General features: G+C 62.0%; 53 protein-coding genes, 1 tRNA gene and 2 pseudogenes (2 of these 56 running past the window's edge). 28 read left to right on the forward strand and 28 right to left on the reverse strand.

Annotation, left to right across the window (positions count from 1 at the left end):
* The 4 genes from murJ to mutS form a co-directional block, all read right to left on the reverse strand.
* Nucleotides 1-1,406 carry the 5' portion of a murein biosynthesis integral membrane protein MurJ gene (gene murJ / locus HJB82_RS17015; protein WP_207582651.1) on the reverse strand. 181 nt of this gene lie to the left of the window's left edge, so 1,406 of the gene's 1,587 nt are visible here — the first part of the coding sequence; its start codon is at nucleotides 1,404-1,406; its stop codon lies beyond the left edge, outside the window.
* Between the two features lie 24 nt (nucleotides 1,407-1,430).
* Nucleotides 1,431-4,337: a [protein-PII] uridylyltransferase gene (locus tag HJB82_RS17020; protein ID WP_221140721.1), complete on the reverse strand. Its 2,907-nt coding sequence runs from the start codon at nucleotides 4,335-4,337 to the stop codon at nucleotides 1,431-1,433.
* 325 nt (nucleotides 4,338-4,662) lie between these two features.
* Nucleotides 4,663-4,938 carry a hypothetical protein gene (locus HJB82_RS17025; RefSeq protein WP_221140723.1) on the reverse strand — a complete coding sequence of 92 codons (276 nt, stop codon included), beginning with the start codon at nucleotides 4,936-4,938 and terminating at the stop codon, nucleotides 4,663-4,665.
* Between the two features lie 14 nt (nucleotides 4,939-4,952).
* Entirely contained in the window at nucleotides 4,953-7,679 is a 2,727-nt protein-coding gene (gene mutS / locus HJB82_RS17030; protein ID WP_221140725.1) for a DNA mismatch repair protein MutS, read from the reverse strand.
* A 113-nt stretch (nucleotides 7,680-7,792) separates the two neighbouring features.
* On the opposite strand from mutS, the gene HJB82_RS17035 reads away from it, so the two are divergent.
* On the forward strand, nucleotides 7,793-10,078 hold the full coding sequence (locus HJB82_RS17035; RefSeq protein ID WP_207582655.1) for an NADP-dependent malic enzyme: 2,286 nt from the start codon (nucleotides 7,793-7,795) through the stop codon (nucleotides 10,076-10,078).
* 213 nt (nucleotides 10,079-10,291) lie between these two features.
* A pseudogene (locus HJB82_RS31640) lies at nucleotides 10,292-10,768 on the forward strand (murein L,D-transpeptidase family protein).
* A 79-nt stretch (nucleotides 10,769-10,847) separates the two neighbouring features.
* Here the strand turns inward: HJB82_RS31640 and HJB82_RS17040 are convergent.
* The 6 genes and pseudogenes from HJB82_RS17040 to HJB82_RS17065 form a co-directional block, all read right to left on the reverse strand.
* Nucleotides 10,848-11,726, reverse strand: a complete 879-nt coding sequence (locus HJB82_RS17040) for a GNAT family N-acetyltransferase (protein WP_221117808.1) — start codon at nucleotides 11,724-11,726, stop codon at nucleotides 10,848-10,850.
* Nucleotides 11,727-11,834: 108 nt separating this feature from the next.
* The gene (locus HJB82_RS17045; RefSeq protein ID WP_221140727.1) at nucleotides 11,835-14,114 is read right to left on the reverse strand and encodes an ATP-binding protein; all 2,280 of its coding nucleotides are present in this window, start codon (nucleotides 14,112-14,114) and stop codon (nucleotides 11,835-11,837) included.
* A gap of 55 nt (nucleotides 14,115-14,169) precedes the next feature.
* Nucleotides 14,170-14,673 (reverse strand): signal peptidase II, encoded by a 504-nt coding sequence (gene lspA, locus HJB82_RS17050; protein WP_207582658.1) that lies wholly within the window; start codon nucleotides 14,671-14,673, stop codon nucleotides 14,170-14,172.
* Nucleotides 14,670-15,530 carry an RNA methyltransferase gene (locus HJB82_RS17055; protein WP_207582659.1) on the reverse strand — a complete coding sequence of 287 codons (861 nt, stop codon included), beginning with the start codon at nucleotides 15,528-15,530 and terminating at the stop codon, nucleotides 14,670-14,672. The genes lspA and HJB82_RS17055 overlap by 4 nt, the downstream gene beginning before the upstream one ends.
* Nucleotides 15,527-16,624 (reverse strand): class I SAM-dependent methyltransferase, encoded by a 1,098-nt coding sequence (locus tag HJB82_RS17060; protein ID WP_207582660.1) that lies wholly within the window; start codon nucleotides 16,622-16,624, stop codon nucleotides 15,527-15,529. Before HJB82_RS17060 ends, HJB82_RS17055 begins: the two co-directional genes overlap by 4 nt.
* A 96-nt stretch (nucleotides 16,625-16,720) precedes the next feature.
* Nucleotides 16,721-17,370: pseudogene (locus HJB82_RS17065) on the reverse strand (NUDIX hydrolase).
* A 68-nt stretch (nucleotides 17,371-17,438) separates the two neighbouring features.
* Between HJB82_RS17065 and HJB82_RS17070 the strand changes: the two are divergent.
* Both HJB82_RS17070 and HJB82_RS17075 read left to right on the forward strand, forming a co-directional pair.
* Complete coding sequence (locus HJB82_RS17070; RefSeq protein ID WP_207582661.1) at nucleotides 17,439-17,894, forward strand: carbon monoxide dehydrogenase subunit G; 456 nt, start codon at nucleotides 17,439-17,441, stop codon at nucleotides 17,892-17,894.
* Nucleotides 17,895-17,944: 50 nt separating this feature from the next.
* On the forward strand, nucleotides 17,945-18,379 hold the full coding sequence (locus HJB82_RS17075) for a GNAT family N-acetyltransferase (protein WP_221117806.1): 435 nt from the start codon (nucleotides 17,945-17,947) through the stop codon (nucleotides 18,377-18,379).
* A 33-nt stretch (nucleotides 18,380-18,412) separates the two neighbouring features.
* On the opposite strand, the gene HJB82_RS17080 is transcribed toward HJB82_RS17075, so the two are convergent.
* From HJB82_RS17080 to sppA, 3 genes are all read right to left on the reverse strand, one after another.
* On the reverse strand, nucleotides 18,413-18,745 hold the full coding sequence (locus HJB82_RS17080; protein ID WP_164006301.1) for a DUF1049 domain-containing protein: 333 nt from the start codon (nucleotides 18,743-18,745) through the stop codon (nucleotides 18,413-18,415).
* A gap of 167 nt (nucleotides 18,746-18,912) precedes the next feature.
* Entirely contained in the window at nucleotides 18,913-19,212 is a 300-nt protein-coding gene (locus HJB82_RS17085) for an integration host factor subunit beta (RefSeq protein ID WP_003544934.1), read from the reverse strand.
* A gap of 29 nt (nucleotides 19,213-19,241) precedes the next feature.
* Nucleotides 19,242-20,192 (reverse strand): signal peptide peptidase SppA, encoded by a 951-nt coding sequence (sppA, locus tag HJB82_RS17090; protein WP_207584241.1) that lies wholly within the window; start codon nucleotides 20,190-20,192, stop codon nucleotides 19,242-19,244.
* A gap of 225 nt (nucleotides 20,193-20,417) precedes the next feature.
* Here sppA and lptC point away from each other — a divergent pair, with 225 nt between their 5' ends.
* From lptC to ptsN, 7 genes are all read left to right on the forward strand, one after another.
* A complete protein-coding gene (lptC, locus tag HJB82_RS17095; RefSeq protein WP_207582663.1) occupies nucleotides 20,418-21,083 on the forward strand; it encodes an LPS export ABC transporter periplasmic protein LptC in 666 nt (221 codons plus the stop codon).
* A 15-nt stretch (nucleotides 21,084-21,098) separates the two neighbouring features.
* The gene (locus HJB82_RS17100; protein WP_207582664.1) at nucleotides 21,099-21,749 is read left to right on the forward strand and encodes an LptA/OstA family protein; all 651 of its coding nucleotides are present in this window, start codon (nucleotides 21,099-21,101) and stop codon (nucleotides 21,747-21,749) included.
* 40 nt (nucleotides 21,750-21,789) lie between these two features.
* On the forward strand, nucleotides 21,790-22,566 hold the full coding sequence (gene lptB / locus HJB82_RS17105) for an LPS export ABC transporter ATP-binding protein (protein WP_007633745.1): 777 nt from the start codon (nucleotides 21,790-21,792) through the stop codon (nucleotides 22,564-22,566).
* A gap of 221 nt (nucleotides 22,567-22,787) precedes the next feature.
* On the forward strand, nucleotides 22,788-24,341 hold the full coding sequence (gene rpoN, locus HJB82_RS17110; RefSeq protein WP_207582665.1) for an RNA polymerase factor sigma-54: 1,554 nt from the start codon (nucleotides 22,788-22,790) through the stop codon (nucleotides 24,339-24,341).
* An 88-nt stretch (nucleotides 24,342-24,429) separates the two neighbouring features.
* Nucleotides 24,430-25,344 (forward strand): DMT family transporter, encoded by a 915-nt coding sequence (locus tag HJB82_RS17115; RefSeq protein ID WP_207582666.1) that lies wholly within the window; start codon nucleotides 24,430-24,432, stop codon nucleotides 25,342-25,344.
* Between the two features lie 291 nt (nucleotides 25,345-25,635).
* Nucleotides 25,636-26,211 carry a ribosome hibernation-promoting factor, HPF/YfiA family gene (gene hpf / locus HJB82_RS17120; protein ID WP_007633740.1) on the forward strand — a complete coding sequence of 192 codons (576 nt, stop codon included), beginning with the start codon at nucleotides 25,636-25,638 and terminating at the stop codon, nucleotides 26,209-26,211.
* 70 nt (nucleotides 26,212-26,281) lie between these two features.
* Entirely contained in the window at nucleotides 26,282-26,746 is a 465-nt protein-coding gene (ptsN, locus tag HJB82_RS17125; RefSeq protein ID WP_003570770.1) for a PTS IIA-like nitrogen regulatory protein PtsN, read from the forward strand.
* 155 nt (nucleotides 26,747-26,901) lie between these two features.
* Here the strand turns inward: ptsN and HJB82_RS17130 are convergent, their stop codons facing one another.
* Nucleotides 26,902-27,801 (reverse strand): ribokinase, encoded by a 900-nt coding sequence (locus HJB82_RS17130; protein ID WP_221140729.1) that lies wholly within the window; start codon nucleotides 27,799-27,801, stop codon nucleotides 26,902-26,904.
* A 141-nt stretch (nucleotides 27,802-27,942) separates the two neighbouring features.
* Nucleotides 27,943-29,163, reverse strand: coding sequence for a DNA recombination protein RmuC (locus HJB82_RS17135; protein WP_221140731.1), 1,221 nt, complete (start codon nucleotides 29,161-29,163; stop codon nucleotides 27,943-27,945).
* Between the two features lie 203 nt (nucleotides 29,164-29,366).
* On the opposite strand from HJB82_RS17135, the gene HJB82_RS17140 reads away from it, so the two are divergent.
* The 6 genes from HJB82_RS17140 to truA all read left to right on the forward strand — a co-directional run bounded on the left by HJB82_RS17140 (nucleotide 29,367) and on the right by truA (nucleotide 33,980).
* Nucleotides 29,367-30,863, forward strand: a complete 1,497-nt coding sequence (locus HJB82_RS17140) for a globin-coupled sensor protein (RefSeq protein ID WP_221140733.1) — start codon at nucleotides 29,367-29,369, stop codon at nucleotides 30,861-30,863.
* A gap of 97 nt (nucleotides 30,864-30,960) precedes the next feature.
* Nucleotides 30,961-31,476 (forward strand): peptide deformylase, encoded by a 516-nt coding sequence (def, locus tag HJB82_RS17145; RefSeq protein ID WP_221140735.1) that lies wholly within the window; start codon nucleotides 30,961-30,963, stop codon nucleotides 31,474-31,476.
* 65 nt (nucleotides 31,477-31,541) lie between these two features.
* Nucleotides 31,542-31,802: a FitA-like ribbon-helix-helix domain-containing protein gene (locus HJB82_RS17150; RefSeq protein ID WP_164006310.1), complete on the forward strand. Its 261-nt coding sequence runs from the start codon at nucleotides 31,542-31,544 to the stop codon at nucleotides 31,800-31,802.
* Complete coding sequence (locus HJB82_RS17155; RefSeq protein WP_221140737.1) at nucleotides 31,799-32,218, forward strand: type II toxin-antitoxin system VapC family toxin; 420 nt, start codon at nucleotides 31,799-31,801, stop codon at nucleotides 32,216-32,218. The genes HJB82_RS17150 and HJB82_RS17155 overlap by 4 nt, the downstream gene beginning before the upstream one ends.
* 20 nt (nucleotides 32,219-32,238) lie before the next feature.
* Entirely contained in the window at nucleotides 32,239-33,174 is a 936-nt protein-coding gene (gene fmt, locus HJB82_RS17160; RefSeq protein ID WP_221140739.1) for a methionyl-tRNA formyltransferase, read from the forward strand.
* Nucleotides 33,174-33,980, forward strand: a complete 807-nt coding sequence (gene truA / locus HJB82_RS17165; RefSeq protein ID WP_221140741.1) for a tRNA pseudouridine(38-40) synthase TruA — start codon at nucleotides 33,174-33,176, stop codon at nucleotides 33,978-33,980. Before fmt ends, truA begins: the two co-directional genes overlap by 1 nt.
* 6 nt (nucleotides 33,981-33,986) lie before the next feature.
* Here truA and HJB82_RS17170 read toward each other — a convergent pair whose 3' ends face one another.
* The 3 genes from HJB82_RS17170 to dapD form a co-directional block, all read right to left on the reverse strand.
* Entirely contained in the window at nucleotides 33,987-34,583 is a 597-nt protein-coding gene (locus HJB82_RS17170; RefSeq protein WP_207582674.1) for a hypothetical protein, read from the reverse strand.
* Complete coding sequence (gene dapE, locus HJB82_RS17175) at nucleotides 34,570-35,763, reverse strand: succinyl-diaminopimelate desuccinylase (protein ID WP_221140743.1); 1,194 nt, start codon at nucleotides 35,761-35,763, stop codon at nucleotides 34,570-34,572. Before dapE ends, HJB82_RS17170 begins: the two co-directional genes overlap by 14 nt.
* A gap of 100 nt (nucleotides 35,764-35,863) precedes the next feature.
* Nucleotides 35,864-36,724, reverse strand: a complete 861-nt coding sequence (gene dapD / locus HJB82_RS17180) for a 2,3,4,5-tetrahydropyridine-2,6-dicarboxylate N-succinyltransferase (protein ID WP_207582676.1) — start codon at nucleotides 36,722-36,724, stop codon at nucleotides 35,864-35,866.
* Between the two features lie 193 nt (nucleotides 36,725-36,917).
* Between dapD and HJB82_RS17185 the strand changes: the two genes are divergently transcribed.
* Entirely contained in the window at nucleotides 36,918-37,784 is an 867-nt protein-coding gene (locus tag HJB82_RS17185) for an LOG family protein (RefSeq protein ID WP_207582677.1), read from the forward strand.
* Between the two features lie 120 nt (nucleotides 37,785-37,904).
* Here HJB82_RS17185 and HJB82_RS17190 read toward each other — a convergent pair whose 3' ends face one another.
* Nucleotides 37,905-38,540, reverse strand: a complete 636-nt coding sequence (locus HJB82_RS17190) for a calcium-binding protein (protein WP_207582678.1) — start codon at nucleotides 38,538-38,540, stop codon at nucleotides 37,905-37,907.
* Nucleotides 38,541-38,670: 130 nt separating this feature from the next.
* Nucleotides 38,671-39,384 carry a pyrimidine 5'-nucleotidase gene (locus HJB82_RS17195; protein WP_207582679.1) on the reverse strand — a complete coding sequence of 238 codons (714 nt, stop codon included), beginning with the start codon at nucleotides 39,382-39,384 and terminating at the stop codon, nucleotides 38,671-38,673.
* A gap of 103 nt (nucleotides 39,385-39,487) precedes the next feature.
* Between HJB82_RS17195 and HJB82_RS17200 the strand changes: the two genes are divergently transcribed.
* Nucleotides 39,488-40,561 (forward strand): bifunctional transcriptional activator/DNA repair enzyme AdaA, encoded by a 1,074-nt coding sequence (locus HJB82_RS17200; protein WP_221140745.1) that lies wholly within the window; start codon nucleotides 39,488-39,490, stop codon nucleotides 40,559-40,561.
* Nucleotides 40,558-41,328: an isocitrate lyase/phosphoenolpyruvate mutase family protein gene (locus HJB82_RS17205; protein WP_207582681.1), complete on the forward strand. Its 771-nt coding sequence runs from the start codon at nucleotides 40,558-40,560 to the stop codon at nucleotides 41,326-41,328. The genes HJB82_RS17200 and HJB82_RS17205 overlap by 4 nt, the downstream gene beginning before the upstream one ends.
* 56 nt (nucleotides 41,329-41,384) lie before the next feature.
* On the opposite strand, the gene argB is transcribed toward HJB82_RS17205, so the two are convergent.
* Nucleotides 41,385-42,272 (reverse strand): acetylglutamate kinase, encoded by an 888-nt coding sequence (argB, locus tag HJB82_RS17210; RefSeq protein WP_207582682.1) that lies wholly within the window; start codon nucleotides 42,270-42,272, stop codon nucleotides 41,385-41,387.
* A gap of 143 nt (nucleotides 42,273-42,415) precedes the next feature.
* On the opposite strand from argB, the gene HJB82_RS17215 reads away from it, so the two are divergent.
* The 3 genes from HJB82_RS17215 (at nucleotide 42,416) to HJB82_RS17225 (ending at nucleotide 44,367) form a co-directional block, all read left to right on the forward strand.
* Nucleotides 42,416-42,955, forward strand: coding sequence for a sigma-70 family RNA polymerase sigma factor (locus HJB82_RS17215; protein ID WP_207584242.1), 540 nt, complete (start codon nucleotides 42,416-42,418; stop codon nucleotides 42,953-42,955).
* Nucleotides 42,952-43,671 (forward strand): anti-sigma factor domain-containing protein, encoded by a 720-nt coding sequence (locus tag HJB82_RS17220; protein WP_221140747.1) that lies wholly within the window; start codon nucleotides 42,952-42,954, stop codon nucleotides 43,669-43,671. The genes HJB82_RS17215 and HJB82_RS17220 overlap by 4 nt, the downstream gene beginning before the upstream one ends.
* A gap of 141 nt (nucleotides 43,672-43,812) precedes the next feature.
* Nucleotides 43,813-44,367: a fasciclin domain-containing protein gene (locus tag HJB82_RS17225; protein WP_207582684.1), complete on the forward strand. Its 555-nt coding sequence runs from the start codon at nucleotides 43,813-43,815 to the stop codon at nucleotides 44,365-44,367.
* Nucleotides 44,368-44,453: 86 nt separating this feature from the next.
* Here HJB82_RS17225 and HJB82_RS17230 read toward each other — a convergent pair whose 3' ends face one another.
* From HJB82_RS17230 to HJB82_RS17245, 4 genes are all read right to left on the reverse strand, one after another.
* Entirely contained in the window at nucleotides 44,454-45,530 is a 1,077-nt protein-coding gene (locus HJB82_RS17230; RefSeq protein ID WP_207582685.1) for a sensor histidine kinase, read from the reverse strand.
* Between the two features lie 325 nt (nucleotides 45,531-45,855).
* Nucleotides 45,856-46,065, reverse strand: coding sequence for a cold-shock protein (locus HJB82_RS17235; RefSeq protein WP_003588915.1), 210 nt, complete (start codon nucleotides 46,063-46,065; stop codon nucleotides 45,856-45,858).
* 338 nt (nucleotides 46,066-46,403) lie between these two features.
* Nucleotides 46,404-47,057, reverse strand: coding sequence for a ribosome biogenesis GTP-binding protein YihA/YsxC (gene yihA / locus HJB82_RS17240; RefSeq protein ID WP_207582686.1), 654 nt, complete (start codon nucleotides 47,055-47,057; stop codon nucleotides 46,404-46,406).
* A 118-nt stretch (nucleotides 47,058-47,175) separates the two neighbouring features.
* Nucleotides 47,176-47,808 carry a TetR family transcriptional regulator gene (locus HJB82_RS17245; RefSeq protein ID WP_207582687.1) on the reverse strand — a complete coding sequence of 211 codons (633 nt, stop codon included), beginning with the start codon at nucleotides 47,806-47,808 and terminating at the stop codon, nucleotides 47,176-47,178.
* 89 nt (nucleotides 47,809-47,897) lie between these two features.
* On the opposite strand from HJB82_RS17245, the gene HJB82_RS17250 reads away from it, so the two are divergent.
* Nucleotides 47,898-48,554 carry an O-methyltransferase gene (locus tag HJB82_RS17250; protein WP_207582688.1) on the forward strand — a complete coding sequence of 219 codons (657 nt, stop codon included), beginning with the start codon at nucleotides 47,898-47,900 and terminating at the stop codon, nucleotides 48,552-48,554.
* 215 nt (nucleotides 48,555-48,769) lie between these two features.
* Here HJB82_RS17250 and yidC read toward each other — a convergent pair whose 3' ends face one another.
* Genes yidC through rpmH form a run of 3 tightly spaced genes read right to left on the reverse strand, consistent with a single transcriptional unit; the run spans nucleotide 48,770 to nucleotide 51,120 of the window.
* Nucleotides 48,770-50,563 carry a membrane protein insertase YidC gene (gene yidC / locus HJB82_RS17255; RefSeq protein WP_207582689.1) on the reverse strand — a complete coding sequence of 598 codons (1,794 nt, stop codon included), beginning with the start codon at nucleotides 50,561-50,563 and terminating at the stop codon, nucleotides 48,770-48,772.
* Nucleotides 50,563-50,964, reverse strand: a complete 402-nt coding sequence (gene rnpA, locus HJB82_RS17260) for a ribonuclease P protein component (protein WP_207582690.1) — start codon at nucleotides 50,962-50,964, stop codon at nucleotides 50,563-50,565. The genes yidC and rnpA overlap by 1 nt, the downstream gene beginning before the upstream one ends.
* A gap of 21 nt (nucleotides 50,965-50,985) precedes the next feature.
* A complete protein-coding gene (rpmH, locus tag HJB82_RS17265; RefSeq protein ID WP_207582691.1) occupies nucleotides 50,986-51,120 on the reverse strand; it encodes a 50S ribosomal protein L34 in 135 nt (44 codons plus the stop codon).
* A 417-nt stretch (nucleotides 51,121-51,537) separates the two neighbouring features.
* Between rpmH and HJB82_RS17270 the strand changes: the two genes are divergently transcribed.
* The 4 genes from HJB82_RS17270 to HJB82_RS17285 all read left to right on the forward strand — a co-directional run.
* On the forward strand, nucleotides 51,538-53,535 hold the full coding sequence (locus HJB82_RS17270) for a methyl-accepting chemotaxis protein (RefSeq protein ID WP_221140749.1): 1,998 nt from the start codon (nucleotides 51,538-51,540) through the stop codon (nucleotides 53,533-53,535).
* Nucleotides 53,536-53,692: 157 nt separating this feature from the next.
* A complete protein-coding gene (locus tag HJB82_RS17275; protein ID WP_221140751.1) occupies nucleotides 53,693-55,225 on the forward strand; it encodes a HAMP domain-containing sensor histidine kinase in 1,533 nt (510 codons plus the stop codon).
* A gap of 122 nt (nucleotides 55,226-55,347) precedes the next feature.
* Nucleotides 55,348-55,424: transfer RNA gene (locus HJB82_RS17280), tRNA-Arg, on the forward strand.
* 155 nt (nucleotides 55,425-55,579) lie between these two features.
* Nucleotides 55,580-55,972, forward strand: the 5' portion of a protein-coding gene (locus HJB82_RS17285; protein WP_207582694.1) for a DNA methyltransferase. The gene runs 264 nt beyond the window's last position; only the first 393 of its 657 coding nucleotides appear in the window; its start codon is at nucleotides 55,580-55,582; the stop codon falls past the right edge of the window.

Genomic DNA, 55,972 nt, shown 5'->3' on the forward strand with positions numbered 1-55,972 from the left:
AAGTGCTGCTTGAGGAAGACGATCGCCGCACCCATCACGGCTGCGGCGACGATCAGCAGGACGGTGCGTTTTGCCAGCGCCCATTCCCATGTCAGATGGCCGCGGCGCAGAAGCGTGGTGAACAGCAGCACGGTGCTGATCCAGCCGGCGGTGGCTTCGGCAACGGCGATGCCGGGCGCGCCCATATAGGGAAAGAGGGTCAGCGCCGTGGCGCAGTTGGTGGCCACCGCGATTGCCGAAAAGCGCATCGGCGTCTTGGTGTCCTCGCGCGCATAGAAGCCGGGCTGCAGCGCCTTGATCAGCACGAAGGCCGGCAGGCCGATGCCGTAGATCGCCAGGATCGAGCCGACGACGGCGGTGTTTTCCTGATGGAAGGCGCCGCGCTCGTAGAGCACGCGGATGATCTCGTCGGAGAGGATCCACAGCGCGAAGGCGGCGGGGATCGTCAAAAACAGCACGAATTCGATCGAGCGGTTCTGCAGGTTTCCGGCTTCGCGCAGATTGCCGCCCTTCAGCGCCCGGGCAAGTTCCGGCAGCAGCACCACGCCGACGGCAACGCCGACGACGCCGAGCGGCAGCTGGTAGATCCGGTCGGCATATTGCAGCGCTGCAATCGCGCCCTCGCGAGAGGAGGCGATCGCCTGGCCGATCAGCTGGTTGATCTGGGTGATGCCGCCGGTCACTGCAGCCGGCACCGCCAGGATCAGCAGCCGCTTGACGTTCGGGGTCATCTTCGGGAAGCGGAAGCCGATGCTCATGCCGGCCGCAAGCACGCCGACATAGACGACGGCGAGCTGCAGGACGCCGGCGGCAAGAACGCCAAAGGAGAGATACCAGGCCGTCGTCAGCGGATCGGCACCGGTATGGAGCGCATAAAACAGCGCCCCGATCATCACCACGTTGAGGAAGACCGGCGCGATGGCCGCGGCGAAGAAATGGTGCAGCGAATTCAGCATGCCGCTCATCATCGCCGTCAGCGACATGCACATCAGATAGGGAAACATCACCGCCGCCATGCGGATGGTGATCGAGAATTTGTCGGGATCGTCGGCAAAGCCCGGTGCAATGACGAAGCGCACCAGGAGCGGCATGGCAAGCTCCATCACGATGGTGATGAGCAGCAGCACCGAAAACAGCACGCCGAAGACTTCTTCCGAAAAGCGCTTGGCGCCATCGGTGCCGTTCGCCTCGATCTCCTTGGCAAAAAGTGGCACGAAGGCGGCGTTGAAGGCGCCTTCGGCAAACAGCCGGCGAAACAGGTTCGGAAAGCGGAAGGCGGCATAAAAGACGTCGGCCATCGGCCCGGTGCCGAGTGCGGCGGCCATCAGCGTTTCGCGGGCGAAGCCGAAGATGCGGCTGCCGAGGGTGGCGCCGCCGACGGTTGCGAATTTCTTGACGAGGCTCATTCGTGGGGGCTCATGCTTGGTCGCTCATGCGGGGGAATCGGCTTTCTTTTCGGCTGAGGGCAATGTCCGGGCGGTGGCAGCCGGCGCGATGATGCCGGAAGGCATGCGCTCACGCAGCTCGTCTTCCTCCTCGGCCATGACGGCCTTCATTCGGGCGGTGATGTTGGCGCGCTTGCTGTCGCCGGAGATCTTCTGGCCGACCAGATCGGTGACGTAGAAAGTGTCGATCACCTTCTCGCCGAAGGTGGTGATGCGGGCCGACTGGATGTCGAGCGACAGGTCGGAGAGCACGGCGGTGATTTCCGACAGCAGCCCCGGCCGGTCGAGGCATTCGACCTCGATGACCGTGAACTTGTTCGACAGGCTGTTGGTGATGTTGACCGACGGCGGAATGACGAAGGCCTTGTTCTTCTTGCGGTGGCGCGCGCGCGTGGCGATCACCTCGGGCAGCCGCTTGCGGCCGGACAGCACGTCCTCGATCATCCGTCCGATCGTCGCGGCCCGGCGCAGCTCGTCGGCATCGTCGGCAAATTCGCGGCTGACATGGATGGTGTCGAGCGCCCGCCCGTCCGACGTCGTGAAGATCTGCGCGTCGACGATGTTGGCTCCGGCCGCAGCACACGCCCCGGCGATGACGGCGAGCAGGCGCGGATGGTCGGGCGACAGCACGGTGATCTCGGTGATCGCATGGAAACTGTCGGTGCGCACCGTGGTGGCCAGCGCCTGGCCGGATTTGTCGGCCTGGCGGATGAAGTGGGCGTGGCGGATCTGGTCTTCCAGCGGCACGGAGAGCAGATAGGGCTGGTAGTGCAGCTTGGTATAGGTATTGCGGTCCTTCTGGCTCCAGTCGGCGAGTGCCGAATGCAGCGCCTCGGCGGCGGCACCGGCACGCTCCTTGCGGGAGACCTCCGAAAAACCGCCGGCCAGCAGCAGCTCGGTTTCGTAGTAGAGCGTGCGCAGCAACTGGCCCTTCCAACCGTTCCAGACGCCCGGACCGACGGCGCGGATATCGCAGATCGTCAGGATCAACAGCATCTTCAACCGGTCGAGCGACTGTACGCGGTCGGCAAAATCGGTAATCGTCTTGCGATCGGTGAGGTCGCGGGTCTGCGCCACCATCGACATGGTCAGATGTTCCTCGATCAGCCAGACGACGATTTCCGTCTGCTTCTGCGACAGACCGAAGCGGCTGCAGAGCTTGCGGGCGACGCGGGCGCCGGCGATCGAGTGATCCTCCTGGCGGCCCTTGGCGATGTCGTGCAGCAGAACGGCGACATAAAGCGCCTCGCGATCCTCGATGCCTGAGAACAGCTTGTTGGCGAGCGGATGCAGATCCTCGGAGCGTCCCTGGTCGATCTCGGAGAGAACGTCGACGGTGCGGATCAGATGTTCGTCCACCGTATAGTGGTGATACATGTTGAACTGCATCATCGCGACGATCTTGCCGAATTCGGGAATGAAGCGGCCGAGCACGCCGGCCTCGTTCATCCGCCGCAGGATGAGCGCCGGATCGCGCTTCGACGTCAGGATCGACATGAACAGGCGGTTCGCCTCGTCGTTTTCCCGCAGATTATTATCGATCAGCGCCAGCGAACGGGTGACACGTTTCAGCGCGTCCGGGTGGAATTCCAGCCCGTTGATGTCGGCGACGTGGAAGAGCCGGAGGATGCTGACCGGATCGCGCTTGAAGACCTCAGCGTCGGCAAGCGCGATGCGGCCGCGGTCCTCGACGAATTCGACGCTGCCGGCGATCTTGCGATTGCGATGGGTGAAGCGGCTAATGACGCCGGTGAGGCCCGGGATCGACTTCGCCTGCTGGTCTTCGAGCGCGGCGCAGAGGATGCGGGTGAGGTCGCCGACATCCTTGGCGACGAGGAAATAGTGCTTCATGAAGCGCTCGACCGCCGAAAGGCCCGGGCGGGTGTGATAGCCGAAGGCTTCGGCGATCTCGCGCTGGATGTCGAACGACAGACGCTCCTCGGCCTTGCCGGTCAGGAAGTGCATATGGCAGCGCACCGCCCAGAGAAAATCGTCGGCTTTCTCAAGCAGACGGTATTCGTGCTTCGACAGCACGCCGAGCTTGACCAGCTCCGCCTGGTCGCGCACGTGATAATAATATTTCGAGATCCAGAACAGCGTGTGCAGGTCGCGAAGCCCGCCCTTGCCTTCCTTGACGTTCGGTTCGACGAGATAGCGCGTATCACCCGCCTTGCGGTGGCGCTCGTCGCGCTCGGCAAGCTTGGCAGCGATGAATTCCGGGCCGGTACCAGTGACGATTTCCTTGTCGAAGCGGGTCTCGAGTTCGGTTTCCAGCCGTTGCAGGCCGCAGATGTAGCGCATCTCCAGGATGGCGGTGCGGATCGTCATGTCGGACTTGGAAAGCGCGATGCATTCCTCCACCGTGCGGGTGGCGTGGCCGACCTTGAAGCCCATGTCCCAGAGCACGTAGAGCATGAATTCGACCGCCTTGTGCGTCTCTTCCGCCGGCCTCGGCGGGAAGAGGAAAAGCAGGTCGATATCGGAGCCGGGCGCCAGCGTGTCGCGACCGTAGCCGCCGACGGCGGTGACCGCGAACTTGTCCTTCTGCTGTGGAAAGATATGGGCGGTGGCGAAATTGTAGAGGACAGTGATGATCTGATCCTGCAGCCAGGAAATCCGGTAGGCGCAATTCAGCCCGCCGCCATCGGCCATCAGTGCGGCCCGCGCCTTCTGCCGGCCTTCGGTGCTTGCCTTTTTCAATACGGCGAGAAGATCGGCGCGCAGCACGTCGGGTCGGTTGCGGTTGGCCTCGCCAACGGCGTCGCACTGCTTCTGCAAGAATTCGACGTCATGGATATGAGAAAAATCAAGCTCGCGCATCGCTTTCGCCGGGGCGGTTTCCTGTTCATGCCGGACGGCCTGATCCTGGCTCGCCTCGTGTTTCGTCTGCATGCGCTATAATCCCTTTATCAGGCGATTGACACGCGCCCTCATACTGCAAGAACCTTTAAATTTGGCGAAATGGTGTTGGTAAGCCGCGCGACAGCCTGACACCACGTTGGGTCAGGAGATTGCCGAAACCAGCCCCTCATCCGCCTGCCGGCAGCTTCTCCCCGTAAACGGGGCGAAGGGAGATAGCCGCGCCCTCTCCGTTTCTCGCCTGTCTCTCGCAGGGCACGTCCACTCGCCCCGTTTACGGGGAGAGGGTTAGGGTGAGGGGCAGTCACAGGCGCAAGCTGAACAGCAGTGGCGCAACAGCTGGCGTTTCCCCGAACGCTCAAAGGGCGGCCCGCGCATTTAACAAATGCAGCACCTGCCGTGTCTCTCTCATGATCTCCTCAAGCGACTGCTGGTCGCATTCGCGATAACCTGCCTTGGCGATCGACGTTCCGAGCTCCGAGATCATAGCGCAACAGCGGGTAATTTTCAGCATGCCGATCGGCGACGTCCAGCCGCGCGCATTGCGATCGGCATCGGCGCGCCGCATCGTATCGAGCATCGAGCAGATGAGCGAGAGGCGCTCCGTTTCGCGAATCAGCTTTTCCATGAACATCGCGTACCGCTGCCCTATTTCAGTTTCTTCTTGAGGTCGTAAAGTGCATCCATTGCCTCGCGCGGCGTCATGTCGTCAAGGCTCATCGCCTTCAGCGCCTCCTCGACCTTGGACGGTCCGCGAGCCGTGTCTTCGCGGCGCACCGCCACCTGGAAGAGCGGCAGGTCGTCGATCAGCTGGCTCGCGGGGTTCTTGCGGTCGGCATCCTCCAGACGGGTCAGCACATCGCGGGCTCGTGTCACGACTGAAGCCGGAAGCCCGGCAAGGCGGGCGACCTGGATGCCGTAGGAGCGGTCAGCCGCACCCGGACCGACCTCATGCAGGAAAATGACGTCGCCGTCCCATTCCTTGACCCGCATCGTGGCGTTCGACAGCCGGCCGAGCTTTTCCGAAAGCACGGTCAGCTCATGGAAATGCGTGGCGAAGAGGCCGCGGCAGCGGTTGGCTTCATGCAGGTGCTCGACGGAGGCCCAGGCGATCGACAGGCCGTCGAAGGTGGCGGTGCCGCGGCCGATCTCGTCGAGGATGACCAGCGAACGGTCGCTCGCCTGGTTGAGGATCGCAGCTGTTTCGACCATCTCGACCATGAAGGTGGAGCGCCCGCGGGCTAGGTCGTCGGAGGCGCCGACGCGCGAGAAAAGCCGGTCGACGATGCCGATATGGGCTGATGTTGCCGGTACGAAGCAGCCCATCTGCGCCAGGATGGCGATCAGCGCGTTCTGCCGCAGGAAGGTCGACTTGCCGCCCATGTTCGGCCCGGTCAACAGCCAGATCGCGCCGTCCCTGTCGCCGGTCTTCGGCGAGAGATCGCAATTGTTGGCGACAAACGGCCCGCCCGCCTGCCGCCGCAGCGCCTGCTCGACGACCGGATGGCGCCCGCCTTCGATGGCAAACATCCTTGAGCCGTCGACCTGTGGGCGGCAATAGGCCTGCTCTTCGGCGAGAAGCGCCAGTCCTGCGGCAACATCGATGACGGCAAGCGCCCGGGCGCCGGATTTGATCGCCTCGGCTTCCGCAACCACGGCCGCCGTCATCTTCTCGAAGGCGGCGAACTCGATCGTCAGCGCCCGGTCGGCGGCGTTGGCGATGCGGCTTTCGAGATCGGCAAGTTCGGTGGTGGTGAAGCGCATCGCGCTCGCCATCGTCTGGCGGTGGATGAAGTGGGCCTTGGCTTCAGCCGTCTCCGTCATCGGCGAGGCATTGCCGGCGGTGACCTCGATGAAATAGCCGAGGATGTTGTTGTGCTTGATCTTCAGCGACCGGATGCCGGTCTCCTCGGCATATTGCAATTGCAGGCCGGCGATCACCCGCCGCGACTGGTCGCGCAGTGCCCGCACTTCGTCGAGCTCGGCGCTGGCGCCGTCGCGCAGGAACCCGCCGTCGCGTTTCAACAGCGGCAGTTCGTCGGCGAGTGTCTCGGCCAGCAGGGTTTCGAGCGTTGCGGGTAGGGCTTGCAGCGCGGACAGCGCCTGGCCGAGTTCTTCAGGCAACATCGCGCTGGCGAGCATGGCCGCAACTTCGCTCGCCGCTTGAAGTCCCTGGCGGATCGCCGCGAGATCGCGCGGACCGCCGCGGTCGAGCGCCAGCCGCGACAGCGCCCGCGGCATGTCCGGCACATGTTTCAGCGTGTCGCGCAGATTGCCGCAGAGCAGAGGCTCGTCGATCAGGAAGCCGATCGAGTCGAGTCGAGCATTGATGCGGACGGGGTCGGTCAGCGGCGACATCAATCGCTCGGCAAGAAGCCGCGCCCCGCCGCCGGTGACGGTGCGGTCGATCGCTTTCAGGAGCGAGCCGTTGCGGTCGCCAGACAGCGTCCGGGCAAGTTCCAGATTGGCGCGGGTGGCGGGGTCGATGAACAGCGTCGAAGCCGCACTTTCCCGCTCCGGCTTTCCAAGCGGCGGCCGCTCGGCGATCTGCGTCTTCTCGACATAAGCGACGGCGGCGGCCGCTGCCGCCACCTCGGCGCGCGAGAAGGTGCCGAAGCCGTCGAGCGTCGCGACGCCGAAATAACGCGCGATCCGGCTTTCGGCGCTGGCGCTGTCGAAGAGCACGGAAGGCTGGGGCACCGCGGTGCGGCCGAGCACATCGAAGACCGGCTTCAGTTCCGGATCGTGGAAGATCGTGTCGGGCAGGATGAGCTCGCGCGGATCGATGCGCAGGATATCGGCAAGCAGCCGCGAGGCTTCGGTCTCGGCCAGTCGGAAGACGCCTGTGGAAATATCGATCCAGGCTAGCGCCAGCAAGGGTTCTGCCCCGCTGCGAATGCGGGTCAGCGCCATCAGATAGTTGGATTCCGAGGGCGAAAGCAGCTTTTCCTCGGTGATCGTGCCTGGCGTGACCAAGCGGACGACATCGCGCTTGACGACGGATTTGCCGCCGCGTTTTTTCGCTTCGGCCGGATCCTCGATCTGCTCGCAGACGGCGACGCGGAAACCGAGTGAAATCAGCTTCTGCAGATAATCGTCGGCCGCATGCACCGGAACGCCGCACATCGGGATGTCCTGGCCCATGTGCTGGCCTCGCTTCGTCAGCGTGATGCCGAGCGAGCGTGAGGCTTCCAGCGCATCTTCGAAGAACAGCTCGTAGAAATCACCCATGCGATAAAAGAGCAGCGAACCCGGATTGTTCGCCTTGATCTCGATATATTGCTCCATCATCGGCGTCGCCGAGGCACGGCTTTCCGCCGTGGCAAGCTCGGCAGCCGAAAAGGCCTCATTCCCTGTGTCGATGCGTGCGTTCACGGAGGTGCGGTTTTTCCCAAAAAAACAGGTGCCAACCCTATCCGCGCGCCGCTATAGATGACAACAGCATTTGAGGAAGAGCAAAGCGTCGCCCACAAGACGTTGGAGGATTTATGCCCGATATCGATAAGAAGGACCGGCCGGCGACATCAGTTACCGACCAGGAGGCGCTTGAATTTCACGCCATGGGCCGCCCAGGGAAACTGGAAGTCGTCCCGACCAAGCCGATGGCGACGCAGCGCGACCTCTCGCTTGCCTATTCGCCGGGTGTTGCCGTGCCGGTCAAGGCGATCGCCGCCGACCCGCAGACGGCTTATGATTACACGGCGCGCGGCAACATGGTCGCGGTCATTTCCAATGGCACGGCGATCCTCGGTCTCGGCAATCTCGGTGCGCTGGCCTCCAAGCCCGTCATGGAAGGCAAGGCAGTGCTGTTCAAGCGCTTCGCCGACGTCGATTCCATCGACCTCGAGATCGATACGGAAAATGTCGACGAGTTCATCAATTGCGTGCGTTTCCTCGGCCCCTCCTTCGGCGGCATCAACCTCGAGGATATCAAGGCGCCGGACTGCTTCGTCATCGAAAGCCGGCTGCGCGAGCTGATGGATATTCCCGTCTTCCATGACGACCAGCACGGAACGGCAATCATCGCCGCCGCCGGCCTGATCAACGCGCTGGAGCTGACCGGCCGCGACCTGAAGACGACGAAGCTCGTCTGCAATGGTGCCGGTGCTGCGGCGATCGCCTGTATCGAGCTCATCAAGGCGATGGGCTTTGCGCCTGAGAACATCATCCTCTGCGACACCAAGGGCGTCATCTACCAGGGTCGCACCGAAGGCATGAACCAGTGGAAATCGGCGCATGCGGCAAAGACCGACACGCGCACGCTTGAGGAGGCGATGGAGGGCGCCGACGTCGTTTTCGGCCTGTCGCAGAAGGGCGCCTTCTCGGCCGAGATGATCCGCTCGATGGCCGAGCGGCCGATCATCTTCGCCATGGCCAATCCCGATCCCGAGATCACCCCGGAAGAGGTGGCCCGCATCCGCGACGACGCCATCATGGCGACCGGCCGTTCGGATTATCCGAACCAGGTCAACAACGTCCTCGGTTTTCCCTATATCTTCCGCGGCGCTCTCGATGTCCGTGCCTCCACAATCAACGACGCGATGAAGATCGCCGCCGTCAAGGCGCTGGCAAATCTTGCCCGCGAGGATGTGCCCGATGACGTGGTGGCCGCCTATCAGGGCAACCGGCCGCGTTTCGGATCGCAATACATCATCCCCGTCCCCTTCGATCCGCGGCTGATCTCGGCAATCCCGGTCGCGGTCGCTGAAGCGGCGATCGAAAGCGGCGTCGCCCGCAAGGTCATCACCGATATGGCCGGTTACGCCCGCGAGCTTTCGGCGCGCCGCGATCCGATCGCCTCGACCTTGGCACGGCTCTACGAGCGTGTGCGCCGGCACCCGAAGCGGATCGTCTTTGCCGAGGCCGAGGAGGAACAGGTCCTGCGAGCCGCGATGTCCTATGCCAACCAGCAGCTCGGCACCGCTATCCTGCTCGGCCGCGAGGATCTGATCCGGGCAACGGCGGAACGCGCCGGCATCGATCTCAACCGGCCGGGCCTCGAGATCGTCAATGCCCGTATTTCGACCCGGGTCGAGGCCTATATCGACTATCTCTATGCCAGGCTGCAGCGGCAGGGTTACCTCTACCGCGACGCCCAGCGGCTGATCCACAACGACCGCAACCATTTCGCCGCCACCATGGTAGCGCTCGGCGACGCCGACGGCATGGTGACCGGCATCACCCGCAACTATTCGACGGCGCTCGAAGATGTGCGCCGCTGCATCGACAAGAAGCCCGGCCACCGCATCATCGGCGTATCGCTGGCGCTTTGCCGCGGCCGCACGGTCTTCGTGGCCGATACCGCCGTACACGACATGCCGACAGCCGAGGAGCTTGCCGATATCGCCGAAGAGGCTGCGGGTCTGGCGCGGCGCATGGGCTATCCGCCGCGTGTCGCCCTGCTGGCCTATTCCACCTTCGGCCATCCCTCCGGCGAACGCTCGGAGCGGGTGCGCGAGGCGGTGAAAATCCTCGACAAGCGTCGCGTCGATTTCGAATATGACGGCGAGATGGCCGCCGACGTCGCTCTGAACCGCAAGGTGATGGAGCAATATCCGTTCTGCCGCCTGTCCGGTCCTGCCAACGTGCTGGTCATGCCGGCTTTCCACTCGGCCTCGATCTCGACCAAGATGCTGCAGGAGCTCGGCGGCTCCACGGTAATCGGCCCGATCCTCGTCGGCGTCGACAAGCCGGTGCAGATCACCTCGATGGGCGCCAAGGACAGCGACATCGTCAACATGGCGGCGATCGCCGCTTATGGCGCGGGTTCGTAACTTTCTCCCGTATAGGGACGGAATTCAGTGCTTGGCCGACAGCGCGTCGGGCAGGTACTTGCGCGGCTATAGAATGGCGGCGAGAGCGGCATCTTCTGCATGGCGCGGATAAGATAAAGCCCCTTCCGCCCGCTTAAAGGCGAGGATCATGTTGAGAACAAACTTGTCGTTTCAGCCGTCGTGGTCGCCAGCCTCTTCGCTTACACGAAATTGATGGCCAAGGTCGGCTCGGGCTCGCGGCCTCCAGATGCGCCGTTGGAGCAGCGGGCTGACCTCGTTCGCGTTTATAAATCCGAACGTCGCATGGTTCTTCTTAGAGGCGATGCGCCCATCTCGATAAACCGGCTTTCTCTGGGGTCGGCTACCGAATGAGGGCCCCAAGCAACGAGAAGGTGACGAGAAAACACCGGAAGGGCGTTACGAAATCGACTGGCGAAATCCAGACTCCATGGCGCATCTCAGTCTGCACATTTCCTATCCAAACCCGGATGATCGGCACAACGCCGAAGCCGGTGGCTTTCCGCCTGGCGGCAATATCGTGATCCGCGGGCTTCCCAATGGTTGGGGCCTGCTCGGATATATCATCGACTGTGGGATTGGACCGACGGGTGTATTGCCGTCACCAACGCGGAGATGCGCGATATTTGGGCGCGTGTCCCCAACCAGACACCGATAGAGATCGTGCCCTGAAGCATTGCAGGTGCATGCCGCCCGAAAGTGTGCAGCGGTTTCGGGACAACGACATGCATAAAAACAAAGGCTTCAGCGTTTAGCTCGCGAAACGGCCGGCGTCGGCGCCATAATAATTCAGGTAGCGGTCGGAAATGCTGGAGATCGGCAGCACGATCAGCACGTCGGTCGTGTTGAAGGCATGATCGACCACGGCGCTGGAGCCGACCATCGCACCAAGGCGCATATAACCCTTGATCAGCGGCGGCAGCGCCATCAGCGCCCGCTTCGGGTTGACCGCCTCGACCGGCATCAGGTCCATGTTGCGGGCGAGATGCGGCAGTGCGCTGACGGCCCATTCGTTCTTCGCCAGCACATTGTGGTAGAGGAAAGACAGCGCCAGCGCATGGCTTTCCAGATAGACGCCGGGGAACGAGGCGCAGCCGAACATGGCGCTGACGCCGTGCTTCAGCGCATAGGCCCAGTTGCCCTGCCACAGGAGTTCGACGGTGCGCTTGGTGCGGTATTCCGGCAGCACGCAGGAACGGCCAAGCTCCATGAAGCGCTTGTCCGAATGTTTGGCAATGAGGTCGTCGATCTCGAATTCGGAAGCCGAGTAAAAACCGCCATTGGAGAGGGCGACATCCTGGCGCAGCAGCCGGTAGGTGCCGACGATCTGGTCTTCCGGATCACCCTCGATCGTGCGGTCGAGAACGAGAAGATGGTCGCAGAAGGCGTCATAGGCATCGACATCCCGCTGGCGGCGCATGGCGTCAAGCGGCAGTTGTGCCTTCATTTCGTCGACGAAGACGCGGTAGCGCACGGCCTGGGCGGCATCGATTTCGCGCGCCGTGCGGGCGAGGCGGGTTTCCAGATTACCGATGCGGCCGAGGATATCGCCGTCCTTCTGCGCAGCCGCCGTCGGGGGCGGTGCAGCCTCGGCGGTGGTGTCACGATTCAGGATGTCGATGGCGGACATGACGATTCTCCCGTTGCCGGTTTATCGACGCCATAAAACACTTCTCTGCGACAGGAAAGTGACATATTGGATTTCCCAGCGCAAGACGCATGCTGGCCCCGCGGCACGTTACCGCGCCTCTGCCCGACGGGCGGAAAGTGCGGCGACCGCTTGAACTTCGGTCAGCAACCGAACCGGGTCGACGGGCTTTACCATGACGCGGTTGGCGCCGTTCAACAAGACCTGACGACGCGATTCGTCGCTCTTGTCGGCGGTGAGCACGATCACCGGTACCGGGGCAAGGTCGAGCCGCCTTTCGTGGCCGCGCAGGCGTCCCAGCATGTCGATGCCGTTGCCGCCAGGCATCGACAGGTCGCTGATGATGATATCGGGCCGGGCATTCGCCTCGCAGAGAGCGCAGTCGAGCAGCGCCTCGAAATCCTCGACATGGCGCACATTATGCCCGCCCTTTTCGAGCACGACGCGCACCAGCATGGCATTGATCGGATCGTCCTCGCCAAGCAGGATGTTGAGCCCGCTGGCTGTAACCAGCGTCTCCGCCACCGAAAGGCCGAAGCCCGGCTGATTGTCGTTCAGCGCGTCGCGCTTCTCCATGCCGCGCATGCGCCCGCGCAGCACGTCGATCAGCGACTGTTCGCGCAACGGCCGGATGAGCCAGGCATCGAAGAGGTCGAGCGGATGGGCGCTGCGCTCTTCCGGATTGACGAGCAGGACCTTGCGCAGGCCAAGGGCGGCGATTTCGGCGCGGTCGGCAAGATGGGTGGAAAATTCCGCCGACATGCGATGGTCGATGATGATATCGGTCGGCCGCTTTCCGCCGTTGGCCAAGCCGAGCAGCGCTGCCCGCGCGCTCTCGCCGTCTGCGACGAGATGGCAGAGACCGCCGAGCGTGGTGATCGTCTCGGCGATGGCGGTGCGCGCGGCACCCGCCGGCGCCAACAGCACGACGCTGTTGCCGGCAAGCAGCGTATTTCGCCTGTCGGGGCGCTCGCTGCCGATATCGACAGGGAAGCGGATGGTGAATTCGCTGCCTCTGCCCTTTTCGCTCGCGACCGTGAGCGTGCCGTTGAATTCGCGCATGATGCGGGCGGAGATGGCAAGGCCGAGCCCGGTGCCGCTGCTCCTGTCGGCACCGGTCCCGCCTTGCTCGAACTCGCCGAAGACGCGCGCCTGCTCCTCCGCCGTCATGCCGGGACCGCTATCGGTGACGGTGATCGATAGGTCGTCTGCGTCGAGCGTCACGCGAATGAAGACGCCGCCGACCTGGGTGAACTTCACGGCATTGCCGATGACGTTGAACAGAACCTGGCGCAGCCGCGCCGGATCGAAGCTCATATTTTCCGGCACGTCGGATGACACCGTGGCGCCGATCTCGATTCCTTTTTCATGCGCCCGATGGGCGAGCATCTCGACAACGCTTTCCAGAAGCTTGCGCAGCGATTCCGAGCGCGGGTGCAGCGCGAAGCGGCCGACCTCGATGGTGGAGAAATCGAGCAGATCCTCGACGAGCTGGGTCAGCGCGTGGCCGGACTGGCGGATATTGGCGAGATAGTTCTGCTGCTCCTGCGTCAGCCGCGTCTCGGCGAGCAGATGCGTCATGCCGAGGATGCCGGAAAGCGGCGTGCGCACCTCGTGACTGACGGTCGCAAGCAGCCTCGATTTGGCGGCGCTGTTATATTCGGCCTTCTGGCGGGCCTCCTCGCGGCCCTGCGCGATCAGCCGCTCGTCGGTCACATCACGCGCGACGCTCTGCAGCAGCAGACGGCCGTTTGCCGGGTCGCGGGTGACGACGTCGCGCCAGAGAAAGATGCGCTGGCCGTCCGGCGTCGAGATCTCGACGTCAAAGCAGTGCGGTATCGGGCCGGGGCGGAAGGCAAGCCCGATCTCCTCGCAACTCCGTCCTTCCGGACGCAGCCGCCCGGTCAGGCGGCGAAACGTGTCGTTGGCAGAGATGATGCGCCGGTCCATGCTGCGGCTGACGGTGATGTCGCCGAGTACGTCGTGCACGTCGGCAAACAGCTTTGCGCCATCGTTCCAATCCGGCAGGGATTTGCCGCCGGGCGGGGCTATGCGCCGGCGAACCATCAGGACGGCGTAACTGGCGATGACGGCAAGGCCGAGAACGACAAGACCGCCCGAAAGCAGCAGCGGATCGCCGGCATGGGCAAGCAGCGTCAGGATCATCGCGGTAAGAAGGCCGGCGCCACCAAGCCAGTAGACCAGCAGGCGCCGTGTCGTTGCCGGCCCCATTTCGTTGTCATCGGCTGCCTCAGGCGCCGACGCGGCCGGTCGCAAGGAGGAGGCCCCCATCCGCTCTTTATGCGGCTTGGCGGCGGGTCCGCCGAAGGCGGCGGACAATCTTTCCTGCAACTGTCCCAGACTCTGCATGCTATTTTGATAACATGAGGCCTCTTCCGAATGCCTTCAGGAATTCGATAAGATTTTAGCGGCCGGCCTTTTTCGGCAGCAGCAGCTCGTCGAGAATGACGCAGCCGGCCCCGATGGTGATGAAGCTGTCGGCGAGATTGAACACCGCGAAGGACCAGCTTTCGGTGTGGAAAAGAATGTAATCGATCACATGGCCATAGGCGAAGCGGTCGACGAGATTGCCGATCGCGCCGGCGATGATCAGCGCATAACCGAGATGGGCGAGCCAGCGGTCCTTCGCCGTGCGGTTCCACAGCCAGATGACGAAGGCGACGATGATGAGCCGCATGCCGACGATGAACCAGCCGTCCATGCCCGACAGCATCGAAAAGGCGACGCCGAGATTGTAGGTGCGGTAGAGCGCCAGCATCGGAATAACGGGCACGGCCTCCTGCAGCGGCAGGTAATGATCGACGGCGATCTTGACGGCCTGGTCGATAAGAACGGCGACGACGATGAAGAAGAGGATCGGCGCCGGGCGCGAAAACAGCGCGGGGCGGGCATACGTCTGTTCGGTCATTTGCCCTCGGCAAGTGAGAGGAGATGGCGGCGGGCTTCGAAAAGCATGACGGCAGTGGCGACGGCAAGGTTCAAGGAATCGGCGCGGCCCTGCTGCGGAATGCGGGCAAGCGCGTCGGCCTCCCTGGCCAGCTGGTCCGGCAGGCCGGATTGCTCGTTGCCCATCAACAGCACGACGGGCTTTTTCCGGTAGTCGATCGTGCGGTAATCGACCGCGCCGGCAAGATGCGTCGCGACCACGGAAACGCCGGCCGATTTCCGCCAGGCGATGAATTCCTCCGGCGTTGCGCGTGCGACCGGAACGGCGAAGACCGAGCCCATGGTGGCCCGCACCGTTTCGAGCGAGAAGGGATCGGTCGTCTCTCCGATCAGAATGACGCCGGAAGCGCCGGCTGCATCCGCCGTGCGGATGATGGTGCCGAGATTGCCGGGGTCGCGCACCCGGTCGAGCGCCACCCAGGTCTCGCCCTCCCTCGGCCGGATACCCTTAAGCGGCGCCCAGCGTTGCTCGAAGATGCCGACCACCATCTGCGGATTGTCGCGGCGAGTGATCGAGGCAATCACCTTTTCGTTGACTTCGAGCACCAGCCCGCCCGAGGCGACGGTCCTCGCCGCCATCTGCTCGACCAGCGGCTTGCCCTTGGCCGCCTTGGCATAAACCAGGGTGCGGATCGTCCAGCCGAGTTCGATCGCATCGATGACGAGCTTTAGTCCTTCGGCCAGGAAAGTCCCGCTTTCCTCCCGCGACTTCTTGTTCGTCAGCGCTTTGATGTCCTTGATGATGGGATTGGCAAGCGAGGTGACTTCCTTCACCTGTCCGACCCTGCGCGGTCCCTGATCGTGGAAGTCCTTGCTCATTTCGGCACCCAGCGGGAAAAGAGGGAAGTGGAAAGCGCGCGGCCCTGTGTCTTGCCGTCGAGGCCCGCTTCGCGGATGACCAGTTCGCCGGATTCGACCACCCCGCCGGCGCCCCGCATCGTCTCGCGCATCAGTTCGTGGATCGAATAGAAGCTGGCGCGGATCGAATAGGCCGTCAGTACCAGACCCACCGCCTTCGGCGACAGGATCTCGCGGCAGACATCGAGCATCAATGGCAGGTGTTCGAATAGATGCCAGACTTCGCCGTTCGGGCCGCGGCCGAATTTCGGTGGATCGGTGAGAATGATGTCGTATTGGCTGCCGCGACGTTCCTCACGCAGGATGAATTTCATCGCATCCTCGCAGATCCAGCGGATCGGCAGCTTCTCCATGCGCCCGAGCGCCTGGTTCTCGCGCGCCCAGCCGATTGCCTTTTTCGACGCGTCGACATGGGTGACCTCGGCGCCGGCTGCGGCGGCAACCAGCGAGGCGACGCCGGTATAGCCGAAAAGATTCAGCACCTTCAGCGGCCGGCCGGCCTTTTCGACCTGGTCCTTCATCCAGCTCCAGTGCACGATCTGCTCGGGGAAGACACCGACATGGCGGAAGGATGTGAAGCGGCCGAGGAAATCGACGCCGAGCAGATTGAGTGGCCAGGCCTCGCCCAACGCCTCCTTGGGGAAGCGCCAGCGGCCGGTGCCTTCCTCGTCGGTATCGCCGGTGAAGACGGCATCGACCTTTTCCCAGACATGCGGCGGCAGCGATGGCCGCCATAGCGCTTGGGCCTCCGGGCGGATGATACGGTAGGGGCCGTATTGCTCGAGCTTTTCGCCGTTGCCACTGTCGATCAGGTGGAAGTCGCCGGCCCCGAGCGATTCGAGGATGACGGGCACGCGCTCGGTCGGACGCTCGCCGCTGCGGGTCATCAGCGGACGCTCGATAGCGGCAGGCACAGCCGCCTCGCGCACCGTCTCGCGGCTGGCCGCAGGCTGCGCGACCGGCTTCGGCGGCCGGCTGGCCCGATCGTCCCTGCGGCTTTCACCAGAAGAACCTGAGGTCTTCTTCTGGCCTGGCCGGCGTTCTCTCTGTTTCAACGTGCTCTTCCGCGTCTCTGTCGGGGGTATCACAATGGGTCTGCGTCCTTCACAGCGCCCTTTGAAGTATGCAGTAGCCCAGAAAACCGTGCCGGATCAACTGCGCGCCGGCATGGCAGTAATTTCCAAGCCTTCGGACGACTGCCTGCGAAGCCAGCTTTCCACCGCATAGAGGGCTGCGACATGCATCGACTGCATGATGAGCGCGCCGGATTGCAGGTCGCCAAGGATGGCGGCAAGATCCGCAAACAGCAGCTCGACCTTCTCGCCGGGGTCGAAACGCGGTTCGCCGACCCTGCTGAGGCCGAGCGCCAGCCAGCTCGTCACCGCGTTGCTGTGGCTTGCGGCATTCGGATAGGAGGTCAGCAGCTTGACGAAGGTCGAGGCTTCATAGCCGGTCTCTTCCCGCAGTTCGCGCCTGGCTGCCGCCAACGCCGCATCGCCGATCTCGCTGTCCGCCGGTTCGACGCCGCCGGCAACGAGGCCGTGGAGGATCTCGCCGCGCCCGTGCCGATATTCCCGGGTCAGCAGCACACGCCGTCGGGCATGACAGGCACGACGTTGATCCAGTCGGGATAGTCGAGCACATGGAAGGGCGCGATGACGGTCCCATCGGCGGTGACGCAATCGTCGCTACGGACCCGAATCCAGCGGTCCTCATAGGCGATGCGGCTTGCCGTAACGCTCCAGGGCTTCAATTCGTCACTCATCGCCAATTCCTTGCTCCGCAACGAGCGAGATAACATTCCTCCCCGCCTTGGCAAAAGGCTTTTCCACTGGGATAAGGTGGACGAATCGGAGATGGGGCTATCGAATGGACTTCACCGGCGAAGAACGCATCGCCGCGCCGCGGGACGTCGTCTGGGCAGCGCTCAACGATCCTGAAATCATGCGCGGTTGCATTCCAGGCTGCCAGGGCATCGAGCGGCTGTCGCCAGATGCCTTCGAGGCGACGATCAAGGTCAAGTTCAGCCTGTTGTCGGCCACCTTCCATGGGGTGTTGACGCTTTCCAATGTCGATGCGCCGAAGAGCTACACGCTGTCGGCCGAGGGCAAGGGCGGTCTTGCCGGCTTCGCCAAAGGCAGTGCCGATATCGTGCTCGAGCAAAGCGGCGCCGAGACCATCCTGCATTATCGGGCAAAAGCCGAACTCGGCGGCAGGCTCGCCCAGCTCGGCGCACGCCTGCTCGATTCGACCTCGCAGAAGCTCGCCGAACGGTTCTTTTCGGATATCAATGCCGCCGTCATCGCGAAGATGGCGGCCGGCTGATCGCGCGCTTTGGGCTTGGCGGGGATAGGGGCTTGGGTTAAATCGACGTCATGACGTGGACAATCAGGCCGCCGCGCGCGGAAGACCAGGAAATGCTCGCGGAGATTTATCTTTCCGTGCGTCGCCAAACATTCGTCTGGGTCGACCCCGGCAAGTTCTACCGTGAGGATTTTGCCGCCCATACCAATGGCGAGACGGTCTTCGTCTGCGAGCATGAAAACGGCAGTGTAGCCGGCTTCCTGTCGCTCTGGCCGGCCGATGATTTCATTCACATGCTCTATATCAGCCCGGACTTCCAGGGCTTTGGTGCCGGTACGTCGCTGCTGCAGGCGCTGCCCGAATGGCCGCAACACCGGTACCGGCTGAAATGCCTGGTGAAGAACGGCAGAGCGAAAGCGTTCTACCTCGCCCACGGTTTCCAGGTGACCGGCAACGGCACCTCGCCGGAGGGCGACTACGAGGAACTGAGCTTTTTTCCGGATTGACCGACCGCCGAAGCGTCCCCGGCATTGAGCCTGTTACCGCGACGGCAGCTGCCCGGCGATTTCCTCGGCGCGGTTCTTGTGGCGGTCGGCTTCACCCTGCCAGCGGATGGCTTCCTTGGCTTCGGTGCGGGCGCGCTTGCGGTGTTTGCCCTGGCTGAACCAGGTGGCGGCTGAACCGATCAGCATGCCTGTGATCAGGGCAATGAACAGGAAGACGAAGAAGGGCGCAGAAATTGCAAGCACCTGATCGTCAGGCCGGAACGGGTTGAAGGCGAGCGTAGCGCTCTGCCGGTTGGCGACGCAAAAGATGATGAGGATGACGCCGAGCGGCAGCAGAATCAACAGGTTGACGATCTTCTTGGCCATTTGAGGTCCCCACATGCCGGATTGCGCCGGTCTTTCCTGGCGCGTTTCAAGCCTTTTATCAACACATCGGCCCCGAAAATCGATTCCGATTTTCGGGGCCGATATGCAAGCAGAATAGGAAAACGGCCTTCGAGTTCAAGTGCGGATTCGCCGCAGGCGGCTGAGACTCAATCCTCTTCGTCGGCCTGGCCGGGATTGAGCCGCTCGCGCAGCTCCTTGCCGGTCTTGAAGAAGGGAACCCACTTCTCCTCGACGAAGACGGTATCGCCGGTGCGCGGGTTGCGTCCGGAGCGGGAAGGGCGGTTCTTCACCGAAAACGCGCCAAAGCCGCGCAATTCGACGCGGTTGCCAGCAGCCAGTGCATCCGTGATCTCGTCGAGAACCGCGTTGACGATATTCTCGACATCGCGATGATAGAGATGCGGGTTGCGTGCCGCAACAATCTGCACCAATTCGGACTTGATCACGTTCGCCCCCTTAAATTATTGATTTCTTATCAATCGTGGCCAACCTGCCAAACTGAAAGCAGCCCGTCAAGAAGCAACTTTGGGGGCAGGATTCCATTGATATCCTGGCCTTTCACGAGATCATCATAACCGAAGATCGTAATCAACCGCGAAACAGCCCCAGCGAGCAGAAAGGGCGTATTGCTCTTCTTGTCCCAGTCCACCATCGGCAGGTCGGCGTCGACGCCGCGCGATTTGAGATAGGCACGGATTTCCGCCTCGCCGCCGATCGTATCGACGAGTTTCACCTTCAGCGCCTGGCGGCCGGTATAGATCGTGCCATCGGCGAGTTTCAGCACCTCGTCGCGCGGCAGCTTGCGCCGGTCGGCGACCAGATCGACGAACCAGTTATAGCTGTCGACCACCATATTGCGGATCATTGCCTTGGCTTCCTCGCTCGCCTCGTGGAAGGGCGAGGGCTCGGCCTTCAGCGGCGAGGACTTGATCTCCTGCAGCGAGACGCCGATCTTGTCGAGCAGCGGCTGGATCTGCGGATACTGGAAGATGACGCCGATCGAGCCGGTGATCGAGCTGTCGCCGGCGATGATCGTGTCGCCGGCAGTGGCGATCATGTAGCCGGCCGAAGCGGCAAGCGTGCGCACGTCGGAGACGACAGGTTTCTTGGCTGATATCGCCCGGATCGCCTTGAAGATTTTTTCGCCGCCATAGGTGGTGCCGCCTGGCGAGGAGATCGAAATCACCACGGCCTTTACCTGGTCGCTGGTCTCGACCTTCTTCAGCCGCTCCAGAAGCTCGTCATCGTCGACGATCAGCCCCGATATCGTCACATGGGCGATATGCGGGCGGCCCGTCTTGGTGTCGCCGACGGTGAAGCTGTAGAAGGCGAAACCAAGCGCCACGACGAGGGCCACCGCGAGCAGGCGCCAGAACCAGAGCTTGCGGCGCAGCCGCCGGCGATCGGCAATCATCGAACTGTCCATAGAAACCTCCAGCGCTGGCACCGGCTTCGGCATGCAGCCGACCAATCCGGTGAAATAGGTGGCAGCGGCGCGTACGAATGCCACTTTTTGATGTTTTTCCGTTTTGTTGCTTGTTGCAGAAAAAATTCCATATTGGCAAGCCAATGTAATAATGCGAAACGAACTGTGATTGGCGGGCCGCCTTTGTTATGAAGGCGCGGCGATCACCGCACATGGACGAGGCCTATGCTCGATACCCTGAAGAACAACGGACATGCCGCCTACGCCAGGTCCGGCAAGAGCGCCTATGGCGATGCGTTGTTCCATTCCGCCCGCGTGCGGCGGCTGAAGATCTTGTTGCCGGTGGCGGCCCTCATCATCGCGGCTGGCCTGACGGCGGTGGCGTTGGTTAGCATCTATCTGCCCGAGAATATCAAGATGGAAGGCGCCAAGATCGAGAACGGCAAGGTCGTGATGGAAAAGCCGGCGATCGCTGGACGCAATTCCGACGGCATCAACTATTCGATGCTCGCCGAAAGGGCGTTGCAGGATATCCGCAATCCCGATCTCATCACGCTTGAGACCATCAAGGCTGCCGTGCCGATGAATGACGGGCTGATCGCCCGTGTCGTCGCCTCGACGGCGGATTACAATCGCGCTACCGACAACCTGCATATGACGGCCCCCTTCACCCTGGTGCTGAGCAGCGGCCTCAACGCGAATTTCCAGTCCGCCCAGCTCGACATCAAGGGCGGAAACATGAAGAGCGACGACCCCGTCACCATCACCAAGGACAATGCCTCCATTGTTGCGAAGACGCTCCAGATAACCGATAAGGGGCGCGTGATCACATTCGAGGGAAATGTTCGCATGAATGTCGATCCATCCACCATCCATAAACAGGGCACTTAACCAGCCGGGTCATCCATGACAAAAGATTGTCGCATTTCCACTTGCAAGACTGGCCTGGCGTTCATTGCCGGCGCGTTTGCCCTTATTCTGACGGCATCGGGCGCGGGCGCGCAGCAGGCGACGGCCTCGATGCCGGGCATGAAGCTTTCCAACGACCAGCCGATCCAGATCGAAAGCGATAAGCTGGAGATTCACGACCAGGAACACACCGCGTTGTTCACCGGCAAAGTCAAGGTCGTTCAGGGGACGACGACGATGCAGTCCGGCAAGATGACCGTCTATTACAAGGACAAGGCGGCAAAGCCGGCGGCGGACGGGGCGCAACCTGCCGCCCAACCGGCAACGCAGCCGCAGCAGTCGGCCTCGCTTGCATCGGGAAGTGCCGATATCGACAAGATCCTGGTGACGGACAAGGTCTTGCTGACCTCGGGCACGCAGACTGCGACCGCCGATGACGGCAATTTCGACATGGCCTCGCAGACATTCACCCTGACGGCGGATCAGGGAAATAAGGTCATTCTGTCGGATGGGCCGAACGTCTTCACCGGCTGCAAATTGACGGTTCACATGCAGACCGGCCAGGCGGAGCTTGAAAGCTGCGGCGGTCGTGTCCAGATTCAGCTCGATCCGAAATCGCAGCCGAATGCACAGCAGAAGCAGAACTGAGAAGCCGGCCTCCCACGTGAAATTATCATCGCTATCCACCATGTTCGGCAAGCCCGGGCCACAAGCTGCGGGTGCCGCCGACAAGAGCCGCTATCAGGGAACGCTCATCGCACGCGGTCTGACGAAGACCTATGCGACGCGTCGGGTCGTCAACGGCGTCTCTCTGGTGGTGCGCCGGGGCGAGGCCGTCGGCCTGCTCGGACCGAACGGCGCCGGCAAGACCACCTGTTTTTATATGATCACCGGCCTCGTGCCGGTGGATGAAGGCACGATCGAGATCGACGGCAACGATGTCACGACCATGCCGATGTACCGCCGCTCACGCCTCGGCGTCGGTTACCTGCCGCAGGAAGCCTCGATCTTCCGCGGCTTGACCGTGGAAGAGAATATCCGTGCCGTGCTCGAAGTGCATGTCAAGGACAAGGCCGAGCGCGAGCAGAAGCTGAACGAGCTGCTGGAGGAGTTTCATATCCAGAAGCTGCGCAAGACTGCCGCCGTCGCTCTGTCAGGCGGTGAGCGTCGCCGCCTCGAAATCGCGCGCGCCCTTGCGACCGATCCGACCTTCATGCTGCTCGACGAGCCCTTCGCCGGCGTCGACCCGATCTCGGTCGCCGACATCCAGAATCTCGTCCACCACCTGACCGCGCGCGGCATCGGCGTTCTCATCACCGACCACAATGTGCGCGAGACCCTAGGCCTGATCGACCGGGCCTACATCATCCATGCCGGTGAGGTGCTGACCCATGGCCGGGCAAATGACATCGTCAACAATCCGGAAGTGCGCCGGCTCTATCTCGGCGACAATTTCAGCCTCTGAACGCGGACGATGCCAAGACAGAGAAGGTGCGCCCCAGTCGTCCTGAAACGGCGCAGGCCTTCCGGCTGCACCTGTCCCACCACAGAAATTAACCGCGCCGACACAGTTCCGCTTGACCAAATGAGATAAAAAAGCAATTTTTGGGCCAGTTGGACTTCCGCGGCCTGAAGCCTTGATCGGACGCGGTTTCCCGGAGGAATCGAGGGAGTTTCGCGTCCGTCATGGCACTGTCCGCCAGTCTTTTCCTGCGCCAGAACCAATCCCTGGTGATGACACCGCAACTGATGCAATCCATCCAGTTGCTGCAGATGACGCATGTCGAACTCAGCCAGTTCATCGCCCAGGAAGTGGAGAAGAACCCGCTGCTCGAATTTCCGTCGAATGACGGCGAGGCAGGGGGCGAACGTGGCGAAGCCGAAGACGAGCCTTATGGTCATCCGCCGGAGGATGCAGGCTCGGACGACGGCTACGACAACCGCACCGAAGCGCTCTCCAGCGACTGGTACGACAATGGCGGCAGTGCCAGCACCAGCCGGCTGAACGACGAACTCGACGCCAACTATACCAATGTCTTTCCCGATGACAGCGCGCCGCAGCGCCTCGATGCGCCGGAGTTGGTCGGCCAGTGGAAATCGATGCCGGGCAGCGGCGGCGAGGGCGCTGATTATGATCTCGACGATTTCGTCGCCGGACAGGTGTCGCTGCGCGATCATCTCGCCCAGCAGATTCCCTTCGTCCTGCCTGACGTTGCCGATCGGCTGATCGCGCAGAACTTCGTCGATCAGCTTGACGATGCCGGTTATCTGCAAGTCGAGACCGGTGAGCGGCTGGGCACCAGCCTCACGGCCGCCGAGCGCGTGCTTGCCGCCCTCCAGACGCTCGATCCGCCGGGGGTTTTCGCCCGCAGTCTCGCGGAATGCCTGGCGATCCAGCTCCGGCAGAAGGATCGATACGACCCGGCCATGCAGGCGCTCGTCGAAAACCTCGAACTGTTGGCGCGACGCGATTTCGCCACGCTGAAGCGGCTCTGCGGCGTCGACGAGGAGGACCTTCTCGACATGCTCGGTGAAATCCGCCAGCTTAATCCCAAGCCCGGCAGCGGTTTCGAAGCCGGTGTTTCCGAAGCGATCATGCCTGACGTGGTCGTCAGAGTCTCCTCGGATACCGGCTGGCTGGTCGAGCTCAATCCGGATACGCTGCCGCGGGTGCTCGTCAACCAGTCCTACTTTTCCCGCGTGACCCGGAATGGCGAAGATCACGCCTTCCTCTCCGATTGTCTGCAGAGCGCCAACTGGCTGACGCGCAGCCTCGACCAGCGGGCGAAGACCATCATGAAGGTGGCAAGCGAGATCGTCCGCCAGCAGGACGCCTTCCTGCTTTACGGCGTCGACCACCTGCGTCCGCTGAACCTGAAGACGGTCGCCGAGGCGATCAAGATGCACGAATCCACCGTCAGCCGTGTCACCTCGAACAAATACATGCTGACGCCGCGCGGTCTCTTCGAGCTCAAATATTTCTTCACCGTCTCGATCAGCGCCGTCGCCGGTGGCGACAGCCATTCGGCCGAAGCCGTGCGTCACAAGATCCGCGCGCTGATCATGCAGGAGAGCCCTGACGCGGTGCTCTCCGACGACGATATCGTCGACATGCTGAAGAAGGGCGGCGTGGATCTCGCCCGCCGCACGGTTGCGAAATACCGGGAGGCCATGAACATCGCCTCTTCGGTCCAGCGGCGCCGCGAAAAGCGGGCGCTCGCCAAGGTCGCCGGCTTCTGACGCCGCAATGCTTCGGTCTTGATCGAAGCATCGAGCTCCAAATCCCGCTATTTCTCTGACGTCTTGAACGAACTTGGGAAAGCCGACCATGACGCCGCACAATCCGAAGCTTGCCAGGGAGCTTCTCCTGCTGCTGGTGCTGGCAACCCTTTGGGGGGCCTCCTATACTTTCATCAAGATCGGTGTCGAGACGATCCCGCCGGTGACGTTGATCGCCGTCCGCACGCTGATTGCCGGCGGCATCCTGCTTGTCGTCCTCCGCTATCGACGAATCCGCCTGCCCAGTGACCGCGCGATGTGGCGGCGTTTTTTCATTCAGGCCTGTCTGAACAGCGTCATTCCCTTCACGCTGATCGCCTGGGCGGAGCAGTCCGTAGATGCCGGGCTGGCTGTGATCCTCAATTCGGCAACGCCGATCTTCACCTTCCTGCTGACCGTGCTGATAGCCCGCCATGAGCAGGTGACGGCGCGAAAGCTTTTCGGCGTCATATCAGGGCTTGCCGGTATCTGCCTGGTCATCGGCGTCGAGGTGCTCGGCGGTCTCGGCAAAAGCCTGATGGCGCAACTCGCCATCATCCTGGCGACCGCCTGCTATGCAGGCGCGGCGATTTTCAGCAAGAACTTCAAGGGGCTCGAACCCGCCGTGCCGGCGGCCGGCTCGTTGATCTCAGGCGCGGTCATACTCTTGCCGGTCAGCCTCGTCGTCGACCGGCCGTGGACGCTCGATCCCTCGGGCGCATCGATCCTGGCGCTGCTGGCTCTTTCCGCCTTTTCGACGGCCCTTGCCTTTGCGATCTATTTCCGTCTCGTCCAGACGCTGGGTTCGGTCGGAACGACGTCGCAAGCCTATCTCAGGGTGCCGATCGGAGTGACGATCGGCATCGTTTTCCTCGGCGAAAGGCTGAGCCCGACGGCCTGGATTGGACTCGTTTGCGTCATCCTCGGTGTCGCAGCCATGACGATCCCGGCAAGGGTGAGTGCAATCAAGGCGAGAAGTGTCTAGAAATCATTGGCTGGCGGTCGGCGGCAGGCCCTGTATTCGCACGCGCCTGTCGCACGCAGCACGCGCATTAGCATCGCGGTTTTTCGCCCTATTGACTTTTCGACAACGGCTGGCTAGAAGCCCGCCGCAATCGATGCCGCAAACGGCGTCTGGAGTTATCCCCAGCATCAGAAGGGCACCAAGGACCCCCAGGCTGACGCCGATCTTGCTTGAGATTGCGCGAAGTGCTTGGATGAACCTGAGGCTTGGCGTAAACTGATACCCGCAAACGACGATAAGAAGGGAAACTCCATGAGTGTGCGTGTGTCCGGTAAACATATGGAAATTGGTGACTCGTTCCGTCAAAAGATCGAGGACCAAATTGGTATGGCCATCACGAAATACTTCGACGGGGGATATTCGGGTCAGGTGACCGTGGAAAAGGCGAGTTCTCGTTACTCGGCAGACTGCAAGCTTCATCTCGACAGTGGGGTGGTGCTGCATGCGGCCGGCGAGGCGACGGACCCGCAGCTGGCTTTCGACGCCGCTTCCCAGCGCATCGAAAAACGGCTGCGCCGCTACAAGCGCAAGCTGAAGGACCATCACGCCGGAAACCATCTGAACGGTTTTGCAGAAGTCGCCTACACGGTCATGGATTCCGTTCCTGACCACGAAGATGAAATCCCCGACGATTTCGCGCCCGCGATCGTCGCCGAAAGCACGAAGCAGCTGAAGACCATGTCGGTGGCCACCGCCGTAATGGCGCTCGACATGACCGACGAGCCGCTTCTCCTGTTCCGCAGCCCCGGCAAGGAACATCTGAATATCGTTTACCGTCGGCACGACGGAAATATTGGCTGGATCGATTCAGCCAATATCAAAGGCTGAGATCAGGGCTATGAGCGGCGGTATTGCCGCCGCTCCTTGCATTTGATCAAGGCGACAGAAGGAAAAAGAAATGGCATTGGCAGATTTGCTCCATCAGGATGCGATCATTCCCGCCCTCAGAGTAAATTCCAAGAAACAGCTGCTTCAGGAATTGGCCGCAAGAGCCGCCAGGATCACCGGGCTCTCCGAACGGGAGATTTTCGACGTCATCCTGCAGCGCGAACGCCTTGGCTCGACCGGCGTCGGCAACGGCATCGCCATTCCTCACGGCAAGCTGGTCAACATCCATTCGATCGTCGGCATCTTCGCCCGGCTGGAGCAGCCTGTCGATTTCGAGGCCCTGGACGACCAGCCTGTCGATCTCGTCTTCCTGCTGCTGGCGCCGGAGGGCGCGGGTGCTGATCATCTCAAGGCCCTGTCGCGGATTGCCCGCGTGCTGCGCGATCACGATCTGGTCGCCAAGCTGCGCGCCACCGATTCCGCTTCGGCGATCTACGCCTTCCTCAATGAAGAGCAGACGTCGAACGCTGCGTGAACCAGGCCCTGCAAACCTGTGCAGCAGTTTTGCGATAAGGATCTGCAGAAAGCGCGCCGCATGAATCACCTTCGATGCGATGCGCGTCAGGCAAAAACCGCCGGAATTCCCTGAAACAGCAGGAGTTTTACCGGCGGCTTCGCAAGGAAACCCCGCTATATCCGGGCTGCGACGTCTTCACCCGAAGGGATCGAAGGCTGTGCCCCTGATTTGAGGCAGGCGAGCGAACCGGCAACGGCCGCACGGCGCAGCGCCGAGGCAAAATCGAGGCCCTCGTCGAGGCTCGCAGCGAAATAGCCGCAGAAGGTGTCGCCGGCGCCGACCGTATCGACGGGTTCGATCTTCAGGCCCTGCGCCCTTGAAACCGCCCCATCGCGGATGGCGACGACGCCGTCGCCGCCAAGCGTCACGATCAACGTCTGGCCGGTTTCGGCATGCAGCCGGGTCAGGGCTGCCTCACGCGCCTGCGCATCCATGCCATCTTGGCCGGCCAGCCGCTCGAACTCGGTCTCGTTGGCGATGACGATATCGGCAAGTCGGCCGAGACGCGGCGCATCGGAGATCAAAGGAGCAAGGTTGAGGATGCTGGTGACGCCTTTGGCGCGGGCGGCCGACAGGGCGCGTTCGACGGCTGCAGCCGGCACTTCGAGCTGCAGCATCAGGATATCGCCTTCCTTCATGCCGCCGATCGCCGTCTCGGCATCCTCAGGCGCGACCAGGCCGTTGGCGCCGGGAACGACGGCGATCATGTTTTCGCCGTCGCCGCCGACAAGGATCAGCGCCGTGCCGGTGGGACCGTCGACATGTTTGACGAGAGAAAGATCGGTTCCTGCATCATCGAGCAGGGAAAGGGCATCGGCGGCGAAGCTATCCTTGCCGACGGCGCCGGCCATATGCACATAGCGGCCGGCGCGCCGCGCTGCCAGCGCCTGGTTGGCGCCCTTGCCGCCGGCGGCTGTGGCAAAACCGTTGCCGGCCACCGTTTCGCCGGGCTTCGGCAGGCGCTCGGTCGTGGCGATGAGGTCCATGTTGATGGACCCGAAAACTGTTATCATCAAGAGTGTCCCGTCTTTTGGGGCATGCGGCGGCGGCATGCTCCACTTCTTCGATAGAGCATGATGCCGAAAAGTGTGCGCTGTTTTCGAAAGACATCATGCTCCTGCTGTTTCATTCGGGCGAGACACTGCCCGAAGCGGTCACTCCTCGTCAACCACCCTGAGCTTGAGAAGACCGGTACGGCTTTCCACCGATTTGGCCGCAGGTTCGCTGTCGCGAGCAGGCTTGGCCTCGCCGCCTGCCTCGAATTCCAGCGCTTCGATCTTGGCGCCGCGCCTGGTGAGTTTGTCGGCCGAGGTGACCACCATGTCGATATCCTTCTGCGCCAGGGCGAAATGACCCTGCAGCTTGCGCACCCGCTCGTCGAGGCGGCCGAGATCGTCCATCAGGATCGCCACCTCGCCCTGGATCAGATGCGCCTGCGCCCGCATGCTCTGGTCCTTGAGCACGGCCTGGATGACCTGGATCGACAGCATCAGCAGCGACGGCGAGACGATGACGATGCGCGCCCGGTGCGCCTTCTGCACCACCGGCTCGAAGTTTTCGTGGATCTCGGCGAAGATCGATTCCGACGGCACGAAGAGAAAGGCCGTGTCCTGGGTTTCGCCCTGGATCAGATATTTCTCGGAAATGTCCCTTATATGGACCTCCATGTCGCGGCGGAACTGCTGGCCGGCGGTCTTGCCGGCCTCGGGACTGCCGGCGTCGCGGATCGCGTTCCAGGCTTCGAGCGGGAATTTTGCGTCGATCACCAGCGGCGGCGCACCGTTCGGCATGCGGATCGTGCAATCCGGTCGCGAGCCGTTGGTGAGCGTCTGCTGGAAGGCATAGGCGCCCATCGGCAGGCCGTCGGCGACGATGGTCTCCATCCGCGACTGGCCGAAGGCGCCGCGTGTCTGCTTGTTGGACAGAATGGCCTGCAGCCCGACGACATCCTTGGCGAGCGTCTGGATATTGTTCTGCGCGGCATCGATCACCGCCAGCCTTTCCTGCAGCCGCTGCAGGTTCTCATGCGTCGATTTGGTCTGGTCGGTGATCGTCGAGTTGACGCGCTGCGACATGCCGTCGAGGCGTTGGCTGATCGTCTGGTTGAGTTCACTCTGCCGCGCGCCGAAGACCTCGGTCATCGCCGCGATGCGGCCCTGCATCTCCGCCTGGATCCTGAGAAGCTCGGCCATGCGCGCGTCGCTTTCCCCAGCGCGCAAGCTCGCTTCCTCCGCCTGCTCGTGGCGAAGGCTCGCGCCCCGCAGCAGCACGATCACCAGCAGGACAAACGCCAACAGAACCCCGCCGGCAAGCGCCAGCATGGCCGGGCTGATCGAGGCAAGCGACACAGTGAACGAATCGGAATTGACGGTCATGTCGCAACCATACCAGAAGAGACGGTAATATATAGATCAAAGGGTGAACGGAATTGGCGGTCGCCACTATCCTCGCACGCCGCTGCTTCTGCTGGCTCCTTCGGAGAAATTGCGCCTCGATTTAACTATTGCTCAACCATATTCGCCAAAACCTGCGGCGCAGAATTCCTTCCCGCGCACTCGCGCCAAGTACAGAGATCCCGATGACCTCCCAGCAGACCGACAGTGCCCTCAGGCAGCGTCTCGATTTCATCGAACTCGACGAGGCGGCGCGCAAGTCGATGCGGGATCTGCGCCCTGTCATCACCGAGCTGATCGGCGGCGCCCTCGATAAATTCTACGCCAAGATTGCCAGAACCCCGGCTGTCGCCGGCTTCTTTGCCGACAAGAACCATGTCGGCAAAGCCAAGCAGCGCCAGCAGGATCATCGGGCCAATCTCGCCGGCGGTGCGTTCGATGACAGTTATGTCGACGGCGTCACCGCGGTCGGCCGGACGCACGCCCGCATCGGCCTGGAGCCGCGCTGGTATATCGGCGGTTACGCCATCGTCATGTCCGAACTCGTCAAGGGCATCATGGAAAAGCAGTGGCCGCCGGTCTTCGCGCGCCAGCAAGGCAAGCTGCTGGCCGAGAAGCTGTCGGCCGTCATCAAGGCTGGCATGCTCGACATGGATTATTCCATCTCGGTCTATCTCGAAACGCTCGAAGCCAAGCGTCGCGCCTTGGAAGAGCAGCGCGCCAAGGCCGAATCCGACCAGGCGATGGCACTGGAGCAACTGCGCCGCGGTCTGGAAGCACTGTCGAACGGCGATCTCGAAGCCACTCTGCCGTCCGACCTGCCGGGTAATTTCCGGCAGATGGCCGAGGATTACAACCGCGCCGTCGGCGCCCTTCGCAAGTCCTTCGCATCCGTGCGCGAGGCCTCGGGCCAGATCATGGGCGGCGCCGATATCATTTCCACTGCGACCAACGACCTGGCGCTGCGCACCGCCCAGCAGGCGGCAGGCGTCGAGGAGAGTTCAGCCGCCCTGCAACAGCTCTCCGTCAGCGTCGGCCAGACGGCCGCCAATGCCGAAAAGGCATCGGCTGCCGTGCGCGAGACGCAGCAGAAGGCGAAGAACTCCGGCGAACTCGTCACCAGCGCCGTCTCGGCAATGGCCGGCATCGAGAAATCCTCGACCGGGATCTCCAAGATCATCGGCGTCATCGATGAGATCGCCTTCCAGACCAATCTTCTGGCGCTGAACGCTGGTGTCGAAGCGGCGCGTGCCGGTGATGCCGGCAAGGGTTTTGCCGTCGTCGCCCAGGAAGTCCGCCAGCTCGCCCAGCGCACGGCGGAAGCCGCCAAGGAGATCAAGAACCTGATCTCGCAGAGCTCGACCCAGGTCAATGAGGGCGTCGGCATCGTCTCCAGTACCGGCGAGGCGCTGAACGACATGATCAGCCGCATCGACATCATCAACCGTTTCGTCGCCGATATCGCCGCCGCCGCCCGCGACCAGGCGACCGGCGTCAATGAGGTCAGCATCGCGGTCCGCAACATGGGTGCGATCACCCAGCAGAATTCGGACATGGTTGAGCACTCCTCGGCAGAAACCCGCCGCCTCAAGGACGAGGTGGAGAACCTGATCGAACTGCTGCGCCGCTTCCGCGCCCGGCCCGAGGGCCATGCCGCCATCGCTGCCCGCCGGGCGGCCTGAGGCGAATATGGCGAAATTCCAGGCGGGGATGCAAAAAAGCGTCTTCCCCGCCTGCCGGATAATTCCATAGTCGGAAAAGATGGGTTATGGGAACGCCATGACCATCAAGCCACTCATCATTCTTCCCGATCCCGTTCTCCGTCAGATCTCCAAGCCGATCGAGCGGGTTGACGCCTACCTGCAGCGCCTTGCCGACGACATGCTGGAAACCATGTACGACGCGCCGGGCATCGGCCTTGCGGCAGTTCAGATCGGCGTACCGCGCCGGATGCTGGTCATCGACATCGCGCGCGAGGGCGAGGACAAGCAGCCGCAGGTGTTCATCAACCCGGAGATCGTCACATCCTCCGACGAGCGCTCGGTCTACGAGGAAGGCTGCCTTTCGATCCCGGATTATTATGCCGAGGTCGAGCGCCCGGCTGTCGTCTCGGTCAAATATCTCGACCGGAACGGCAAGGAACAGACGGTTGAAGCCGACGGCCTGCTCGCCACCTGCCTGCAGCACGAGATCGACCATCTGAACGGCGTGCTGTTCATCGATTATATCTCGCGGCTGAAGCGGGAGATGGTGATCAAGAAGTTCACCAAGGCGGCGAAGTCGAAGGCGCTCTGAGCATTGCGTTGAAAATTCACCGGAAAGGCACTATGATATCACCGATATCATGATGGAGATGCCGAATGGGTGACCTGCTTATCCGCGATGTTCCGGATGTGATGAAACGGCAGCTTCAGGAAAGCGCGCAGCGCAATGGCCGCAGCCTTTCGGAGGAGGCGATCGAAATCCTCCGCCGGCAGATTGCTGCGGAGCGCTCGGGCGTTTCGGCCGGGCAGCGCCTGCGCTCCCTGATGGGTGACGAAAGATTGCGCGAAGATGAAGTGGAAGCCATTGCCGCATCGCGCCACGAACGCGATCGCGAACCACCGCGCTTCGACACATGATCGTCCTCGATACGAATGTGATTTCCGAAATGCAGGGTAGGGCCCACAGCGAGCGGATATTGAATTGGCTTGATGGCTACGACGTTGAAACGCTATTTCTGACGACGATCGCCGTCGCCGAAATGCGCTATGGTCTTGAACTCCTCGACGACGGCAGGCGAAAGACAGCGTTGGTATCCGACTTCAATCGGATCGAATCGGAATTTGCCGGCCGTATCCTCGGGTTTTCCCTCAGTGCGGCGAACCGGTACGGGCTATTGGCAGCGGAGCGCAGAAAGGCCGGGCGGCCGATCGAAACGAAGGATGCGATGATTGCCGCCATCTGCCTTGCCAACGGCGCGACGCTTGCCACCGGCAACACCAGAGATTTCGAGGGGCTTGATCTCAAGCTCGTAAACCCGTTTGAAGACGGTTGATCCTCAATTGGCGAGATAGAATGTCTCTTCGCATCATTTTCATGGGAACCCCGGAGTTCTCGGTTCCGACCTTGCGCCTGCTCGTCGATGCCGGCCACAGGATTGTCGCCGTCTATACGCAGCCGCCGCGGCCAGGCGGGCGGCGCGGGCTCGATCTGCAGAAATCGCCGGTGCATCAGGCGGCCGAACTGCTAGGTCTCCCGGTCTTCACGCCGGTCAATTTTAAAGATCCTGAGGAGCGCGAGAGATTTGCCGCTCTCAAGGCCGATGCCGGCGTCGTTGTTGCCTACGGATTGCTGCTGCCGGAGGCGGTTTTGAACGGCACCCGGGATGGCTGCTATAACGGCCATGCCTCGCTGCTGCCGCGCTGGCGGGGTGCGGCTCCGATCCAGCGGGCGATCATGGCGGGTGACGCAAAGACCGGCATGATGGTGATGAAGATGGACAAGGGTCTCGATACCGGCGCCGTGGCGCTGACCCGAGAAGTCGAGATCGGCCCCAACATGACGGCAGGCGAGTTGCATGACCGGCTGATGCAGGTCGGCGCCAAGGCGATGACCGAGGCCATGGTCAAGCTGGAGATGAACGACCTGCCATTGACCCCGCAGCCGGAAGAAGGCGTGCTCTATGCCGCCAAGATCGACAAGGCCGAGACGCGGATCGATTTCGCCAGGGATGCCAGGGATGTGCACAATCATATCCGCGGCCTGGCGCCATTTCCGGGGGCCTGGTTCGAACTTGAGATCGGCGGCAAGCCCGAGCGGGTGAAGGTGCTGGGCTCCGAGCTGGCCGAAGGCCAGGGGATAGCCGGGCAATTGCTGACCGACGATCTTCTGGTCGCCTGCGCGTCGGGGGCGGTGCGGCTGACACGGCTGCAGAAGGCAGGCGGCAAGCCGCTCGCCGCAGCCGATTTCCTCAGGGGCACGCCGCTTGGCGCAGGCACGAGGCTTTCCTGATGCCACGTTTCCGCATGACCGTCGAATATGACGGCGGCCCCTATGTCGGTTGGCAGCGACAGGAGAACGGCCCCTCGGTGCAGAGCGCGATCGAAGCGGCGGTGCTGTCGCTGACCGGCGAGACGGTCTTGGTCCGCGGCGCCGGCCGCACCGATTCTGGCGTCCACGCGATGGGGCAGGTGGTTCATACCGATCTTTCCAAGGACTGGTCGCCCTATAAGCTGCAGAATGCCTTGAATGCCCATCTGAGGCTCGCCGGCGAGCGTGTCTCGATTCTCGATGTCGAGGCGGCTCCCGAATTCTTCGATGCTCGCTTCTCGGCTTTGCGGCGCCATTACCTCTACCGTATCCTCAGCCGCCGGGCGCCGCTGGCGCTTGAAGCCGGCAAGGCCTGGTGGGTACCGAAGGTGCTCGATCACGAGGTCATGCACGCCGCCGCCCAGAAGCTGGTCGGCCGGCACGATTTCTCCACCTTCCGCGCCGCACATTGCCAGGCAAACAGCCCGGTGCGCACGCTCGACCGGCTGGATGTGACCCGCAACGGCGAGCTCATCGAGATCCGCGCCACGGCGCAGAGCTTCCTCCACAACCAGATCCGCTCCTTCGCCGGCACGTTGAAGCTCGCCGGTGAAGGCAAATGGACGCCTGAAGATGTCGAGGCAGCCCTCGAAGCCCGCGACCGCAAGGCCTGCGGCCCGGTGGCACCGCCCGATGGGCTCTATTTCATGCAGGTGGATTATCCCGACGTGATCCCGGATCGCCGCAGGCCGGTCACCGATGACGGTGACGGCGAAGATCTGTCGTAAGCCCGCTCAGGGGGGATAGATGCCGAGGAAGTGCTGCAGATATTCCGAAAGGATCATCGACGGCACGAGCAGCACCAGCGTCAGTGCCCCGACCATCAAGGCGTGACCATGGCAGATCATCCGGACAATGCGCGCCAGCGCGAAGACCTGCGCCAGCATGAAGGCAAGGAGCAGCAGCGAGACGAGGCCGACGGAACCGGGCAGAAAGACCACCATCGCCAGCAGCAGCCCGTTGATATAGGAGAGCGGCACGCCGAGCCAGTTGACGCTGACGACGACGGGGGCGAAACGCTCACCCATGCGGAAGGCCAGCAGCAGCAGCCCGGCAAAGACCAGCGGCACAAACCAGTTGGCGACCTCGACAAGGCCGAGCCTGACATAGAAGGCAAAGCCGACATCGGCTTCCGGCGGCATCGACCGCAGGAAGGCCTGTCGCCACCAGAGCCAGGAAATGCCCATCGGCGGCAGGCACCAGGCCATCGCCCAGAACGAGCGGTTGACGCCGCGCTCGGACATGTCGAGGTAGCGGAAGCCGCGCGGATCCAGCCGGATCAGCAGCCAGAGGCCGGCCAGATAGTACTGGACTTCCCTAAGCCCCGGCATTGGCGAACCAGCGGGCGATGAAGGTCTCGTAGATCGCCGTCAGCGTCTCTAGATCGGCGACTGCGACGCGCTCGTCGACCATGTGCATCGTCTGGCCGACGAGGCCGAACTCGACGACCGGGCAATAATCCTTGATGAAGCGCGCATCCGACGTGCCGCCGGTGGTCGAAAGCGCCGGCGAGCGGCCGGCAACGCTCTCGACGGCCGATGACAGCGAGGCAATCAAGCCATTGTTGCGCGTCAGGAACACGTGGCTCGGCCGGTCGGCCCAGACGATATCGTATTTCACCGGCTCGCGGCCCGGCCGCAGCTGGCCGTTGCCGGCGGCGGCATCGAGGCGGCGCAGGATTTCGGCGCGCAGCGTTTCGGTCGTCCAGCTGTCGTTGAAGCGAATGTTGAAGCTGGCCGATGCCTTCGCCGGAATGACATTGGTCGCCGGATTGCCGACATCGACCGTGGTCACTTCGAGGTTCGAGGGCTGGAAGTCGTCGGTGCCACCGTCGAAGGGCGGGTCCATCAGCGCCTGGGTCAGCTGCAGCATGCCGCGCACCGGATTGTCGGCAAGGTGCGGATAGGCGGCATGGCCCTGGACGCCGTGCACGGTGATTCGGCCTGACAGCGAGCCGCGCCGGCCGATCTTGATCATGTCGCCCAGCCTGTCCGGATTTGTGGGCTCGCCGACTAGGCAGGCATCCCAGCGCTCGCCGCGCTCAGTGGCCCATTGCAGGAGCTTGACCGTGCCGTTGATCGCCGGGCCTTCTTCATCGCCGGTGATCAAGAAGGAGATCGAGCCGGAGGGCGGCCCGTTTTTCTCGATATGACGGGCGACGGCGGCGACGAAACAGGCGATGCCGCCCTTCATGTCGACGGCGCCGCGGCCGAAAAGCTCACCCTTTGCAATCTCGGCGGCAAAGGGCGGATGCGTCCAGGCGGCCTCGTCGCCGACCGGCACGACATCGGTATGGCCGGCAAACATCAGATGCGGGCCATTCTTGCCGAGGCGGGCATAGAGGTTTTCGATATCGGCTGTGCCCTCTTCGCTGGCCTTCACCTTGTCGACGGTGAAGCCGAGCGGCGCAAGCATGGCGTCGAGCGCGGACAGCGCGCCGCCTTCGGCGGGTGTCACGGAGGGGCAGCGAATCAGCGTCTGGAGATTGGCGACGGGATCGGTAGCGGTCATGGCGGTCGAACTATCCGGCGGGAATGGCAAAGACATGGCAAGGCGGCGGCGCCTCGCGTAAAAGACGCCGTCTGTTTACCGGATCAATGTCCTGGTGTCATCAATCTCTGAGCAGCTCGTTGATGCCGGTCTTGGAGCGGGTCTGTTCATCGACGCGCTTGACGATGACGGCGCAGTAGAGATGCGGCGCCGGCTTGCCGTTGCCCATGGTCGCATTGGCCGACGGCATCGAGCCGGCGACGACGACGGAATAAGGCGGCACTTCGCCGTAGGTCACCTCACCGGTGGCGCGGTCGACGATCTTGGTCGACTTGCCGATAAAGACGCCCATGCCGAGCACCGAGCCCTCGCGGACGATGCAGCCCTCGACCACTTCCGAACGAGCGCCGATGAAGCAATTGTCCTCGATGATCGTCGGGCCGGCCTGCATCGGCTCCAGCACGCCGCCGATGCCGACGCCGCCGGACAGATGCACATGCTTGCCGATCTGGGCGCAGGAGCCGACCGTTGCCCAGGTGTCGACCATCGTGCCTTCGCCGACATAGGCGCCGAGATTGACGAAGGAGGGCATCAGGATGGCGTTCGGGGCAATATAGGCCGAGCGGCGCACGACGCAGTTCGGCACGGCGCGGAAGCCGGCGGCGCGGAATTGGTTTTCGCCCCAGTTTTCGAACTTCGACGGCACCTTGTCCCACCATGTGGAATTGCCCGAACCGCCCTTGACCACGTCCATATCGTTGAGACGGAAGGACAAGAGCACGGCCTTCTTCAGCCACTGATTGACCGTCCAGGCGCCGTCGGCGCCGCGCGTCGCGACGCGGACCGTGCCGGCATCGAGCAGATCGAGTGCGGCTTCGACCGCATCGCGAACCTCGCCCTTCGTCGACGTGTTCACATTGTCGCGATTGTCGAAGGCGGCTTCGATGGTCTTTTCGAGGGATGCGAGGTCGGTGGCGCTCATGAGAATTCCTTAAACTTCGATCTTTATCGTGGAGACGGCGAAATCTCCGGAACGCGGTTGGCGGGGGTTTATCCTGCTCTACAGCATGCAGCCGTAGAACGGAATGATTTTTCCGACAAGATCGCACCTGGATTCAAGGCGTTATAGCGACATATCCGGCTTCGTAGCCGGCAATACTGAAAGGCATTTCGAGATGGCGAAGGGACGGAACGGCGGTTCGCGGCGCAAGGATGGCGTATGGGACCCGCTGAAGAGCAGTTCGACCGACAGGCAGCGCGCCGAGGCCGTGCCGAAGACGCCGCAGACGATGTCGCCTGCCTACCGCCTTGCCTATGTCGACGAGGATTTCCTCTGCCGCGAGGAGCTGCGGCCGATCCGCCTGCAGCTGGAACTGATGAAGCCGGAAATGATGCTGACCGAACGCGGCATCAAGTCGACCGTCGTCATGTTCGGCGGCGCCCGCATTCCCGCCCCTGGGCAGAGCGCCTGGGCCGCCCGCAACGATGTCCAGCGCGTCAACCTGGAGGCGGCCTCGGTCTATTATGACGAGGCGCGCAAATTTGCCGGGCTTTGCTCGAAATATTCGGCGAGCTTCGATTTCCACGAATATGTCATCGTGACCGGCGGCGGCCCCGGCGTGATGGAAGCGGGCAATCGCGGCGCGGCCGACGAGGGCGCACCGTCGATTGGCCTCAATATCGTGCTGCCGCACGAGCAGGCGCCGAACGCCTATGTGACGCCGGAACTCAGCTTCAACTTCCACTATTTTGCCATCCGCAAGATGCATTTCATGGTGCGCGCCAAGGCGATCGCAGTGTTTCCCGGCGGCTTTGGAACACTCGACGAATTCTTCGAATGCCTGACACTGATCCAGACCGGCCGCATGGAGCGTCTGCCGCTGATCCTCTTCGGCGAGACGTTCTGGAGGCGCATCATTAATTTCGACGCATTGGCCGAATTCGGCACGATCGCGCCCGACGACGTCAAGCTGATCAGCTTCGTCGACACGGCTGAAGCCGCGTGGAAGATTGTCCAGGATTTCTACGAACACCGAGAATAACGCAATTCCGAGGCAAAGTGCAAAGCGGTTTTCCGTCCGGAATGCGTAGAACAAACAGTTAGATCTCCGCTCTTTCCTCGCCGAACCAGGGGAAAGAGCGGAGCAATGGTGCGACAGGCCTTACAGAAGCGGCCGGTCCGGCATGTCGTCGATCGAGATGACGCCGTCCTTGTTGCGGTCCATCCGCGCAAACAGCTTGTCGAAGGCGGCGACGGCTTCCTGTTTGGAAATCTGGCCGTTCTGGTCGGTGTCGACCCGGTGCATCATCATCGAGGCGCGCATGAAGTTGCCGCCATGGCGCATCCAGTGATGTCCGTCACGGCCATCGTGCCCGCCGTGCCCGTCGCGGGGCGGCCGTGCCTGATCGTTATCCTCCGGTGTCGCGGCTGCGGTATCCGCATCCTTGGTTTCGCCGGCATCCTGCTTGCGCTGATCCTTCATCGCCTGCATCTGCGTCTTCTGGTATTCGCGGATTTCGCCCGGGGTCAGCGATCCGTCCTTGTTGGTGTCGATCGCAGCGAAAACCTTGTCGAGTCCGGTGGTGGCCTCCTCCTTGGTAACCTGCCCGTCCTTGTTTGCGTCGAATTGCTTGAGCATGCGGACATAGGTGATTTCGCGGAAGGCGGCAGGCCCTGGACCGTGCATGCCTGCCTGCTGACGCGGCCCGTCACCGGGTGCGGCATAGCCTGCCCCGGCGGCTGCGCCGAAGATGAGGGTGGAGGAAAGCGCTGCCAGTATCAGCTTGTTGCGGTACATCGTATTTGCCTTTCGTAAGGTGTCCCCTCACGAAGAAAGCTATGGCAACAGGGCGGAAAGACCCAGTTAAACATCGGTAAGCTGAATGAAACTTTGGTAATGCCGTCGGTCGCCGTCAGCCCGGGCGAAATCAGCCCGGACCGGTAATCCTGCCGAGAAACGCGGCGAGGTCGTCGGTGACGAAGTCGATATGATCCTCTTCGCCGCTGGTCTTTTCCCACCATTCGACGACCGTTTCTTCGAGATTGCGCGGCACCAGCAGCACGGTCTGCATGCCGAGCGCCTTCGGCACGGTCAGATTGCGCGGCAGATCCTCGAACATCGCTGCCTTGCTCGTTTCGACGCGCTTCAACGCCATGAATTTGTCGTAGGTCGCCTGCGCCGGCTTCGGCACGTAGTCGGCGGCGACGATATCGAAGATGTCGTCGAAATGCTCGAGAATGCCGAGCGCTTCGGCCGTCATTTCCGCATGCTTGACGCTGCCATTGGTGAAGATGAACTTGCGCCCCGGCAGCGCCTTGATCGCCGCGCCGAGTTCAGGCTGCGGCGTCAGCGCCGTGTAGTCGATCGCATGCGCCTTTTCGAGGAAGTCGTTCGGGTCGATGCCGTGATGGATCATCAATCCCTGCAGCGTCGTGCCATGCTCGAGGTAATATTGCTTCTGCAGCTTGCGCGCCTCTTCCCGCTCCATCTGTAAGAGCGCCGCGACATAAGCGGTCATGTTCTTGTCGATCTGCGCGAAGAGATTGACATGATGCGGATAGAGCGTGTTGTCGAGGTCGAAGACCCAGTCTGTGACGTGCGCGAAGTCGGCTTTATCAGGCGTGCGGTCGATCTTTGTCATGGCGGACTTATGGCACGGGTACGGCCGCAAGGAAATCGACAAGAATAAAATAGACGCCCGATTTTCGGCGGACGTCGCAGGCTCGGGATGCTAGAAAACGGACATGTTTTTCGAACGGCCCGACGATGATACGCTCTATGATGCCCTGATCGCGCGCTGCGCCGATTATGAGGGCCAGGCCTATGTCTGCGTCAAGACGACGGGCATCTTCTGTCGTCTGACCTGTCCGGCGCGTAAGCCGAAGCGGGAAAATACCCTGTTCTTCGAGACGATCGCCGCCTGCATGCATTCCGGCTTTCGCCCCTGCCGGCGCTGCCGGCCGCTGGAGCAGCCGGGCAGGGAGCCGATCGTCGACGTGTTGCTTGCCGCGCTCGACAGCGAGCCGCAGGTTCGCTGGACCGAAGACGAGCTTGTGCGCCGCGGACATGATCCCTCGACGGTGCGGCGCGCCTTCAAGCGGGCGTTCGGCATGACCTTTCATGACATCGTCCGCTACCGCCGTCTCGGGCAAGCGGCCCGGCAACTGGCCGATGGCGCACGCGTCATCGATGCGCAGATCGACGCCGGATACGAGTCTCCGAGCGGCTTCCGCACGGCATTCCAGCGGCTCGTCGGCAAGGCGCCGGCGCTCTCGCAGAACCGCGAACTGCTTTTTGCCGACTGGTTCGACACGCCGCTCGGGCCGATGATCGCGGTTGCCGACCAGACACATCTGCATCTGCTCGAATTTCACGACCGCAAGGCGCTACTGAGCGAGCTCGAGGCACTGCAGAAGCGCGTCCGCTCCTCGGTCGCGATCGGCCGCACGCCGGCAATCGACCGGATCGAGACGGAGATCCGGGACTATTTCGAAGGGCGGCGCACGGTCTTCACGACGCCATTGGCGCTCGGCGGCACGCCCTTCGAAAAACATGTCTGGGCAAAGCTCATGGATATCCCTGTCGGTCAGACCCGCGCCTATGGCGATCTTGCAAGGCAGATGGAAAGGCCGGAAGTCGTGCGTGCCGTCGGCCGCGCCAACGGCGCCAACCAGCTAGCCATCATCGTGCCCTGTCATCGCGTGCTCGGCGCGGATGGATCGTTGACCGGCTATGGCGGCGGGCTCTGGCGCAAGCAATGGCTGCTGCGGCATGAAGAGAAGATCAGCACACAATCAAAGATGGAGGAGACAACATGAACCAGACTGAAAAGGCCAAGGCATTCGGCGCGCTGCACCGCAAGGGCAACCCGGTCATTCTTTACAACATCTGGGATGCCGGAACGGCCAAGGCGGTGACGGAAGCCGGCGCCAAGGCGCTGGCGACCGGAAGCTGGTCGGTCGCCGCCGCTCAAGGCTATGGCGACGGCCAGAAGCTGCCGATGGAAGTGCTGCTTGAGACGGCACGCTCGATCGCCGCCGTCAACGAACTGCCGCTCTCGGTCGATTTCGAAGGCGCCTATTCGACGGACCCTTCAGGTGCCGCGGCCAATGTGGCGAAAGTGATCGAGGCCGGCGCCGTCGGCATCAATTTCGAGGATCAAAAGATCGGCGCGAGCGGCCTTCATCCGGTGGAGGCGCAGGCGGCCCGCATCCGCGCCATCCGGGAAATGGCCGAGGCGAGGGATATCGATTTCTTCATCAACGCCCGCACCGACCTGTTCCTTCAGGAAGGCGACGGCTCCAGGCATGCCGGTCTGGTCGACGAGGCAGTCGAGCGTGGCAAGGCCTATGCAGCGGCAGGCGCCAGCGGCTTCTTCGTGCCCGGCCTCATCGAACCAGCGCTGATCGAGAAGATCTGCGCCGCCTCCAGCATGCCGGTCAATATCATGATGAAGCCGGGCGCGCCCGAACCGGCAGCGCTCGGAAAGCTCGGCGTCTCGCGCATCAGCTACGGCCCGGGGCCATACCGGGCCATGATGGAGAAGCTGAAGGAAGCCGCGGCGGCGATCTATAGCCCGCTCTGATTTCGGCTCCAGTCTTGGAAGATGCGTCCCTTCGCCGGTGAAGGGCGCAACCTCGATCAGGGGACGATCAGCGTTCCGACGCCGTGCTCGGTGAAGATCTCGAGCAGGACGGAATGGGCTGTCTTGCCGTTCAGGATGACGACGCCCTGGACGCCGGCCTTGATCGCATCGATGCAGGTCTCGACCTTCGGGATCATGCCGCCCGAGATCGTGCCGTCGGCGATCAGCGCATGCGCTTCGGCGACGGAAAGCTCCTTGATCAGCTGGCCGTTCTTGTCGAGCACGCCGGGCACATCGGTCAGGAAGAGCAGGCGGGTGGCGTTCAGCGCGCCGGCAATGGCGCCGGCGAAAGTATCGGCATTGATGTTGTAGGTGGCGCCGTCGCGGCCGGGTGCGACCGGGGCGATCACCGGGATCATCTCGGAGCGGGCGAGCAGATCGAGCAGCGTGCGGTCGACCTCGACCACCTCGCCGACGAAGCCGAGATCGAGCACGCGCTCGATGTTGGAATCCGGATCCTTCACGGTCTTGCGCGCCTTTTCGGCGAAGACCATGTTGCCGTCCTTGCCGCAAAGGCCGATCGCCCATTCGCCGGTCTGGTTGATGAGCGCGACAATTTCCTTGTTGATCGAGCCGGCGAGCACCATCTCGACGATCTCGACCGTCTTCTGGTCGGTGACGCGAAGCCCGCCCTCGAATTTCGATTCGATGCCCATCTTGCTCAGCATGGCGCCGATCTGCGGGCCGCCGCCGTGAACGACGATCGGGTTGACGCCCGATTGCTTCAACAGCGCGATGTCGCTGGCAAAGGCCTTGCCGAGCTCGGGATTGCCCATGGCGTGGCCGCCATATTTGACGACAATCGTCTTGTTCTCGTAACGCTGCATGAAGGGCAGCGCCTTGGCCAGAAGCCGTGCCTGCAGTTCGCTTTCGGACTCGTTCATGGGGACCCCGCAGAATTGTTCGCGGCCTTTTATCGCAAGTTTCTGACAGAGGGAATAATCCAGAGGGCAATAGTTTTTCGTATCTGGCGCGGAGCCGGTGGTCTTTACCGTCCGGCGCACGCAAGTATGATATGAGGAACGGCATGCAAGGCGATGAGATTGCAGACCTGATCGGCCGCGTCGCGCTCAGCGACCGCAGGGCTTTTATTGCCCTTTACAATCAGACCGGGCCGAAACTTTTTGCCATCTGCCTGCGTATCTTGAAGGATCGCACGGAAGCCGAAGAAGCCCTGCAGGAAGTCTATATCAGCATCTGGCAAAGGGCCGGAAGTTTCCAGGCAGCCACAGGTTCGTCCTCGGCGTGGCTTTCGGCGATTGCCCGCAATCGGTCGATCGATACGTTGCGGTCGCGCAAGCCTATCGCCGACGAAATCGACAGTGCCTACGATCTTGCCGATGCCGCACCCGACCCGGAAATGCAGACGGTGACGAAGGATGAAGGAAGGCGGATTGACACCTGCATGGAAGAGTTGGAAGCTGATCGTGCGGTCGCGGTGAAACGGGCTTATGTCGAAGGGCTGAGCTATCAGGAACTGGCTGATCAGTTTGGTGTCCCGCTGAACACGATGCGGACCTGGCTCAGGCGCAGCCTGTTGAAACTGAGAGAGTGCATGGAACGATGACATCCCCCGACAAAAGCAAGGGAGACCGCTCCCGCGACGAGGTTCTCGCCGGCGAATATGTGCTTGGCGTCCTCTCGCTGCAGGACCGACGGGTGGTGGAAGAGCGCATTCGCCACGATCGGCCCTTTGCCGCGATCGTCAGCCGCTGGGAAACCAACCTTTCCGCCTTCAATGACGAGTATGAAACCGCCTCGCCAAACCGGGAAACCTTCAAGCAGATCGAGGCGCGGCTTTTCGGCGATGCTGCAAAACCCGCATCCTTTTCGCAAGGAATCTGGAATTCGGCGGTTTTCTGGCGCTCGCTGAGCTTTGCCTGTGTCGTCGTCGCCGTCAGCGCCGTTATCTTCGCCTCCGACGTGGTGCCGCAGCCGCAGGGGCCGACACCGCTGGTGGCCTCGCTTTCCGGCCAGAACAGCGCCATCAATCTTCTCGCCTCCTACGAGCTGCAGAGCGGCCGGCTGAAGATCGTGCCGGTGGCCGCCGGCAAGCCGGAGGAGAAGTCACTGGAACTCTGGCTGGTGCTGGGCAGCGGCCTGCCGAAATCGCTCGGCGTCTTCCAGCCGGGCGAGAGCGGCGAACTCGTCATTCCCGCCGATCTGCGCAGCCATCTCGCCGATGGTGCAACGCTTGCCGTCAGCCTCGAACCCTTCGGCGGCTCGCCGACCGGCCAGGCGACCGGTCCGGTGATCGCAAGCGGCGCCTTGCGCCGGCCATGATTGGGCGCCGGTCGTAAATCGCGCGCCCATAAAATCATTTTCTCCCAACTGAAACTCTTTGGCGCAAGCCTCCGTAGTTCGAAATGTCCGGACGACGCTCAGGCATAAAGCCCGCGGATGGTGTCCGGTGAGGAGAAAATCATGATCAAGTCCGTATTGCGCGGTTTTGCACTCGCGACCGCCCTATCCGCTGTCGCCTTTGCCGCCGCCAAGAACCCGGAAGTCGGCGGTGCGGCGATGTTCGCCACCAAGAACATCATCGAAAACGCTGTCAATTCGAAGGATCACACGACGCTGGTCGCAGCCGTCAAGGCGGCGGGCCTGGTCAGCACGCTCGAGGGCAAAGGCCCCTTCACCGTCTTTGCGCCGACCAACGAAGCTTTCGCCGCCCTGCCGAAAGGCACGGTCGAGACGCTGCTGAAGCCGGAAAACAAGGCGACGCTCACCAAGGTTCTGACCTGCCATGTCGTTGCCGCCGATGCGATGGCCAAGACCGTTGCCAAGATGATCAAGGATGACGGCGGCGAGCACGACATCAAGACCGTCGGCGGCTGCGTGCTGAAAGCCAAGGAAAGCATGGGCAAGATCACGCTGACCGACGAAAACGGCGGCGTCTCGCATGTGACGATCGCCGATGTCAAACAGTCGAACGGCGTCATCCACGTCGTCGACAAGGTGCTGCTGCCGAAGATGTAAGTCTGCGTATGTCGGCAGAGGCGTGGGGCGCTCTCCGGGGCGCCCCAAACACAATGAGAGAGGCGCCAGCGTCACTGATGAGGTGGCTATCGGGCCGCTTCGGCTCTCCGGAAAACGAGTGTGACACTCATGCCGGTGCCGGGGGACGAGGTTACTTCGACGTTAGCGCGGGCGTTCTGTTTCAGGGACTGCACGATCATCGCGCTCAGCTTTCCCGGGTGCGGCCAATTCACATCTTGAGGAAGACCGACCCCATTATCGGCAACGGTGATCCTGCAGCCGGTATCGCTGACGACACAGCGGAGCGTGATCTCTCCGCCGTCACGCCCCACAAAGGCATGTTTCAGCGCATTGGTGAGGAGTTCGTTGATCACCAGCCCGGCGGGCATGGCCACATCGACCGAAACCGGCCAGGTATCGACCTTCATGTCCAGCCGTATGCCTTCCACGGCGTGGGCAGCCATCACCGAGGCGGCAATCTGGCTCACATAGGTGCCAAGATCGACTGTGGCGCCTTTCTCTTCGTCCGACAGCGAGCGGTACAACAGCGCCAAGGCTTCGATCCGCCCGGCAAGCCGTGCAAATCTCTCGCTTTCCTCGCTCTGTTGTGCATTGCGCGCCTCCATCCGGATCAGCGCCGTGATCATCTGAAGATTGTTCTTCACGCGATGCTGAAGTTCGCGCAGAAGCACATCCTTCTCGGTCAGCAGCTCGCCGAAGCTCTGATCCGCCGCCGCCTCATTGCGCGCCGCAAAGGCTACCAATCGGAACAGCGGGGTGTCGTCATCGTCGACGATGGTATTCGACCAGACATCGATAATGGTCGTGCTGTCAGGTTCGGCCACCAGGGAGAACGCGCCAATATACTCTTCCGCAGAAGTCACGGCGGCTGTCAGCGTCGCTCCTCCCGATATGGCGGTGGAATCCAATTCGATCTCGGTCCAGGCTTTTCCCTGGACCTGCGTTGCGCTGAGCGCCGTCAGCCGTTCGAACTCGAGATTGACGTAAATCAGCGCCTCACAGTTATCGAGTTCGGAGACGGCCACAGCAAAGGGGACGTGATCGAGAAAGTGTCGAAACCGATCGTCATCAAGGGCTTCGGCCAGATGGGGCAGGTTGCCGACGCCTTCCGGCGAAAGCGGCTGGTCTTTGCTATCAGTCATCTAACTACTCGCGCACGCGGCTGCTCTTGCACAGCATGGGATGGAGGGTTGCTTTAAAAACTTCGCGGACGCAAGTGCAAACACTGCCGGTCAGCCTATGCAAGCAGTTTCATACTGCGAGGATGATTGACGTGATCCGACCCTTGATTCAGGCCAAACCCGGAAATTGCGCCAGCAGCCACCAAGCATAATTTACGCTCGGTCATTTCAGGGGCTCGATGCACGAGCGAAAACAAAAAGGCCAGGCAAATCGCCTGGCCTTGAATGGATAACGTGCTTCCGGCAGTGCCAGTACATCCGTGGTCAAAGGAAAGCAGATATCGATTTAAGCGTTCTGGAGATTGCAAGCGGACATCTTGCCCGACTTGTTGTCACGCTCGAGATCGAAGCCGATCTTCTGGCCTTCGACGAGTTCGCGCATTCCGGCACGTTCGACGGCGGAGATGTGAACGAAGGCGTCAGCGCCGCCATTGTCAGGCTGAATGAAGCCGAAGCCCTTGGTGGAGTTGAACCATTTAACGGTGCCAGTGGTCATGATGAACCCTTTCATAGCAATATTGAAGAACCGCAGCGCCAGGGCGATGCGGATGATGATAGCGATTTTTGAAAGGAAGTTCGTTCAGGCCGCGGTGCTAATCGCGCGATAACCAAGCCAGCAAGCAAAATTCGATAGCCGCCATCTACCGCAACCAACCCGTATCGTCAACCGTTAGTTTTTCATCGATGAACAAGTCAACCTGTAGATGCTCCTTCGGCCTTTGCACCAAATAGGACTCGGCCGCGTGAAAAGCCGAGAATCCGGATATGCCGGAAGCGAGCTTTGGAACGAGCCAGACTCACGCGTCGCCCCAAATACCGCAGCCGGGCGCCGTTCTATTTCCAGCGGGCGATGCCGACGGTATCGCCGATCGCCTGGCGCAGATCGTCCAGGCCGTCGCCCTTTTCCGATGAGGTGGACAGCACGCCGGGATAGGCGGCCGGGCGCTTGCGGATCTTTTCCGCGGTCTCGGCAAGCAGCTTCGGCACAGCGGGCGCCTTGATCTTGTCGGTCTTGGTCAGCACGATCTGATAGGAGACGGCCGCCTTGTCGAGCAGATCAAGCACGTCATCGTCGTTCTTCTTGATGCCGTGGCGGCTGTCGATCAGCACATAGACGCGCTTCAGCGTCGCGCGGCCGCGCAGATAGTCGAAAACCAGCTTGGTCCACTTGTCGACCATCTCCTTCGGTGCCTGCGCATACCCATAGCCCGGCATATCGACGATCGCCATTGGCGGCAGGTCGCCACCTTCGCCGGAAAAGCCGTCCGGAACGAAATAATTGAGCTCCTGCGTGCGCCCCGGCGTGTTCGACGTGCGCGCCAGACCTTTCTGGCCGACCAGCGCATTGATCAGCGACGACTTGCCGACATTGGAACGGCCGGCAAAGGCCACTTCCAGCGGCCCTTCCGGCGGCAGGAAGTTGAGCGACGGCACGCCGCGGATGAAGATCCATGGGTGGCCGAAGAGCGGCTTTTCGTTTTCGGGCATGCGGGCTCTGCAATCTCCGGCTTCTGTCTCTTACCGGGCTTCGTGGTTTTGAAGGAAGATGTCAAGCTTCGAGGCGGTTTGCAGACCATTGCTTCCTTCCCACGCACGGCCTTGCGGGTCACCGCGTACTCAGGCTCAGAAGATAGGCGCAAAGCATATCGGCCATCGCATCCGAATAGGCGTCGACCTCTTCGGTCTTCCGCGGTCTTTCAGAAAATTCCTTTCCGACGGTCGTCAGGGTCGTCATGATCAAGTCGCCGGCCAGCACGCGGGCAGCCTCGGGGAGGGCGGGAAGCATCTCCTTCAGGAAGTCCTCGATCACCGGGTCGCCCGCCTGTCGTGCCTCCTGGGCCTCCGGCGCATCCCTGTAAAGCGGGGCAGCGTCGCCGAGCGCCACCCGCACCGCGGCTTCTTCGCACTCCGACCGAATGAAGGCCCGAACCAATCTACGCACCCGCCGAAGCGGCGGCTCCGATCGGTCCTTCAGGATCTCATTCAGCAGATCGGTGGTTTCTCGCCACTCGTCGCTCTGCAGCCGGAACAGGATCGCGGCCTTGTTCGGAAAATATTGGTAAAGCGATCCAACGCTGACGCCGGCTTTTTGCGCCACGCGTGCAGTGGTGAAGCGGTGCGCGCCTTGCCGCGCCAAAACCTGAACAGCGGCCTGCAGAATTGCCGAAACGAGCTCGTTCGAGCGCGTCTGTTTAGGCTGTTTTCGTGAGGAAAGTCTGGAGCTTGGGCGGTCGGTCATCTCTAGGCTTCCGGATGCGATTAGCGAATGTGACGAATTAATCGTATTTTCCCGATCGGCACAACAACGCTCTCGATGAAGGATTTGATATGACCACTTTAACGACCGCTCCGCTTGCACCGCTGCTCGACCAGCTTTTCGATGAAGCCGACAAGGCGACCAGCCCCGGCCTGGCGGCACTGTCAGAGGCGGAGCGAGATCGCCTCTTCCACAGCAAGGCGGAATACCGCAATTTCTATGGCCTGGTAAAGGATCTCTGGCTTCCGGTGTCACGCCAGACCGGAGAGTTGCTCTACATGCTGACACGCAGCAGTGGAGCACGCGTGATCGTGGAGTTCGGCACGTCGTTCGGCATTTCGACGCTCTATCTCGCCGCCGCACTGCGCGATAACGGTGGCGGCCGGCTGATTACCACCGAGTTCGAACCTGAAAAGGTCGCCAAAGCACGGCAGCACCTCCAAGCCGCAGGGCTCGCCGATCTTGTCGAGTTTCGCCAAGGCGATGCGCTTGAAACCCTCGGCGACGATCTTCCGGGCAGCATCGATCTGGTCCTGATGGACGGCGCAAAGTCGCTGTATCTGGAGATTTTGCAGATCCTGGAAGGCCGCCTTCGCCAGGGCGCAATCATTATCGCCGACGATGCGGACGCCTGCCCGGAATACCTCGGTCACGTGCGCGCACTTGGCAGCGGTTACATGTCCACACCGTTTTCCGAAGACGTCGAACTTTCCCTGCGTGCCGCCTAGAACAGGATGATTTTAGGCCGGCTCAGCCTAAAATCTGAATCCTGTTCTAAATTAAATAGTAGAGCATGATGCCGTCCGAAAACCGCACACACTTTTCGGCATCATGCTCTGAAGCCAATGTCGGCATAGGATCATTTTTACAGATCCGAAAAGAAAAGCCCCGCCGAAGCGGGGCTTGTCTATCGCACTTTGAGCTGCTGCGATCTGCAGCGGCGTCATTTCGATGGCGCCGGTTTTCGTCGGAACAGACCCTTCAGATTGTCGAAGAGTTCGACCTTGACGCCGTGGCGCTTCATGATCACCGACTGCTGGGCGACCGAGAGCGTGTTGTTCCAGGCCCAGTAGATGACCAGGCCGGCCGGGAAGCTTGCTAGCATGAACATGAACACCAGCGGCATCCAGGTGAAGATCATCGCCTGCGTCGGATCGGGCGGTGTCGGGTTCATGCGCATCTGCAGGAACATGGTGACGCCCATGATCAGCGGCCAGACGCCGAGATGCAGAATGGTCGGCGCCTGGAAGGGCAGCAGGCCGAACAGATTGACGATCGTCGTGGGATCGGGGGCCGAAAGGTCCTTGATCCAGCCGAAGAACGGCGCGTGCCGCATCTCGATGGTGATGTAGATCACCTTGTAGAGCGAGAAGAAGATCGGGATCTGCAGCGCCACCGGCCAGCAGCCGGCGATCGGGTTGATCTTCTCTTCCTTGTAGAGCTGCATGGTCGCCTGCTGCAGCCCCATGCGGTCGTCGGCGAATTTCGCCTTCAGCTCCTCCATCTTCGGTTGCATGCGCTTCATGTTCGCCATCGAAGCATATTGCTTGCTGGCGAGCGGGAAGAACAGCGCCTTGACGACGATGGTGGTGCACAGGATCGCCACGCCGAAATTGCCGAAGAAGCGATAGAAGAAGTCCATCAGCTTGAACATCGGCTTGGTGATGAAATAAAACCAGCCCCAGTCGATCAGCCGGTCGAACTTCGGGATCGAATAGCTGGCCTCGTAGCCGTCGATGACAGGGACTTCCTTGGCGCCGGCGAAGACGAGGTTCTTGAGCTCGATCGATTGGCCCGGCGCAACGGTGAAGGCATCGTCCTTGTAGTCGGCCTGATAGCGTGGCTGGCCATCGGTAAAATGCGAGAAGCGCGCTTCATAGGCAGCACTCTGCGGCGGAATGATCGTCGCGGCCCAATATTTGTCGGTAATGCCAAGCCAACCGCCGGTGGATTTCGCCGGCATGACAGCTTCCTTCTCGGCGGCGGCATATTTGGTTTCAACGAGGCCGTCCTCGCCGATGACGCCGATGAAGCCTTCATGCAGGACGTAGACGGAGGGCGTCGTCGGCTTGTTGTAACGTGTGACGCGGCCGTAGGAGGAGAGCGAGGCGGGCGCCTGGCCGGCATTTGCGATCTTGTCGGCGACGGTGAACATATAGCGTTCGTCGACGGAAATCGTCCGCGTAAAGGTCAGGCCCTTGTCATTGGTATAGGAAAGCGTCACCGGCGTCTTCTCGGTGAGCTTGGCGCCCTCGGGCGCCGTCCAGAGCGTCGAGGCACCGGGAACGTCGCCGGTGGCGTCGCTGCCGATATAGCCGAGCTCGGTGAAGTAGCCGTCCTTGGTTTCGGCCGGGCTGAACAGGGTGATGGTCGGGCTCGAGTCGTCGACGGTCTCGTGATAGGCCTTGAGCTTCAGGTCGTCGAGCCGGGCGCCGGCAAGGTTGATCGAGCCGGAAAGCGCAGGAGTATCGATGACAACGCGCGGGGTCTTTGCGAGCGCCTGCTCAAGCGTCGCCGTGGCGACGGCCTGACCGGAAGGCGCTGTACCATTCGTCGGGGCCGGCGTCGCACCGTCGGCTGCAGGCTGCTGCACCTGTTCGGTCTTCTGCTGCGCCTTCTGGGCTTCCTGCGCCTTGCGCTGGGCCTCGATGCGCGGGTTCATATAGAGAAACTGCCAGCCGAGGACGATCAGCACCGAGAGAGCGATCGCAATGAAGTAATTGCGGTTTTTTTCCATCATACGTTCCTGGGGCGTCCGTCTCCGGAGCGCCGGGGTTTCGGCCTGGTTTCCACGCGAAATTTCAGTTCCGCGGCCAATTCTTTGAAGGACGCTTTAAGCACGTCCCTGCGCGCGACAACCACATAGTCGTGTCCGGGCTGCATTGCAAACCCCGCATGAAGCCGCACCGCCTCTTTCAGGCGGCGGCGCATACGGTTCCGTTCGACCGCGTTGCCATGTTTTTTGGTGACTGTGAAACCGACACGGGCTTGGCTATCGGGTTCCTTCCGGTCGAGGACTTCGAGAAGGAAGAAGCCGCCACGGCGTTTCTCGCCCTCGCGCGCGGCAAGAAACTGCGGGCGGCTCTTCAGCCGCCCGACAGCGTGTTTTTCTTCTTTGGTCGTCAATTCGCCCGCCATCTTTTCTCGGGCAATCCGGCCTTAAGCCGAAAGACGCTTGCGGCCCTGCGCGCGGCGGGCAACGATGACCTTGCGGCCACCCTTGGTGGACATGCGCGCACGGAAGCCGTGGCGACGCTTGCGAACAAGCTTGGATGGTTGGTAGGTACGCTTCATTTATTTAAACACCGCGGAGTGCGGCCCTTCTTGAATTTGCATAGTGCAAGGAGCGTTGTTTTTCGAACGGGCGAGCCATGAAAGGCTGAGTGACCGGACGTGCGGCGGCTTATACGGATGAAGCCTATGAAAGTCAATTATACCCTATAATTTCACTTTGAGCCGCCGGCTTGACAAGTATTTTCGCACTCTGGTGTTAAGAAATTCGATCTGCCCCAACTGGTTGTGGTTTTGCCGCAGCCGGATATCATAGCCCCGGCTCTCAGGGGTTTCCGCGTCCCAACCAAGGTCAACATGGATAATTTTCCGTCGCCATAATCGTAAACATTGGAAATCTAACTTTAATAACTTTCGCCGATATTCGGATCATCGGCTGGAATTTGCTTTCCAGGCAGTGGCGTAGCTAGGAGACAGTGCATGAAGATCCGCGGCAAAATTAATCTGCTGGTGTGCGTGATGGGCGCGGTGGCGCTTTTGATCGGCGCAACGGCACTGTCGGCCATGCACGAATACAATCGCAACCTGACCGCTTATGAGGAGGCCGCCGCCCGCGCCTATGCCGGCGAACGGCTCAACCGTTTCGTGACCGCCGTGGTCATGGAAGCGCGCGGCATCTATGCAGCCAAGACGATCAAGGACACGCCGAACTTCGCCAAGGGCATTATGGCCGATCTCAAGGAGATCGATAAGGTCATCGCGGGGTGGGCGCCGCTCGTTCCCGTGGCCGAGAAGGATGATTTCGCCAAGCTCGTCGCCCGCGCCGCGGAATTCCGCACCTTCCGCATGGAGACCGCCCGTCTCGGCACCGAAGTCGGCCCCGAGGCGGCCAGCGCCCAGGGCAACAATGATGCCAACCGCGCCAACCGCAAGGCGTTCCAGGCCGAAATCGACGCGGTCGTCGCCACCGACAAGGCAGCGCTCGAAACCGTCAACAGCGAGATCGAAAGCTTCCGCACCTGGGTGCTGATGCTCGTCCTCAGCATCACCGGCATCGGCATCGCCGTCGGCATCGGCATGGGCTTCTATATCGGCACCAGCCATCTGAGCCGCCCGATCAAGCGCGTCACCCGGGCGATCAACGAGGTCGCCAGCGGCAATTTCGAAGCCGAGGTTCCCTTTGCCGGGCGCCAGGACGAAATCGGCGAGATGGCCGCAGCCGTTGCGGTGTTCAAGGCCAACGGCCTTGCCATCAAGCGCCTGAACGCCCAGGAGGCGGCGATGCGCGCCAAGAGCGACGACCTGCAGTCGAGCATGTCCGTCGTCGTGGCTGCGGCTGCGGCCGGCGACTTCGGCCACCGCATCAGCAAGGACTACGAGGACGAGAACCTCAACCGCTTCGCCGGCAATATCAACACGCTGCTGTCGAGCGTCGATGCCGGCATCGGCGAGACCCGCCGCGTCATCGCAAGCCTTGCCGATGGCGACCTCACCCAGACGATGAACGGCAACTTCCAGGGCGCCTTCGCCGAGCTGCAGCAGAACGTCAACAACACCTTCGTCACTCTGCAGGCGACGATGCGCGAAGTGCGCCAGACGACGGAAGCGATGAACGGCAACACCGCCGAGCTGCGCAATGCCAGCGACGACCTGTCGAAGCGCACCGAGCAGCAGGCCGCCGCCCTCGAACAGACCTCGGCGGCACTCGATCAGATCACCGCCGTCGTTCAGAATTCCACCGAGCGGGCGCATGAAGCCACCATCATGGTGTCGGAAGCCAAGGACAAGTCAGGCGCTTCCGGCGTCGTCGTCGGCAATGCCGTCGAGGCCATGGGCCGCATCGAGCAGGCATCGCGCGAAATCAGCCAGATCATCAACGTCATCGATGAGATCGCCTTCCAGACCAACCTGCTGGCGCTGAATGCCGGCGTCGAAGCGGCACGCGCCGGCGAGGCCGGCAAGGGCTTTGCGGTTGTGGCACAGGAAGTGCGCGAACTCGCCCAGCGTTCGGCAAAGGCTGCCAAGGACATCAAGGCGCTGATCACCAAGTCTGGCAACGAGGTGCAGGTCGGCGTCAAGCTCGTCCAGGCGACCGGCGAGGCGCTGGCCGAAATCGGCACCCGCGTCATCGCCATCAACGATCATATCCATTCGATCGCCACGGCTGCGACCGAACAGTCGACCGGCCTCAAGGAAGTCAATACCGCCGTCAACCAGATGGACCAGGTCACCCAGCAGAATGCTGCGATGGTCGAAGAGACCTCCGCCGCAACCCACAGGCTTTCGGCCGAAGCCGGTGGGCTGGTGCGGCTGATTTCCCGCTTCAAGCTGTCGGATGATGTGTCCGCACCTGTGACGCTTGTCCGCAACGAGCCGCAAAGGCCGGTCGCCTCGCCCGCCCGCCGGGCGATCGCCAAGGTCGCCCGCGCCTTCGGCGGCAATGCGGCCGCCGCAGAACAGAGCTGGGAAGAGTTCTGATCCTTATCGATCGTCAGCACCTTGAAACGCCGCCTCCCTCCGGGCGGCGTTTCTTTGTGACGACGTGACGCTGTTCGCAAAGATTTGAAAGCGGAGCCGTTTGGTCTAATATAGAGCGAGAGGGCGGCTGAAGTGCCGCCGTTCGTGCGAGACCAGAATGCCGGTACAAGATCAGGGCGACAATCCTTCAGCGGAAATCCCCGCGGCCGGCGAGGCCGCAAGGGCGCCGTGCCCGTCTGCCGGCATGTTCGGCGGCATGTTCGGCGGATTGTCGGGCAAGCTGCTCTGGCTCACCGTCTTCTTTATCATGCTCGCCGAAATCCTGATCTTCTTCCCCTCGGTCGCCAGCATGCGCATCCGCTGGCTGGAGGACAGGCTGAACACGGCCGCTGCCGCCGCCATCGTCATCGATGGGCTGCAGCCGGTCGAGCTGCCGCGCGCGTTGCAGAAGGAGACGCTGGAGGCGACCGGCACCAAGGCGATCGTGCTGCGCAAGGATGGCACCTCGCGGCTGCTGGCGACGACCGACATGCCGACCTCGGTCGACGAGGCCTATGATCTCACCGACGTGCCGCCGGCAACGGCAATCCGCGATGCGCTCGACACCTTGATCTTCGGCGGCAGCAGGATGATCCGCGTCTACGGCCCCGTCGGCGACACCAATACCGGCGTCGAGGTGGTGATGAAGGACAGGCAGCTGCGCACGGCAATGTTTGCCTATTCCCGCAACGTTCTCCTGCTGTCGGTGCTGATCGCGCTGTTCACCGCGACGCTGATCTTCTTTGCGATCAACCGCATCCTGATCGGCCCGATCCGCCGGCTGACCGGCAGCATGCAGCAATTCTCCTCCGATCCCGAGAACCCCGCCCATATCTATATCGGCGATGGCGGCCGCGACGAACTGGCGGTCGCCGGCCGCAACCTCACCTCGATGCAGATGGAGCTGCAGAAGACGCTGAAGCAGCAGAAGAACCTTGCCGCTCTCGGCCTCGCCGTCTCCAAGATCAATCACGACATGCGCAATATCCTGGCCTCGGCGCAGCTGATGTCGGATCGGCTGGTCGATGTCGATGATCCGATGGTCAAGAGCTTCGCCCCGAAGCTGCTGCGTACCATCGCCCGCGCAGTCGGCTATACCACCGAGGTGCTGTCTTACGGCAAGGCGAGCGAATCCGCCCCGCGCCGCCGCCATGTCCTGCTTTTGGAACTGACCCAGGACGTCAAGGACATGCTGGCGATCGATCCGCAAAGCGGCATCGAATTCACCGAGCAGATCGGCGCCGATCTTAAGGTCGATGCCGATGGCGAGCAGCTGTTCCGCGTCATCCACAATCTCTGCCGCAACGCGCTGCAGGCGCTGACCGCACCGGGCGAGGGTGCCCCGGGCGCGGTCAGGCGCATCACCGTCGCCGCCCAGCGGGTCGGCAGCGTCGTCAGCATCACGGTTGACGATACCGGCCCTGGCATGCCTCTGAAGGCGCGCCAGAACCTCTTTGCCGCCTTCCGCGGCTCCGCCCGCTCCGGCGGCACCGGCCTCGGCCTGACGATCGCCCGCGAGCTGGTGCTCGCCCATGGCGGCACGATCGCGCTTGTGGAAAAACCGACGGTCGGTACCCAGTTCCGCATCGAGATCCCCGATCGCCCGGTTTCGCTGGAGGATTACCGCAGCCGGACGCACATCGAAAAGTGACCGGATTTCGTAAGTCGTGGCCACAAACTGTTAAACGCGCGATTTTTTCCGAAATGCTCTTGCATTGTCCCGAAGGACGCTTTAGAGGATCGCCCACGCAAGCGGCACCGCCGCAATTGCACGCACCCGTAGCTCAGCTGGATAGAGCACCAGACTACGAATCTGGGGGTCGGGCGTTCGAATCGCTCCGGGTGCGCCATTTTCCTTTTTATCAGCTTTAATTCCGCTCGGCTCCGGAAGGGTAACGTCATCTGACGTGTTCCTCTGATACTGTGCGTAACCGACCAGCATTTTTCCCATAGTCCCAACGGAGGACGTGGGCCCGATGGCAGTTGTCTGCGGAGGAAGTTTACCGTGGCAATTTCAGAATTATTGACGGTCTCCAATCGACATCAATTCCCCTTGCCGGACTTTCAGAACGGGGATGAAATCAGGTTTCCCGGCGCTTTGGTGTCGGCATTGCTTGATCGGTTTACAAAACCAGGAGACGCCGTTCTCGATCCTTTTGTGGGACTGGGAACGACTTTCTTTGCCTGCGAGGAGAGGGGCAGGATTCCTTATGGGATAGAAGCCGACCGGCAGAGATGTGAATGGGTCAAGGAACGCATCACGACAAAGCATCATCTGCTCTGCGGTGATAGCGCAGAGCTGGCAGCCTTCGATTTTCCCGAGATGGATTTTTGCATCACATCGCCGCCATACATGCCCCATTGGCATAAATGGAACCCGCTTTACAACGGCGATCCG

It is taken from the genome of Rhizobium sp. NZLR10 (assembly GCF_019685125.1).
Lineage (GTDB): Bacteria > Pseudomonadota > Alphaproteobacteria > Rhizobiales > Rhizobiaceae > Rhizobium.

Bases quoted from the DNA above. Each gene is read 5' to 3' on its own strand.
- HJB82_RS17020 (WP_221140721.1), bottom strand. From the start codon at position 4,337: ATGCAGACGAAACACGAGGCGAGCCAGGATCAGGCCGTCCGGCATGAA.
- HJB82_RS17025 (WP_221140723.1), bottom strand. From the start codon at position 4,938: ATGTTCATGGAAAAGCTGATTCGCGAAACGGAGCGCCTCTCGCTCATC.
- HJB82_RS17035 (WP_207582655.1), top strand. From the start codon at position 7,793: ATGCCCGATATCGATAAGAAGGACCGGCCGGCGACATCAGTTACCGAC.
- HJB82_RS17040 (WP_221117808.1), bottom strand. From the start codon at position 11,726: ATGTCCGCCATCGACATCCTGAATCGTGACACCACCGCCGAGGCTGCA.
- HJB82_RS17045 (WP_221140727.1), bottom strand. From the start codon at position 14,114: ATGCAGAGTCTGGGACAGTTGCAGGAAAGATTGTCCGCCGCCTTCGGC.
- lspA (WP_207582658.1), bottom strand. From the start codon at position 14,673: ATGACCGAACAGACGTATGCCCGCCCCGCGCTGTTTTCGCGCCCGGCG.
- HJB82_RS17055 (WP_207582659.1), bottom strand. From the start codon at position 15,530: ATGAGCAAGGACTTCCACGATCAGGGACCGCGCAGGGTCGGACAGGTG.
- HJB82_RS17070 (WP_207582661.1), top strand. From the start codon at position 17,439: ATGGACTTCACCGGCGAAGAACGCATCGCCGCGCCGCGGGACGTCGTC.
- HJB82_RS17075 (WP_221117806.1), top strand. From the start codon at position 17,945: ATGACGTGGACAATCAGGCCGCCGCGCGCGGAAGACCAGGAAATGCTC.
- HJB82_RS17080 (WP_164006301.1), bottom strand. From the start codon at position 18,745: ATGGCCAAGAAGATCGTCAACCTGTTGATTCTGCTGCCGCTCGGCGTC.
- sppA (WP_207584241.1), bottom strand. From the start codon at position 20,192: ATGGACAGTTCGATGATTGCCGATCGCCGGCGGCTGCGCCGCAAGCTC.
- lptC (WP_207582663.1), top strand. From the start codon at position 20,418: ATGCTCGATACCCTGAAGAACAACGGACATGCCGCCTACGCCAGGTCC.
- HJB82_RS17100 (WP_207582664.1), top strand. From the start codon at position 21,099: ATGACAAAAGATTGTCGCATTTCCACTTGCAAGACTGGCCTGGCGTTC.
- lptB (WP_007633745.1), top strand. From the start codon at position 21,790: ATGTTCGGCAAGCCCGGGCCACAAGCTGCGGGTGCCGCCGACAAGAGC.
- rpoN (WP_207582665.1), top strand. From the start codon at position 22,788: ATGGCACTGTCCGCCAGTCTTTTCCTGCGCCAGAACCAATCCCTGGTG.
- HJB82_RS17115 (WP_207582666.1), top strand. From the start codon at position 24,430: ATGACGCCGCACAATCCGAAGCTTGCCAGGGAGCTTCTCCTGCTGCTG.
- hpf (WP_007633740.1), top strand. From the start codon at position 25,636: ATGAGTGTGCGTGTGTCCGGTAAACATATGGAAATTGGTGACTCGTTC.
- ptsN (WP_003570770.1), top strand. From the start codon at position 26,282: ATGGCATTGGCAGATTTGCTCCATCAGGATGCGATCATTCCCGCCCTC.
- HJB82_RS17130 (WP_221140729.1), bottom strand. From the start codon at position 27,801: ATGATAACAGTTTTCGGGTCCATCAACATGGACCTCATCGCCACGACC.
- HJB82_RS17135 (WP_221140731.1), bottom strand. From the start codon at position 29,163: ATGACCGTCAATTCCGATTCGTTCACTGTGTCGCTTGCCTCGATCAGC.
- HJB82_RS17140 (WP_221140733.1), top strand. From the start codon at position 29,367: ATGACCTCCCAGCAGACCGACAGTGCCCTCAGGCAGCGTCTCGATTTC.
- def (WP_221140735.1), top strand. From the start codon at position 30,961: ATGACCATCAAGCCACTCATCATTCTTCCCGATCCCGTTCTCCGTCAG.
- HJB82_RS17150 (WP_164006310.1), top strand. From the start codon at position 31,542: ATGGGTGACCTGCTTATCCGCGATGTTCCGGATGTGATGAAACGGCAG.
- HJB82_RS17155 (WP_221140737.1), top strand. From the start codon at position 31,799: ATGATCGTCCTCGATACGAATGTGATTTCCGAAATGCAGGGTAGGGCC.
- fmt (WP_221140739.1), top strand. From the start codon at position 32,239: ATGTCTCTTCGCATCATTTTCATGGGAACCCCGGAGTTCTCGGTTCCG.
- truA (WP_221140741.1), top strand. From the start codon at position 33,174: ATGCCACGTTTCCGCATGACCGTCGAATATGACGGCGGCCCCTATGTC.
- HJB82_RS17170 (WP_207582674.1), bottom strand. From the start codon at position 34,583: ATGCCGGGGCTTAGGGAAGTCCAGTACTATCTGGCCGGCCTCTGGCTG.
- dapE (WP_221140743.1), bottom strand. From the start codon at position 35,763: ATGACCGCTACCGATCCCGTCGCCAATCTCCAGACGCTGATTCGCTGC.
- dapD (WP_207582676.1), bottom strand. From the start codon at position 36,724: ATGAGCGCCACCGACCTCGCATCCCTCGAAAAGACCATCGAAGCCGCC.
- HJB82_RS17185 (WP_207582677.1), top strand. From the start codon at position 36,918: ATGGCGAAGGGACGGAACGGCGGTTCGCGGCGCAAGGATGGCGTATGG.
- HJB82_RS17190 (WP_207582678.1), bottom strand. From the start codon at position 38,540: ATGTACCGCAACAAGCTGATACTGGCAGCGCTTTCCTCCACCCTCATC.
- HJB82_RS17195 (WP_207582679.1), bottom strand. From the start codon at position 39,384: ATGACAAAGATCGACCGCACGCCTGATAAAGCCGACTTCGCGCACGTC.
- HJB82_RS17200 (WP_221140745.1), top strand. From the start codon at position 39,488: ATGTTTTTCGAACGGCCCGACGATGATACGCTCTATGATGCCCTGATC.
- HJB82_RS17205 (WP_207582681.1), top strand. From the start codon at position 40,558: ATGAACCAGACTGAAAAGGCCAAGGCATTCGGCGCGCTGCACCGCAAG.
- argB (WP_207582682.1), bottom strand. From the start codon at position 42,272: ATGAACGAGTCCGAAAGCGAACTGCAGGCACGGCTTCTGGCCAAGGCG.
- HJB82_RS17215 (WP_207584242.1), top strand. From the start codon at position 42,416: ATGCAAGGCGATGAGATTGCAGACCTGATCGGCCGCGTCGCGCTCAGC.
- HJB82_RS17220 (WP_221140747.1), top strand. From the start codon at position 42,952: ATGACATCCCCCGACAAAAGCAAGGGAGACCGCTCCCGCGACGAGGTT.
- HJB82_RS17225 (WP_207582684.1), top strand. From the start codon at position 43,813: ATGATCAAGTCCGTATTGCGCGGTTTTGCACTCGCGACCGCCCTATCC.
- HJB82_RS17230 (WP_207582685.1), bottom strand. From the start codon at position 45,530: ATGACTGATAGCAAAGACCAGCCGCTTTCGCCGGAAGGCGTCGGCAAC.
- HJB82_RS17235 (WP_003588915.1), bottom strand. From the start codon at position 46,065: ATGACCACTGGCACCGTTAAATGGTTCAACTCCACCAAGGGCTTCGGC.
- yihA (WP_207582686.1), bottom strand. From the start codon at position 47,057: ATGCCCGAAAACGAAAAGCCGCTCTTCGGCCACCCATGGATCTTCATC.
- HJB82_RS17245 (WP_207582687.1), bottom strand. From the start codon at position 47,808: ATGACCGACCGCCCAAGCTCCAGACTTTCCTCACGAAAACAGCCTAAA.
- HJB82_RS17250 (WP_207582688.1), top strand. From the start codon at position 47,898: ATGACCACTTTAACGACCGCTCCGCTTGCACCGCTGCTCGACCAGCTT.
- yidC (WP_207582689.1), bottom strand. From the start codon at position 50,563: ATGGAAAAAAACCGCAATTACTTCATTGCGATCGCTCTCTCGGTGCTG.
- rnpA (WP_207582690.1), bottom strand. From the start codon at position 50,964: ATGGCGGGCGAATTGACGACCAAAGAAGAAAAACACGCTGTCGGGCGG.
- rpmH (WP_207582691.1), bottom strand. From the start codon at position 51,120: ATGAAGCGTACCTACCAACCATCCAAGCTTGTTCGCAAGCGTCGCCAC.
- HJB82_RS17270 (WP_221140749.1), top strand. From the start codon at position 51,538: ATGAAGATCCGCGGCAAAATTAATCTGCTGGTGTGCGTGATGGGCGCG.
- HJB82_RS17275 (WP_221140751.1), top strand. From the start codon at position 53,693: ATGCCGGTACAAGATCAGGGCGACAATCCTTCAGCGGAAATCCCCGCG.